Consider the following 57671-nt stretch of genomic DNA (forward strand, 5'->3'; position numbering starts at 1 on the left):
TTCGTCAGGGAGAGCCCTTGCAAGCTAGAAACGCACGTTCAGTTTCTTTCAAAACCTAGTGCAAACGGACTACGCAAATTCTCTCCTGAACCTTCGTTTGCTCCCGGGCCTCGTGCTCCGGCGTGAGCTTGTCAAGCGTCTTCCTTGACAAGCGGTGGGGTACAATTCAACACTTTTCCAAATCCTCATCGAAGATGAGGAACGCCACACGGCGAGTGTGGGGGTGCAGGGGGCAACGTCCCCTGCGTCCTTCATCGTCCAAAGGCGTTAGGAGGCTGCTGGCTGCTCCACGGTTCGAGCAACCGCCCATATGAACCCAATCAATTCCCGGGCCACCGCACCGACGGCCACATTCTTGTGCTTGTTCTTTCCAAACACAAGATGACGGTATTTGTAATGCAATCTTTCTTGCGCCTTCCAGGATAACAGCTGTACGTCGGCGGGCATACCATCTAATCGCTTAGCGAGATCCCCTTTTACGGCAGGACGGTGACGGTAACTCCAAGCGGACTCCACCAAAGTCCGTCGTAAGCGGCCATTTCCGGCTTTGGTCATGCTGCCGCGTCGAGTACTTAGGCCCGTGGAATACTCACGAGGGACCAGTCCCAAGTACGCCATCAGTTGCGCAGGGGAGCGAAAACGCGCAAAGGTTCCGATTTCAGCCGCAAGGGTAATGGCTGTAAGCAATCCAATCCCCCGTAGGGACTGAAGAGCTTGGATCAGAGAAGCCTTAGAACCGGTCGCAGCTTGCTGGACCAGTGCTTTTTCTAGGCGCCCCATGCGTTGCTCGATCTCATCCAAAGTATGAAGCATTTCGCTGAATGCCACGTGCATGGACTCATACGGGAACGTAAGCTGCCCTAACCAGACGCGATACTTCTTGGTCCAGCGACGCTTTATGGTGGCGGGTGGTTCAATCTGGTGACGAAGCAGGAATTTCAAGATCCGCTGACGAGCCCGGTGGGCATCTTCCTTGGCAGCTTCACGGGCGCGAACCAATTCCCGTAGAGCCTCATCTTCCCGTTCGGGGACGTAAACGGGAGTGAGCTCTCCTGCACGATACAAACGCGCGAGTTGCTCGGCATCCCGTCGATCTGTTTTCACTTGGTCGCCGGGGCGTTTGGGAATGAGCGATGGAGCAATGACGACACAGTGGGCCCCCATGGAGGTGATCCAGCGATAGGTTTCGTAACCTGTGGGTCCTGCCTCGTAGCAAAACGATAGCGTTTCGGCCGCTCCCAGCTCTTTGATAAGCTTGCGTAACGCTGCCGGTGTGTGGGGAATGGTTCCGTAATAGCGTGGAGCTTCCCCGCTCACATCTGCAATCGCAACCGAAATTTTTTCTTTGGATACATCTAAACCGACGAATTTTGTGGTAGACTGCATAGTATCAGCTCTCCTTTGCTATGTAGCTCTGAAATGGTTTGGGTTAATCACTATCCATTTTAACCTACGAGATGTAGCAATTTGGAGGGCTGTCTTTGTTTTACGTTCATCTTAGCTAGATTTCACGAGGGGGAACTGTGAACGAAATAAGGGCTCTACGGTCCGTTACCGTTACAGACAACATAACACCTGAGCTTTTTATGAAGCACTCAACCATTGCATGCATACGTCAAACGAGATAAACTAAGCTCAAATCGGACGTGAAGCACACGCCGTCTTGATACCTCGCCCCTTAGTGGTGAAAAGGTATCGGGACGGCGTTTTTGTTTTCACAATTGGAGAAAGGTGGAGATGGGATGAAATTTGAACAAGCATTTGATGCGTGGATGGCACAACAAATGGAGGAGGAGAAGAATCCTAGACGATTGGAGCTCCTCAAAAAGGGGTTGGGGCACGGCACCATGGAGTTTTTGAGGTTCGTATGGTTCCCTGCCGTTGGACAATTTGATCACTTATACCCGGAGTGGGAGGTACGCGACTTTAATAACGGTTACCGATACTTGGACCTCGCTTATCTCCCAGGGGCAGGCTCGGCTAAGGGGGCGATTGAGATTCAAGGATACGGCCCCCATGCAAGAGATCTAGATGTCCGACGTTTTAAAGATTTATGTTGGCGTCACAGTTTATTGGCTTTGGATGGTTGGACGTTACTCCCTATCGCTTACTTGTCTATTGTAGAGGAGCCGAAGCAATGCCAACAGCTGGTCCTGTCTTTTGTCGGCAAATTCATGACCCTTGCAGTACAACCAGATTTAGATTGGCTTGAGGCGGAAACAGTACGTTTTGCGAGACGTCTGCTACGGCCCTTTAGTCCATTGGAACTTTCGGAGCATTTGCGGATTACGGATCGACACGCCAGACGCATATTGCACGGGTTAGCTCAAAAACAGCAATTATCTGTTGCAAGCGGGAAGCACCGATATCGGACATATTGTCTTGTGCGTTGAGAAGCGGGGGTCGGGCAACTTCCAGCAGTGGATTTGCCGTATGGTGGGTCTACCCATATGTGATGTGAGACGTAGCTCTCTGCTCCGGATTTCTAGCTAAGATGAACGTAAACAAAAGACAGCCCTCCAAATTGCTACATCTCGTAGGTTAAAATGGAAAGTGTAAACCAAACCATTTCAGAGCTACATAGCAAAGGAGAGCTGATACTATGTAGTCTACCACAAAATTCGTCGGTTTAGATGTATCCAAAGAAAAAATTTCGGTTGCGATTGCAGATGTGGGTGGGGAGTCACCCCGCTATTATGGGACTATCCCTCATACGGCGGCGGCATTACGCAAACTTATCAAGGAACTGGGTCCGGCCGAAAACCTCTCGTTTTGTTATGAGGCCGGTCCCACAGGCTATGAAACTTACCGGTGGATTACTTCCATGGGAGCCGAGTGCGTTGTCATTGCGCCTTCACTTATTCCCAAACGCCCCGGCGACCAAGTGAAAACAGATCGACGGGATGCGGAGCAACTCGCACGTTTGTATCGTGCAGGAGAACTCACTCCCATTTACGTCCCCGAGCGGGAAGATAAGGCTCTGCGAGAATTGGTTCGCGCCCGGGAAACGGCCAAGGAAGATGCCCATCGGGCTCGTCAGCGGATCTTGAAGTTCCTGCTTCGTCACCAGATTGAACCGCCAGCCACCATAAAGCGTCGCTGGACCAAGAAGTATCGCGTCTGGTTAGGGCAGCTTACGTTCCCGTATGAGTCCATACACGTGGCATTCAGTGAAATGCTTCATGCCTTAGATGAAATCGAGCAGCGCAAGGGGCGCCTAGAAAAAGCACTGGTCCAGCAAGCTGCGACCGGTTCTAAGGCTTCTCTGATCCAAGCTCTTCAGTCCCTACGGGGGATTGGATTGCTTACAGCCATTACCCTTGAGACACTTGACAAGCTCACGCCGGAGCACGAGGCCCGGGAGCAAACGAAGGTTTGGGAGAGAATTTGCGTGGTCCGTTTGCACTAGGTTTTGAAAGAAACTGACCGTGCGTCTCTAGCTTTGCAAAAGCTCTCCTTGACGAAAGTAACCAACCCACGGATAGCAGCGTGCCGACCGTCGCTCGCATTTTTGCTCTCGCGCCACGTGCTCAGGCAGAGTTAAAACCGAGGGCTTGACAAAAACGTTCATAGCAACGGACCCAAATGACCTTATTTTCGATTTCCCGCATCATTTCCCGTTCTAACGGACTGAGGTGGCCTTATTTCAGGTAAAGTAGGACAGTTCATCCCTAATTTCAATCAAATAAGAGCATCTGGGTCCGTTACATTCTCATGGCTGCTTATCTCATGCAAATAGCGTCACCTGGGTCCGTTAGCGAACGCAAAAAACGCCTGGGAGGCCTTGCCTCTCCCAGGCGGGTTTGTCGTCGCACCGCGCGGCAGCCCGCCACCGCGGTGCAGCCATTGGCCGCCGCAGACGCGTGCATCCGCGCTGCGCACGGGCATGGCGCCACGGCGCCGCGGGGTGCACAGCCCCCCGCGGCGCGGGCGCACCCTTACGCCTTGGCGGCCGGCCCATCGGCCGCCGCCGGCGCGCCGCCGCCCGCCCGCGCATCGCGCTGCGGCTCGGGCGTGGCGCCCCGAGCGCCGCGCGCCGCACGGGCGCTCGCGCGCGGGCGCAGCAGCTGCAGCAGCGAGAGCGGCTGCAGCCTTACTGCCGCCGGCGCCAGCTCGTCCGGCGCGAGAATCGCGCCGAGCTGGTGGTGATCGCCGGCGTAGATGGCGCGCTGGAGGAATTTGCTCTCGCCCGCGAGATTCTGCACCTCCAGCTTGCAAAAAGCCGGGTTGATCCGCAGCGCCGCATGCAGATCTTCCTTCGTGGGCACCGGCATGCCGTTGACCTTCACGATCGACTCGCCGGCCCGGATGCCCAGCTCTTCCGCCGGACTGCCCGGCAGCACCGCGAGCACCTTGAGTCCCCCTTGCGGATGGACAAACATCGGGCTGCGCTGCTGCTCCTCATAGCGGCTCAGCCAAATCAACGCTTCGTGCAGCCCAAACGCCGCGATTGCGGCCACCAGCATCAGCGGGCTCCACCACGCCGCAAGCAGCGCCAGCACGGTAATGACTGCACCATACCCCAGCAGTCGACCAGACGAAAGGCGCGCCTTATCCTTAGGCAGCATCCCCAACGTCATCTCCGAAAATCCGAGCACGATCGGCAGCCCCATCAGGCTAAAGCCGTCTTGCCATGCTTCCCCGCCAAACAATGGCGTCCACGGCAGGACCCCGCCCAACGTCTGCGCCGGGACGAGCAGGAACAGCGGCACCGGCCACAAGCTTTGCATTTGATACCCGCCGATCAGCTTGCCCCGTTTGCCTTCAAAAAACAACGGCCCCGCAAACGAAGCGCCCTGCCACCGGACCAACAGTCCCTCGGCCAAATGCAGCAGGCCGACCAGACAAAGCAATGCCGGAATATCCAGCTCCCGGACGACGCGAACGACGTCGCTCAGAACCGCAACCCCTGCCGTATCCGGGATCAGATTGAATACAAACTGGAGTACCCCCAGCAAGCCCACGGCGTAAGCGAGACACAAATAGCGGATGCGGAACAGCATCAGCACCAGCGTAACCACCCAAAGGCAGAGAATTCCCTCCATCGTCAGATTCATTCCGAGGAAGACGAAGACGACGGAAACCGCCAGCCCCGCCAGCAGCCCGCCAAGGGCGGTTCGCCAAGTCTGCAAGCCCCATCTGTGCAGGCGAACATGAAACAGACGGCGTTCCAGCACAACCTGTCTGCGATAGAGCAGCAGGATGACGATGATCGAGATATAGTAGAACGGCTGCAGCAATAGCTGCGCCCCTGCTTCCGCCAGACTCCACAATCCTTCCAGAATGAGATCCAAGAGGTATTCACGCTCCTTTTTTGGTGTATAAGTTCAAGCTTGTCATCTTGCCCTAGGAGTAATGATCGGTTTACCTATGTACTCCAACGAAATTCAGCAAAAAAGAGGGCCGCACATCAGCCCTCTAAGGGATTCGACATTCACTTCGCAATTTCCTTCCGCATGATCTCCAGCGCACGATTTAACTGCATGTCGTTTTTCGGATCGCGGATTTGTTGGATGATGCTGGCTTCCAAAGCCTCGGCGGTTTTCGCGTCCAGCACACCGTTTGCCGTAAGCTTCTGGTCTGTTTGGAACTTTTTCAGCGCCTTCTCGGTGTTTTTATCGAAATAACCGTCCTTCCGGCCCGGATTGTATCCGAGTCCGTCCAGCATCGTTTGGGCGCTTTTGATATCCTCACCGAGCATATCGTATTTGTACGTTTTTTCCTTATTGATCGGAGCTACCGTAAAATAGTCCGGCTGGGACACCTCAACATCCGGCTTGATCCCCTTCTTATGAATCCATTCGCCGTTTGGCGTCAGCCACTTGGCGATGGTGATCTTCAGCATGCTGCCGTCGCCCATTTCCTGACTATAGCTGGATTGCACCGTTCCTTTGCCGTAAGTCGTTTCACCGACCAGCTTCGCTCCTGCGGATTCCTGCAGGGCTCCGGCCAAAATCTCCGAGGCGCTTGCACTGCCCTTGTTGGTCAACACAGCGATCGGGTAGGATTTGCCGCTTCCCTTGGAAACCGACTGCTGCCGACGCTTATATTTATCCTCGATTTGGACGATGGCTTTCCCCTTCGGCACAAACTGCTCCGACATCGCCTCAACGACGTCCAGCACCCCGCCCGGGTTGTTACGCACATCGATGATCAAGCCCTTCATGCCCTGTTTCTCAAGGTTTTCCAGCTCTTTCTTGAAATGATCCGCCGTATTCAACGAAAACTCGGTCACCGTAATGACCCCGATTTTGCCATCCTTCATCTCGGCATAGACCGTTTCCAGCGCAATGTCATCACGGACGATCTCGAATTCCAGCGTATCCGCAACTCCCGCCCGTTTAACCTTCACCTTAGCCGTTGTGCCTTTCGGGCCGCGAATTTTGGCCACCGCCTCATTCAAGCTTAAGCCCTCAAACGACTCCCCGTTCACCGACAACAGGATATCCTTCGGTTGAATGCCAGCTTTTTCTGCAGGAGAGCCCTTGATCGGGGAAACAACGACGACATTGCCGTTCTCCATGGACACCTCTGCCCCAATTCCGGTAAAAGACCCCTCAATCTGCTCCGAGAATTGCTGCGCCGTATCCGGGGCCATGTATGAGGAGAATGGATCCTCCAGCGCATTCATCATCCCGTCAATCGCACCATCAATTAACTTGTTCGTATCCACGTCCTCGACGTAGTTTTTTTGGACAAGCTGCAACGCCGTCTCGATTTTTTTGATGTCTTGCTTCGAGCCGGTGCTGGCCGTGTCGGCAAAACTTCCGCTGCGCAGCGGTCCCGTTCCAGCAAAGCTCCATTCCCCCGTCAGCGTTAACGTCAACAAGCTGCTGACCAGCATGGCTGCGACAACGAGCAGGGCTACCGTACGACCTTTAAACATCCTTGATCACCGCCTCCGAAAAATGAACATGTCCGGGCGGCGTGCCCGGCACGTCCGAATTTGAACGTCACATAGTATATGTTCCACCCATGAGAAATATTTACAATTTAAGGTGGATTTAAAATTGGCTTCTTATCACGATGCACTTTCTAAGGAGCATAATCGACGTCGAATCTTGAATTCAGCCGAGTCTTCCGTTGCTCACGTAGGATTTGCCTACGCTCCGCTACTCAGCCTCTAGCTTCATCCAACCTTCTCGGTGCTAATAACCCAATTTTAAATCTTCCATGCTAACCAGGTGGTTTTAAAATTGGCTTCTTATCACTAAACCCCAAAATTGCAATTTAACGGTGAAAACGGACCCTGCCCCAGAGAGGCGGTATCCGTTTTCGCTCGAACACTATAGTTATTTTATTACAAATAAGGCATCGGGTCTACTGGGTTGCCGTTGATCCGGACTTCGAAATGGCAGTGAGGGCCGGTGGAGTTGCCCGTGCTTCCAACTTCGGCAATTTTCTCGCCTTTCTTGACGTGTTGGCCTTTCTCTACCTTAATCCCGCCATTGCGGATATGGCCGTAAAGCGTCCATACGTTGTCACCGTGGTCGATGATTACTGTGTTGCCGTAACCGCTCCACCATTCTGCAACGATGACGACGCCATCCTCCGCCGCATGGATATCCGTCCCTTGGGCAACGGCGAAATCCACACCGGTATGCATTTTCTTCACGCCGGTAATCGGATGGATTCGTGAACCGTATCCAGAGGAGATTCGGGCGCCATCCACCGGCAATCCAAACGAACCGCCGTTGCCCTTAAATCCGCCGGATCCGGAAGAACTCTTCTTATATTTGTATACCTGAGCAGCCTTCAGCTTGTTCTTCTCTTGCTCAAGCGCCGACCGTTTCTTCGCCAACTCAACCAGGAGCGCTTCTTGCTCCTCGCTGATATCTTCGGATTCCTCGATGTCAGCGTTGTATTTCGCGATCAGCTGCTGCTTCTCGATCTCCTTAGCTTCCAGATCGCTCTTACGCGACTCGGCATCCGCATAAAGCTGCTTCACTTTTGCATAATCCTGCTCCAGCTGCTTCTGCTGCTGCACGATCAGTTCCTTGTCCCGTTTATGCTCATCCAGCAGGATATGGTCCTGATTGGCAATCGCCTGCAGGGAGTCCGCCCGCTCAAGAAAATCGGTAAAGCTGGTGGAGGACAGCAGCACGTCCAAATAGGAAACGACGCCATCCGTATACATCAACCGAACGCGGGTGTCGAGCAAGTGGGACCGCTCTTCAATTCTCGCTTGGGTCTCGTCCAATTTTTCCGCAGTTTCGCGCAAATCCTCTTCCGTTTTCTCAATTTCGAGTGAAATTTGCGTTAACTCGTTGCTCACGACCTCAATCTGACTCATTAATTGTTTCAGATAATTGGTATTTTTATTGACGTAATGCTGTGCTTCCTGCTTCTGATTCTCGGCTTTCTCCTGCTGCGCTTTGGCCTGCTTAGCCTGCTCCTGAAGCTGCTTCAGCTCTTTGTCGATCTGGCTGATGGTTTTGGTCTTGGCGAAGCCTTCAGTAGGTTGGAAAATCAAAGCGGCTAATGCGACAACGGTGAGTGTGGTTATCCATTTCTTCAACTTCGTTTCCCCATCCTTCTTAAAAGGTAATTAAAAATTCCGACTTTTGTAGATATAACAATGTATCGGCTCGTTTCCTTCGCTTCCTTAATTCCGTTACACCTTCAAAAACTTCCGAATCGACATCGTACTTCCCCAAATGCCAATCAAAAGTCCTAAGCCGACAAGCAATCCGCCTAGTTCCAGACCGATTTCTTGGAGCGGTACCAGCTGAATGGCCAGCGTCACGTCGGATTTGACCGATGTCACCAGCTCGTTGTAACTAAAGAACAGCACGCCTACGGTGATCAGGGAACCGATCAGACCTATTAAGGCGCCTTCTACGAAGAAAGGCCAACGAATAAAGGTATTCGTCGCGCCAACCAGCTTCATGATGCCAATCTCGCGGCGGCGGGCTAAGATCGTCACCCGGATCGTATTGGAGATGAGGAACATCGCCATCAGGGCAAGGCCAGCCACAAAAGCAAATCCGATATTGCGGATCGCCCGGGTGATTTTGAACAATTTTTCCACCGTACCTTGTCCGTAATTGACTTTATAGATCGGCTTCTCCTCGTATTTATCGTTCAGGGCATTGATTTTGCTGGCTACGTAAGGCACCGTAGTGGGTTCAATCACCTGAACCTCAAACGTGTCAGGAATCGGGTTCGTCGTCTCATCGTACCCTTCCAGCAGGTCCTTGCCTTCCTCGCCGAGCTTCTCCCGGAAATCCTTTAGGCCTTCGGCTTTGGGGATCAGCTTTACTTTGCTGACTTCTTCCATCGAGCCGATCTCGTTATAGATCTGGTCGCGCAGGGCTTCAGACACATCTGAGTTTAGGTAAGCCTTGATCTGTACCTGGCTGTCCGCCTCATCGGCAAACGCATTGACGTTCAGCACAAGCAAGGTGAACACGCCTAAGATCAGCAACGATACGATGATCGAGGTGATGGACGCCACCGACATCCAACCGTTGCGGAACACGCTCTTTGCGCCTTCCCGCAAATGCCGCAAGAAGGTGCTAATAGTCATAACCATATTCCCCTCTCAGCTGGTCTCGCACGATATTGCCGTGTTCAATCGCGATGACGCGTTTGCGCATCGTATTTACAATCTCTTTGTTGTGGGTAGCCATAACGATGGTGGTACCGCGGAAGTTGATTTCGTCCAGCAGCTGCATAATCCCCCAGGAGGTCTCAGGATCGAGGTTCCCCGTGGGCTCGTCCGCAATAATGACGGACGGATTATTGACGATCGCCCGGGCAATCGCCACCCGCTGTTGCTCTCCGCCGGATAGTTGGGAAGGATCGCGACCCGCTTTATTTTTCAGCCCGACCAGGTCGAGCACTTCCATCACGCGTTTCTTGATGATCTTCTTCGGGGCTTCGATCACCTCCAAAGCAAAAGCCACGTTCTCGTAAGCCGTCAGCTTCGGAAGCAGCCGAAAGTCTTGGAAAATCACCCCGATATTTCGGCGCACATAGGGAATTTTGCGAGGTTTTAGCTTGCCAATGTTAAAGCCGTTAACGGAAATCTGCCCCTTAGTGGGCACTTCTTCCCGGTAAATCAGTTTCATGAAAGTCGATTTCCCTGCGCCGGAGGGACCAACCAGATACACGAATTCATTACGGTCGATCTTGACCGAAACGCCTTTAAGGGCGTGGGTACCATTCGGATACGTCTTCCAGACATCCTGCATTTCTATCACTTGATCACGTCCTAAATCTATGATTCCGTTTCTATAGGTGGCCCTATCTTACATTCGACATGTTCCAGCCAAATCCTTTAAAAGTTGAGGAAATTCCTTGAAGTCCGATATTTATTGTAACAAAGATGTTACCACTTGAGTACCCGAAAGTTTCCAGCCGTTTGATCATACATATGGTTGTACAAGGTTCTTTTCTATGAATCTCAAGGGCTTCGCCTAAAGGAGACGGCTATGAAAAAGAAACATTTGGCAGCTATATTACTCTGCGTTGGGCTTCTCGGCGCCGCAAGTTGGGGAGCGCTCGCACTCTATGTCTCGCAGGACACCTTGCCTTCGGGCACGGTCGTGGCCGGATTGGATCTGGGCCGGCGCCAGCGCGATGAAGCTCTGCGGCTCCTTGACCAGGAGATCGCCGCATTAAACCGTAAGCAAGCTGTGTTTACGGTCGACGGCAGCACGAAAACCCTCACCTGGGCGGAAGCCGGGGTTACGTTTGATGCAGAAGCTTTTCGCGAAGAGGTGCAACGGCTGGAAGAGGGCTCCTTATGGGAACGAGGAGTGGCGAGAAGAAGTTTTCATCGGCAGTGGACGCTCACCATCACCTTCGATCCGCAGAAGCTGCAGACGGTGTTTTCCCCTGAATGGGAAAAGAATCGATTCGGCTCCCCGGTGAACGCTGTGCGGACGATTACTCCTCAAGACCAAATTCGCTATTTGCCGGGAACGGCCGTGCAGCGCATCGACTGGGATCGTTTGTTGGAGATGGTGCCGAAGCAGCTTGGAGAAGAAGTACGCCGTTTGGAGAAAAATTCATGGCATGAACCAACCCCAAATCCGTTGTCGAAGCAGCTTCCCACCTTTCAATTTACCGTGCCGCTCAAGACAGTAGAGCCTGAAATCACGGTGGAACGGCTGAAAAAAGAAGGCATCCGCCGCAAAATCGTCCAGTTCTCCACGAGCCTGATGACTAGCGGGGCCGGACGGGTGCATAACGTGGACGCGGCGGCTCGCAGCATCGACGGGATGGTACTGGCTCCGGACGAAATTTTCGACTATGGTGAAGTCATTGAATATGCGGAGAAGACGTACGGCTTCCGGGAGGCGCCGGTCATTTTTGGAGGGCGGCTGACCCCTGGGGTAGGAGGCGGCATTTGCCAGGTCTCGAGTACGCTCTACAATGCGGCGGTTCGTGCCGGGCTAACGATCGTGGAGCGGCGCAATCACTCCCTGCCGGTCAGATACTTGCCCAAAGGCCAGGACGCCACGTTCGCCAAAGGCTACATCAATTTCCGTTTCAAAAACACCTCCGGCCACCATCTCCTCATCCGCGCCGAGGTGAAAAACGGCCAACTGACCGTTAAGCTTTTTGGCGATATGCCGGAGAACGTGAGTTACTCGCTTGAATCCCGTACAACTGAGGTCATTTCCCCGCCAAACAAATATGTGATAAACCGATCCTTGCCTGCCGGAAGTCAACAAGTGCTCGTGCGTGGGAAGCAGGGATATGTCGTCGAGACGTACCGTATCAAGAAAGTGGACGGCCAGACGGTCGAGCGCACGTTGCTCTCCAAAGACACGTATCCGGCGCAACCAAACGTAATCGCGGTGCGTGAGGTCAAGGCTGGTTCGACCGGGAGCAGCAAAGGCGGGGGTTCGGGTAGTGGCGGCAGCAACCGCGGGAGCAATGGGAGTCGTAACAGCGGTAGTAACAGCGGTGGTGCAGGGGCTGGGGGCCAAGGTGGCACGGGTGGATCGGGCAATTCCAGCGGCAACACCTCTTCGGAACGCCTACCCAAACAGATCTTGGAGGACGGCGTAACTGGGCCGAATTTTCGATGAGAATCGCGGGGAGGAGCCAATCCCCCTCTCCCTTCCTCCTCGATCCCAGCGATAGCGGTAAAAATAGGCGCTATTTCGTCAATTTCATGCCACTTCACAGAAATAAGGGAAAATTGTGGCGTTATTTTACGATAGGAAGCCCAAACTCACGCTTATTGCGACGTTTCCTCAATTATAAGGACATTTTTTACCGTTATTTCCCCGGAAATTGTCTGGGAGAGTCAAATAAGACCATAAAAGGGCGCTATTCTCCTCGCAAATTACAAAAGAAGCCGCTCGGCGTCGAGCGAAAGTCGATAGGAACGAACGCGTACGCTGCCGCTGGCAGGTTGGATCCACTGTTTCTCAGACAGTTGTCTTAGCCATTTGCGAGCTGTTTTGCTTTCCACTCCCATCATGTGACAGATGTCCCCCGGTGTTAAAGGTCTCCCCGCGCGAAGGAACTGACGAATCAGCTCCCTCTCATGGTAGTTGGCCTGCAACAAAGAATCCGCCTCCCCCAGCCACCTTCCCATAAACTGCTGCAATGTTTGCTGACAGTAACGCGGGTTCTCGCTGACGTCATCGTATGTAAATCGCAGCACCTTCCAACCATCCAGAATCAAGTCGTTTTGCCGCCGACATTGGTCGGAGAAGCGATCCCGGCTGATCCCGCGCAGATGCGGGCCATATCCGTCGATTTCAATGGCAAGCTTAATTCCGGAACGTAGGTAAGCAAAGTCAAGATAGCGGTATCCGTCTTTAAAATCGGTCACCTCATATTCAGGATGAAGCTGCCGAAAATGCCCGAAAGCGGGCCACCACACTTTTTCGACAAATGCCTTTTCCGCATACCCATGCCCCTCCCTCAATCTTCGTTCTCTCTCCCCTTGCCGGCGTCCCAAATGATCGCTGATCCACTGCGCATAGGTCTCCTGAAATCCCATCCAACCAACCTCCTCCAATGGAAAAATAAAACGCCTTCCGTCGACGGACGAGACAACTACATCGTCCAACAACAAAAGGCGTGTGCTTCACGGCTCTATATTTGTTTTGTGATTTACTCATTATTATACCACATGCTCGCCATATTCTTCCATATACTTCTCCAACTGGAACAGGTGACCAATCACCCAAAATTTGCCGCATGATGTAAACTTGAAGTATACTGGACTGCATCTGAGACCTGCCGCAACGTTCACAATAAATTTACTGCATAAAATATTTCGCGGCGTCTCCAAACTAGGGTATCAAGCTTCGAACTAATCTATCCTTGTTGCCGAAATCGCGATGTAAGAAGGAGGCTTCCTTAATATATGAATAAAACGATCGCATCTGCCTCTACCCCAGCCTTAAATCAGACGCGCAGCGCTTCTGTTTGGCTGCTGGTAACCGCCGTGCTCCTGACCGCCGCCGCCTTGCGGTCGCCCATCACCGGTGTAGGCGCCCTCATTGGCGAAATCGAGGCGGCCACGGGCTTGTCGCACGCGATGTCGGGCATGCTGACGACACTGCCGCTGATCGCCTTCGCGGTGTTTGCGCTGGCTGCACCCGGCTTGTCCGCAAAGCTTGGGATCGAGCGGACGCTGTTCTACAGCATGGTCCTGATGACCGGCGGCATCCTCGTCCGCTCTCTGCCGTCCGTTGCTGCGCTGTTTGCCGGCACCGCGTTGATCGGCATCGCGATCGCGGTCTGTAACGTGCTGCTGCCTGGGTTGATCAAACGCGACTTCCCGCAGCAAGTCGGTTTGATGACCAGCCTGTTCACCACGTGCTTGACTTTCTGGGCGGCGATTTCCTCCGGGATCAGTGTACCGCTGTCCCAAGGTCCACTGGGGTGGCGTGGCGCATTAACCATTTGGGTGGTGTTGACGGCGATCGCCAGCTTGGTCTGGCTGCCGCTGTTGCCAAAACGCACCGAAGCTGGCCAGAACCTGAACAAAGCAACCGTTGCGGGCCGCTCCGCCACCCCGGAGGGTGAAGTAACCAACACTACGGCACGCCCGCAGTCCGATCTGAGCCAAGCTTCCGGCCCGCGCCTTCGTATTTGGCGTTCACGGGTTGCCTGGCTGGTGACGATGTTTATGGGCTTCCAGTCGATCCTGTTTTACGTCAGCATTTCGTGGCTGCCGGACATTCTGCAGGAGCGCGGGATGAGCGCCGAACAAGCCGGCTGGATGTTATCAATGATGCAGTTGATCAGTATGGCCGGCTCGTTCCTGATGCCGCTGTACGCCGCGCGGTCGGACAGCCAGAAGTGGATGACTGCCGCCACTGCCGCGTTATGCGTAATTGGCTTCGGCGGCATCTGGGCCGGATCGGTCGCGCTGGCCCCACTCTTCATCCTCTTACTTGGGATTGGTGCCGGCTCCACCTTTGGCCTAGCCATCGTTTTCTTCTCGCTGCGCTCACGCACGACGGAGCAAGCCAACGCCCTGTCGGGCATGGCGCAATCCATCGGTTACATATTGGCCGCGTTTGGGCCAACGCTGTTTGGCTATCTCCACGATCTCAGCGGCAACTGGGACACCCCGCTTGCCGTGATCACGGGCGTGTCGATTATAACCGCCCTCTTTGGCTACGCCGCCGGGCGCAAGGGATATGTCGACGCACGATAAAAACAGCCCCAAGCCCCGCAACGCAAAAAAGCTGTCCCCGAGGACCTCTCATAGGCCCCATGGGGACAGCTTTTTGCTTTACTGCCAACCTCAGCTCGTTGGCTGTCCTTCCAGCTGCGGCTGCGGCTGCGCCGCCGGCTTGTGCTTGAAGATCGGCACCAGGATCATCGCGCCTAGCAGCATGATGATGCCGGATACGGCGTAAATGCTGACGAGCGGAAAGAACTTTTTCAACACGCCGGACACCGACATCATGATGACCATCATGCCCATGAACATCGGGCTGAGTACACCATTGACGCGACCGACATAGGATTGCTCCGTCCATTGCAGGATCATCGTGTTGATCCCGATCTGGATGCAAGGGAACGTCAAGCCGTTCAGGAACTGCAACGCCAACGTCAACGGAACGCTGGTCGACAGCCCCATCCCCACGATACAGACGGCGCTGACCGCCATCCCGAAGGCTAGGAGCATTTGGGGCGGGATCTTTTTAGCTAAGCCCATAATCACACCGCCGCCAATCAGCATCGCAACCCCGTTCACCGCCAGCAAAAATTGCAGGAATTCCTTAGGCTGACCCAAACGTTCAGTGACGACAAACAATCCCAGAGTTTGGATAATCCCGACCGAGAAGCCGGCGATGGCAAACGTGGCGCCCAGCACCTTCAGCACAGGACTCCGCCATACATAGCGGAAGCCATCCGCCAGTTCCTTGCGGATATTCGAGGTTTTCTCTTGTTTTTCCTCTAGCTCTACGTCCGCCGGAAGCCGGAATAGCACCAAAGCAGAGATCAGGAAAGCCACGCCCATCACGCCAATCGAGATGTAAATCCCAAATTGGTGATAGGAGTAAATCCCCAGCGAAGGCCCAATCACCATGAAAATAGCGACCAACGACTGGAACAACGCCATCCCTTGTTGCACTTTATCCGGATGGACATGCTGCTTGAACAGCTTCATGACCGACGGTTGCGAGAACTGCGACAGAATCGCCGAGATAAAGGTCGCAAAATAGACCGTTTCCCACGAACCGTACAGCAACGTCAGCAGCACGGCGAAGACCGAGACGGCGGACAGGAAGTCGCACCAGATCATCGTCCGCTTCGGCTTCCATCGATCCGCAAACGCCCCACCGATGAAGGAGAACACGAAGATCGGGGCAAACTCCACGACGGAAATGAGCGAGATCGCAAGCGGATCGTTATTGGTCTGGTCTGTGACGAACATCAGAATCGCAAAATTGCGGACCCAGATTCCAATCTGCAAGAACAGGTTAGAGATCAGGATTGTCTGGTAGAACCGATTCCGGAACAAGCTCCCGGAAGCAGGCAAAGCCTGTGACTCGTTACTTTTCACGTAAACACCTCATTATTGCTCAGGATAAACTATAGATTATCCATATTTCCTGGAGGGATGTCAAATGTTTCTTTGATTACCTTCTTTTTCGAAAAAATTACTCCGAGGCCGCCGGCTTCGCTTCGTTACGACCGGCCGCTTCGGCCCCATACGCTCTCATTTTGGCGTTGCCCATAAAACATACCGTGATCAAAGCCAGCACAGCCGGCACCAGCGTCCACCAAAACATCGTCGTGATCGACTTCGATAGATCCGCGACGATCTGCTCCAGAACCGGTGCCGGAATGGCTTTACGCGCTTCGGTAGCCAGCAGGGTCCGCGGATCGTCCATGGATGGCAGCCCGTCGGCTCCGCCGCCCATAGCGGATAACGATTCGCTTAACCGGTTCGCAAACAGATTGCGCTGCACGATCCCAAATATGGTAATCCCCACCGTCATCCCCAGCGAGCGAATGAACGACATCGTCGAGCTGGCGGCTCCCCGCTGCGAAGGTCCAAAGTCCTGAATGGCCGACATCCCCAGTACAGAGAAGGAGAACCCGACGCCAAAACCTGCGATGGCCATATAAATCGACAGCAACGTCTTGGTCGTGTCCGGCGTAATTGTCGCCAGCAATGCAATCCCCACAATAAAAATAACAGCCGATAAGATCATCACGTTACGGAAACTGGTGCGCTGCACGAGAAAGCCCCCGACTTGAGAAGCAACTACGGAGCTCAGCGTCATCGGCAGCAGGATCAAGCCGGAATGGGTGGCTGTACCGCCCGTGACCCCTTGTACGAACAAGGGAATGTACACCGAAGCTGCGATAAAGGCCGCACCGTAGAACAACCCGGCGAGATTGCTGCTGGCAAACAGCCGCTTCCGGAACATTGCGAAGGAAACGATCGGCTCCTCTGCTTTACGTTCCACCAGCAGGAAAATCGTGAACAAGACGGCAAATGCCGCGAACAGTCCAAGAATCTGCCCAGAGTCCCAGGCGTACAGCTGCCCGCCCAGTTCCAACGCAAACATCAGGGCAACCACCGCACCAATCAAGGTCAATGCACCCCACCAATCGATGCGTTGCTTGGAGTGAACGGCCGATTCTCGGTAAAAAGCCAGAATCAAGAACAAGGCGAGAATGCCAATCGGGATATTGATGTAAAAATTCCAGCGCCAGTTCAGATGGTCGGTAATAAATGCCCCAAGCAGCGGACCTGCCAGGCTGGAGATCCCAAATACTGCGCCAAACAAACCGCCCATGGCGCCGCGTTTCTCCACCGGGAACACATCAAACACGATGGCAAAAGCGATTGGCATCAGCGCTCCGCCCCCGATCCCCTGGATCGCGCGGTAGATGCTAAGCTGCACGATGGTGTCAGCCGTACCGCAGAGCACAGACCCTAGCAGGAACATGGCGATGCCAAAAACAAAAAACCGTTTACGTCCATACATATCGGACAGCTTGCCGAAAATCGGCATCGCTGCCATTTCCGCGACCATGTACGCGGAGGTCACCCATACGTATTTATCCAGGCCGCCCAGCTCAGACACGATGGTGGCCATCGCCGTGGACACGATCGTATTGTCCATGGCGGACATTAAGATGCCGAGCAGCAAACCGGCAACAACGAAGCCGAGACGGCCGCTTTTTTGCTCGTTCATCCTTATTCATTCCTCCAAACATTCAAGTGCTCCCCCACCTCTGCGTGCGGGTCTTGATGATAATGTGTTGTATATTCCACGAGCCGGATCCGGCAGCCGGGACCAATGAAGACATCCCCGCCGCGCACGACATCGGCTACGGTATTTTCCAAGCGAATGACATCCCCTTCAATCATCTTCGCCTGCAGCGCTGGTGTCCCCCAGGGCTTAAACAACGACACCCACTTCCACGTGGGGTGCGGGGCGATGCGGATTTGCCCGCCGACGATTTCACCGGCCTCACTACGTCCGAACATCGCAAGCTCCACTCGCTCGGCGTTGATCGTACCTTGGGTTTGCACGGACCCTCTCAGGCGTAACCGCTCGGCTTGGCAGTCGCCGTTCAACTCGCAGCTTCCGAACAGTCCGATCTCCTCTCCTGCGATGCAGCCATCGATGCGGATTTCTCCATTCAGCTTGGCTTTGCCGGCTTGAAGGCTGCCCCGGACGTTAAGGGTGCCGGTGAGGTTCAGCTCTTCTCCGCGCATCGGTCCGGTGACTGCAATCGTACCTGTCGCCTTGACGGTCTCGGCACGCAAGCCTCCATCAACCTCCAGCGTCCCCGTGCAACTTAAGCTGCGACAATCTACATCTCCGTTGATTTCGCCTTCGCCGACAATTTTGACTTTATTAAAAAACCCGCCGTTTGACGTCCCGTTGCCGACGATTTTCAAATCGGCGCTGCGGTCTTGCATGACTTGTTCAGCCATCCCCAATCCCTCCTTCGTGATCCTTCGTTTTATTTCTGTTCCGCGTGCCCGACCGAAGCCTGCGGCGAAACCTCATAGTGTTCCTTATACTCCACGCGGCCAATCTCGCAGTCCGGTCCAATCACTACCGAGTTGCCGCGTACCACTTCGGCTTTCGTCCCCGCTAACCGTATGTCATCGCCCTCGATCACATCGGCCGTTAACCGGGAAGCCCACAGCGGGGAGATATAGTCCAGCAGTCGTTTGCCTTTGCGTTGGCGGACTACGATCTGTTCCCCGCCGATTTCCTTGGCATGGCAAGGGCCTTCCAAATCAATCTTCAGCTTTCCCGCATTCAGCATCCCGCCAACCTGAATTTGGCCGTATACCTCCGCGGTTTCAAATTCGGCATTGCCTTCCAGCTTTAATGCGCCGTCCACCTTGGCCGTTTCTCCGATCACAGAGCCCCTGGCTTGGAGCATCCCCCGGACATGCAGCGAGTTGCATCGTACATCGTTGCCGACTTTAAACATCCCATCCAACTCGAATTTGCCGCCCTGCAGCAACCCATCCGAGGAACCGGTGCCGTTGAGGCTGAATTCGTCCGCATGGATCGTTCCTTTGATTTTCAGCGTTCCATTGGCAGTAAGCGCCTCGCACGTAATGTCTCCGTTCAGCCTAGCAATGCCCTCGGCTTGGATTTCACGGTACGCGCCGCCGGATGCCTGACCTACGCCGTTAATTTTCAAATCCTTAACGCTTCGTTCCGCCATTATCCTTCACTCCCGCTCACTAAAAGTTTTAATTCCTCTGTGCAGCGCGCCAGCGATAACCGAACGATCGTCCGGACACTGCGGTCTACATAGATGTCTCCATCCCCCGGCACCAGGATAAAAGCGGCTACCCCCATTTTACGGATGAGATGCACGCCGCATTCCTGCCCGGCCAAGCCCGGTAAATGATCCTCGAGCGCCTGAACTAATAAACGCCCTTCCTCCAGGGAAATATCCCCGCTTTGCAGCAGCTTGTCGAGCACGTAGACGATCAACATCTGATCGAAGCCAAAGTTCGGCTGCGCCTCTTTCTTCTCTGTGGTCTCCATATATAAGTTCAATGATGTTGATGTAACAATGTTTCGTTCCAAAAGTTCGCCTGCGCTTAAACGGATATCCTTCGGACTCCCCGAGAAGACGTCCGCCAGAGCATCCAGCGATAAATCATCCTTCATGCCCAGAATGCGGTCAATGCGCTGCAGGATTTTTTCCCTTGGAAAATACGTTTCCTGCCCGGTAAAAGACGATTTGCGGATAAACCACTGCTCCGGGATCAGGTTCTTGCGCTTCCAGCGGTACAACTGTCCATACGAAATGCCCGTCAGATCCAGCAATTCCTTCTTGGAAATCAAATCCTCATTCATTGTCATGCTCCTTTCATTGCACACACAGCGTAACATAACATTGTTACGTTGTAAAGCAGGCGTGAATGGAGATCGATCCAAGTCGTTGCTGCTATTCATCTTAATCGACCCTTTGGTCTTCTCCATCCGTCTCGGGGCGGATTTATGCGCCCGGCCCGGGGTGGAAATCCGGCAAAAAATGCCCCTTCGCCACGAACTGTGACTAGGGGCATGAACTGCATTGATTCGATGTTTATCCCTTTAGAGCTTAAACCGGTCGATCTGAGCATGCATATCCGCTGCCATTCGCGCCAAGCCTTCCGATGCGGAAGAGATCTCCTCCATCGACGCCAGCTGTTCCTGGGTTGCGGCCGTCACCTCTTGCAGGCCCTCCATGCTGCTGGCCGAGGTCGCCGCGATTTGTTCGACCGCGTGAGCGATTTGATCGGCACTCGCTGACATTTGTTGCGTAATGGCCGACACTTCGTGAATTTGCTCCGAAATCCGCTGCGTCGACCGCTCGATCGCTTGGAAAGCCGTTTGCGCTTCCTCTGTCACGGCTCTTCCTCGCTCGACATTCGTATTCACCTTATGATTCATCACTTCATAGGCTTTGCTCGTAAGTTCGGTCATCTGCCCGATGGTCCGCTGAATCAATTCCGCCGTCGCTCCGGACTGCTCCGCCAATTTACGCACTTCGCCCGCTACCACGGCGAAGCCGCGTCCTTCCTCGCCGGCACGCGCCGCTTCGATCGCTGCATTTAGCGCCAGCAGATTGGTTTGGTTGGCAATCTCCGTAATCGCGCTGCTCATTCCGGCAACCTGTCCGCTGAGCTCATTCATCTGATGCAGGATCTCCGCCGATTCCAGCGTCGACCGGCGAATCTCTTCCATTTGCAATCCGACGAGGTTCACCTTCCCGCTGCCCTCCCGGACATCCTCTACCGTTTGCAACGACGACTCAACGATGAGACCGGACGCGTCCGCGATTTTCCGGATGCCTTGGGACATTTCATCCATCGTCTTGGCGCTGTCTAATGAAGCGGTCGCTTGTTTCTCCGCATGATCCGAAGCGACCGAGGCTAGCTGGGCGACATGCTCCACTGCCTTGGCATTCTGCTCCGTTCCTGCAGTAAATTCTTCGCTTGAAGCTGCTAGTTGGCTGGCCGTTTCAGACATCTCCCGTACCATTTCCCGCAGAGAGGCCAACATGCCGTTGTAGTTCGCGGTCAGCTCACCGATCTCGTCCTTACGCTTCGTGGCTACATCCTCGTTCAAGTAACCTTCACTCACCCGTTTGGCCGAGCGGTTGAGCTGCTCGATCGGGCGCGTGATGCTCAAAATCACGATGATGAGCAAGGTGCCCGCAACGACCATGGAGACGCCCAGAACAATCAAGGAAGTCCACATGATCGGCTTCGAGGCGTCCCGGAATTCCTGCACATCCAGAACGCCAACAATTTTGAACCCGGTGAGTTGGTTGGTCGTAAAATACGCACTTTCTTCCTTCCCGGTTTCTGGATCGGTGTAATTCAGATAGTCCGATTCCACCTCATGGATTTTCGCCAGATGTTCACCTGAAGCCTCTTCACCAACCGTTTTGGTTGGATGCGAGACAAACTTGTTCGAACGGTCCAAGATATAAATGTACCCGCGTTCTCCCAAGTGAATGCTGCTGACGTCCGCATTCAGTTTTGCCAGGTCCAGGGCGACCGTGATCGCTCCTTGATGGTCTTTTAACGCGCGGCTGATATAAAGATTAAAATTACCGGTCGTCGCCGATACGAACGGATCAATGATTACCGTTTCCTCCGGGCTTTGCATCGAGGCGATGTACCAATCCCGTTTGCGCGGGTCATAGTCCTGTTTGCCAGGATCGGGGGCTTTCATCCACGCTCCGTTCTGATTGCCAACTACCAGATTCTCTAGCTCTGGATGTTTTTCTACGAAGAGGTCAATGAGTTTCCGCAGCTCCGGAGATTTGGCATCCACCTGGGCGGAATCGATTTGCTGCACCAGCTGCTCCACGTTGCGAACCTCTGCCTCCACGATATGGTTAATCGTATCATTCAACAGATTTACGCTCGATCGGGTGTTGTCATCCATTTGTTCATGTAACTGTTCGCTGGCGCGGGTATAGCTGGAGTAAGAGGTCGCCAGATTAGGGACCGCCAGCAGTACGGCAAAAATGATGAGCATCCGGTTGCGTAAGGTACGGACCTCCAGTAGTTGTCGAATCTGCATCCATCTTTTTTTCATCGTCGTTCTTCTCCTTTTATTTTGTAATGGGCATCCTGTGCTTCTTGTTGTCTGCCAAGGGTTGATCAACTACAAAACCGCGCCAATGTTGCTTCAGTCTGAGTCAATGCACCAAAATAAAAGGCTTGGCAAGATAAGTTATTACTATATTTCGACAAAAACCGACGAATCCTTTAGTATTTTCTGAAATTTTCATGAAATTTCCATAAAATTCAAAATGTACAGAAGACGCCCTCTCGAGGGCGTCGAAGCAAGGTAAATAAGAAAAACGCCTGGCGGCGTCCTTTTAAGTTCGTTCAACTGAGTTCATACGTGTAAAATGGCCGGGTGTGGGAGAAAAACTTATACCCGGCTATTTTCTTACATCGCTAATCCTGTACTCGTAACCATGAATTCCCTCGTAATATTCCGGGTACATGCCTCCTCCACATTCTTCGCAGCTGAATTGCGGAGGTACGGTTGGATCTCCATCATCCATCGCATCGAAATTCCGAACGACATTCAGCGGAATCTCTTCTGTTGTATGACATTGAAGACAAATGTAGGTTACTTTCGCTTTGCTATGCAGCCCGCTTTGCGGCTTTTTCTTTTCTTCGCTACCTTTCGTTTCTTTGACACCGGCGACATCCCGAATCATCCTCTCCAGACATGCCTTTGAGGTGGAGCACACCGCGTACTTCACCTTCAACTTCCCATCCTCAAGGCAGGCTTCTCCCTTGTATTCGTAATAACTTTCGCATTTTGGGCAACATGGCGGCTTCCCCGTCTGCTCCTTGATCCGTTCACTCCACGTTCTGCGTTTTAATATCCGCTTTGCCTTGACAATCCATCTTCTCGCGGCTTTTTGCCACTCACTGACTAACTTCTTGCACAGGCTCTTGATCCGCCGCGAATAAACCCCGTAGTAACGGATCGTTTTGAAGTTTTCATCCGGAATATGCCGCACAAGTCTACCCATAAATTCTTCTACCGAAATCGTCTCGGTCTTCTCTTCCCCGTCATTCTTATCCCGGTAACGAAATGTCACCTTTTCTCCGTCATACGCTTCGATCCGGCTAACCGCTATCGCTGGTCTTCTCATGTATCGCCCGATATACCCGAGTTGCTGCTTGACGTTCCCTTTCTGTTTCGGAGCATGCACATAAAAGCCTTCTCCGTTCTCGCAGTAAGCTTTTTGCAAACGGGACTGCACTTGCTTTTTCTCTTGTTCACTTAACTTTCGACGAATCAGCTTCAAAACAACCGTCTGCCATTGCTTACGCAGCATCTCGAACGGAATAAAATCGTATGTTTTCCACTCGCCGGTCTTCTTCATTCCTCCCATCGTTACAAGCATATGTACATGAGGATTGAAGTTAAGCCGTGCCCCAAACGTATGCAACCCGGCTACGATTCCGGGAGTTACCTTATGTTTCTTCTCAAAATGTTCTTTGACTAAGCGTACCGCTTCATCCATAAATTCTTTGAGTAATTTTGCCCGATGGAGCAGAAAGATTTCCCGTAATCCTTCGTCGATCGTGAAGACGACATGGCGGTGGTTGACTTGGAATACATCTTGTTCCAGGAGACGTGCCCATTCCTCTGTTTCTCCGCATGAACAGGTCGTACAGAATCTTCCTTTACAACGATACGGAACGAGCCGTAGGTCATGACATCCTTCACATACCATCAGCTTAAAACCGTTTCTGGGATCCCCGCATCGACGGAACTTCTCTACTTCTTTCCGCACATTGGCACGCAGCTTGCCACCATGTTTTGCCACAAACCGATCCCAGTGCCCTCGCTCATCAAAGAAGATTCGTTTCAAAATGTTCGTCTCCATATCCTAACCTTACCAAAAACAGAAATCAGGCGGAAGACCTGCTCCCACCCCAAAATTTATAAATTCTATAATGTTAAGAAAAACGCCTGACGGCGTCCTTTAGTTCGTACGATTTAGTTCATACGTGCAAAATAGCCGGGTGTGGGGAACAATCTACATCCGGCTTATTTTCTTACGTCACTAATCCTGTACTCGTAACCATGAATTCCTTTGTAATATTCCGGGTACATGCCTCCTCCACATTCCTCGCAGCGGAATTGCGGAGGTACTGTTGGATCTCCATCATCCATCGCATCGAAATTTCGAACGACATTCAGCGGAATCTCTTCTGTTGTATGACATTGAAGACAGATGTAGGTTACTTTCGCTTTGCTATGCAGCCCGCTTTGCGGCTTTTTCTTTTCTTCGCTACCTTTCGTTTCTTTGACACCGGCGACATCCCGAATCATCCTCTCCAGACATGCCTTTGAGGTGGAGCACACCGCGTACTTCACCTTCAACTTCCCATCCTCAAGGCAGGCTTCTCCCTTGTATTCGTAATAACTTTCGCATTTTGGGCAACATGGCGGCTTCCCCGTCTGCTCCTTGATCCGTTCACTCCACGTTCTGCGTTTTAATATCCGCTTTGCCTTGACAATCCATCTTCTCGCGGCTTTTTGCCACTCACTGACTAACTTCTTGCACAGGCTCTTGATCCGCCGCGAATAAACCCCGTAGTAACGGATCGTTTTGAAGTTTTCATCCGGAATATGCCGCACAAGTCTACCCATAAATTCTTCTACCGAAATCGTCTCGGTCTTCTCTTCCCCGTCATTCTTATCCCGGTAACGAAATGTCACCTTTTCTCCGTCATACGCTTCGATCCGGCTAACCGCTATCGCTGGTCTTCTCATGTATCGCCCGATATACCCGAGTTGCTGCTTGACGTTCCCTTTCTGTTTCGGAGCATGCACATAAAAGCCTTCTCCGTTCTCGCAGTAAGCTTTTTGCAAACGGGACTGCACTTGCTTTTTCTCTTGTTCACTTAACTTTCGACGAATCAGCTTCAAAACAACCGTCTGCCATTGCTTACGCAGCATCTCGAACGGAATAAAATCGTATGTTTTCCACTCGCCGGTCTTCTTCATTCCTCCCATCGTTACAAGCATATGTACATGAGGATTGAAGTTAAGCCGTGCCCCAAACGTATGCAACCCGGCTACGATTCCGGGAGTTACCTTATGTTTCTTCTCAAAATGTTCTTTGACTAAGCGTACCGCTTCATCCATAAATTCTTTGAGTAATTTTGCCCGATGGAGCAGAAAGATTTCCCGTAATCCTTCGTCGATCGTGAAGACGACATGGCGGTGGTTGACTTGGAATACATCTTGTTCCAGGAGACGTGCCCATTCCTCTGTTTCTCCGCATGAACAGGTCGTACAGAATCTTCCTTTACAACGATACGGAACGAGCCGTAGGTCATGACATCCTTCACATACCATCAGCTTAAAACCGTTTCTGGGATCCCCGCATCGACGGAACTTCTCTACTTCTTTCCGCACATTGGCACGCAGCTTGCCACCATGTTTTGCCACAAACCGATCCCAGTGCCCTCGCTCATCAAAGAAGATTCGTTTCAAGATGTTCGTCTCCATATCCTAACCTTACCAAAAACAGAAATCAGGCGGAAGACCTGCTTCCACCTCGAAATTTTATAAATTCTATAATGTTAAAAAAAACAGCCGTTCGTCTATCGACGAAGGCTGTTTCCGAGCTTTGCCTGCGAATTGGCTAATCGCTTATTTACTTTTTTCCAGATACTCTTGCGTCCATTGGCGGCCCGCTGCCAGCTTGCTCTCTGCACGTTCAATGGCGGCCGTCACTTGAGCGGTGGCTGTCCCGCCATACACGTTGCGGGCATTCACGACAGTCTCCGGCTGCAGCACGTCATAAATGGTTTCGTCAAACAATTGCGAAAACTGCTTGAACTCGTCTAACGTCAGATCCAGCAGGTATTTGCCATTTTGGATGCAGTATAGGACGGTTTTGCCGATAACTTCGTGCGCCTGACGGAACGGCAGACCCTTGCTTGCCAGGAAGTCGGCAATGTCGGTGGCGTTGGAGAAGTCCTGGTTGACCGCTTCGCGCATCCGCTCCTTGTTCACCTTCATCGTGGCGATCATCGGCGCGAACAGCTGCAGCGCTCCTTGCAGCGTGGCGACGGTGTCGAACATGCCTTCCTTGTCCTCCTGCATGTCCTTGTTGTACGCCAGCGGCAGTGACTTCAGCACGGTTAACAGGCCCATCAGGTTGCCGTAGACCCGGCCGGTTTTGCCGCGGACCAGCTCCGGGACGTCCGGGTTTTTCTTCTGCGGCATAATGCTGCTGCCGGTGCAAAACGCATCGTCCAGTTCGATGAAGCGAAATTCGGTGCTGCTCCACAGGACCAGCTCCTCGCTGAGACGTGAGAGGTGCATCATCAGAATGGAGGCGTTGGCGAGAAACTCGACGATAAAGTCACGGTCGCTCACGGCATCCAGACTGTTTTCATACACCCCGTCAAAATGCAGCTGCTCGGCTACAAAATGGCGGTCGATCGGGAACGTCGTGCCGGCCAGTGCCCCCGCGCCCAGCGGCAGCACATTGATCCGCTTGTAGCTGTCCTGCAGGCGCTCGATATCGCGTTGGAACATCGACACGTACGCCAGCAAATGATGGGCGAACAGGATCGGCTGCGCCCGCTGCAGATGGGTGTAGCCCGGCACAATCGTGTCGAGGTTCGCTTTGGCTTGTCCCAGCAGCGCCTCCTGCAGTTCCTGCAACAGGCCCACGAATTCGACCACCCGCTTGCGCAGGTAAAGGTGCATGTCCGTCGCTACCTGGTCGTTGCGGCTGCGCCCGGTGTGCAGCTTCCCGCCAACCGGCCCCACCTCGTCGATCAGTTGCTTCTCAATGTTCATATGGATGTCTTCGTCCGACACGGAATATTCCATCTCGCCGCGGCGGATCTTCAGCAGAACCTGATGCAAGCCTTCCTTGATCTTCTCGACATCCTCTTCCGGCAAGATCCCGCATTTGCCCAGCATGGTAACATGCGCGAGACTTCCTTGCACATCCTCCTCCGCCAACGCTTTATCAAACCCGATGGAGGCGGTATACTCCTCAACTAAACGGTTGGTCTGCTTCGTAAAGCGGCCACCCCACAGCTTGCTCACCTGACCCACTCCTTAACTCGAAACTTGATTGCTATTTCCAATCAATTCAGAACAGAAACAGAAGGAAATGTATTCGAAATTTCGACTACATTTCCTCGCGAACAATCGAAATTGTAGATTCTATTCGAAAAATCATACACATTCCCGCCTCATCCCCGCAAAAAGCTCAATTATATACGAAATTTCATACACATTGGGGTCTAATCGCTAAAAATCGGCGAATTGTATTCAATTTTTCGAATAGATTTTGGGTACACCCTTTACTTGCCGCTGTTTTGCGCCACACCCGCGCCAACTTTCAGACGCAGCGCGTTCAGATGGATGAAGCCGGTGGCGTCGCCTTGGTCGTACGCTTGCGTAGGATCGGCCTCCATCGTAGCGATATCCGGGTTGTACAAGCTGACTGGACTCTTCACGCCGGCGGCGATGATGTTGCCTTTGTACAGCTTCACGCGCACCGTACCTGTTACATTCTTCTGGCTCTCCGTCACCAGCGCTTGCAGCGCCAAGCGTTCCGGCGCAAACCAGAAGCCGTTGTAGACGAGCGTGCTGTAACGGGTGATCAGGCTGTCGCGCAGGTTCATGACCTCGCGGTCCATCGTCAGCGATTCCATTTTGCGATGAGCCGTGAACAGAATCGTTCCGCCCGGCGTCTCATATACCCCGCGGCTCTTCATGCCGACAAACCGGTTCTCCACCATGTCGACGCGGCCGATGCCATGTTTGCCGCCCAGCTCATTCAGCTTCTCCATGACCCCAAGCGGGCTCAACCGTTCGCCATTGAGGGCTACGCAGTTCCCTTGCTCGAACTCCAGCTCCAGATACTCCGGTTGATCCGGGGCATCCTCCGGCGACACGCTGAGCAGGTACATGTCTTTGTTTTCCGGGGCGGATGCGTCAAACCACGGATCTTCCAACACGCCGCTTTCATAGCTGATATGCAGCAGGTTGCGGTCCATCGAGTAAGGCTTCGCTGCAGAGGCTGTTACTGGAATGCCATTCGCTTCTGCATAGGCGATCATTTCAGCGCGTCCCGGGAAGCGATCGCGGAACTCGCTCAACCGCCAAGGGGCAATCACGCGAATTTCCGGCGCCAACGCCGCTGCTGCCAGCTCAAAGCGCACTTGGTCGTTGCCTTTGCCGGTGGCGCCGTGAGCGATCGCCGTTGCGCCTTCCGCGCGGGCGATTTCCACCATGCGCTTCGCGATCAGCGGACGGGCGATGCTGGTGCCCAGCAGATATTGCCCCTCATACAAAGCGCCCGCCTGGAACATCGGATAGATGAAGTCCTTAGCGAATTCGTCGCGCAGATCATCGATGTATACTTTGGAAGCTCCCGTTGCCAAAGCCTTCGCTTCAAGCCCGTCCAGCTCTTCCTTCTGGCCGATGTCGGCCGTAAACGCGATAATTTCCGCATCGTATGTTTCTTTTAACCACTTTAGAATGACCGACGTATCCAGGCCCCCGGAGTATGCCAGTACGATTTTTTCCTTTGCCATGATTCCTAGTCCTCCCGAATAAAATTATCCCATCAATGCGGCCATCAGCGCCTTTTGCGCATGCAACCGATTCTCGGCCTGATCAAAAATAATCGAATGCGGCCCGTCGATCACGCCTTCGCTTACTTCCTCGCCCCGATGGGCCGGCAGGCAATGCATAAAGACGTAATCCGGCTTCGCATACCGCGCCAGCTGCTCGTCGACCTGGTAATTGCGGAAGGCCGCTTCGCGGATCTTCTGCTCTTCCTCGAAGCCCATGCTCGCCCACACGTCGGTGTAAATGGCGTCCGCCTCTTGCACCGCCGCCTTCGGATCGCGCACCACCTCGATGACTGCGCCCGTCGCTTTGGCGATTTCCTGCGCCTCCGCAACGATCTGCGGATCCGGTTCATACCCTTCCGGGCTGGCCACGGACACGTGGACACCTAGCTTCGCCCCGCCGATCATCAGCGAGTGCGCCATGTTGTTGCCGTCGCCAACGTACGCCAGCTTAAGGCCCTGCAGCTTGCCCTTATGCTCATACAGCGTCTGATAGTCAGCCAGCACCTGGCACGGATGGGCCAAGTCGCTAAGTCCATTAATGACCGGTACGGTAGCATAGCGGGCCAGATCAGCCACCTTATCATGACCGAAGGTCCGAATCATGATCCCGTCCAGGTAGCGCGACATGACCCCCGCCGTATCGGCGATCGTTTCGCCGCGTCCAAGTTGGATGTCGTTTTTGCTGAGAAACAGCGCATGACCTCCCAACTGATACGTCCCCACTTCAAAAGACACCCGTGTCCGCGTTGACGATTTTTCAAAAATCAGCCCGACGGTTTTTCCCAGCAGCGGTTGGTACACCTCGCCGTTCTTCTGCTTGCGCTTGAGCTCAATCGCCAAATCGATCAAATAGTGGATCTCGTCGGTTGAATAATCCGTCAGCTCGATAAAATCGCGGCCGCTTAAATTCATGCTGCTGCGTTTCGATGGTTCCAGCAAAGTCATTGATTAGTTCCCCTCCTTGGAAGTATAAGCGGCGATGACGTCTGCCAAAATCGCTACGGCCTGGTCGATCTCTTCCTTCGACACCTTGAGGTTCGGCAACAGCCGAATGACCTCAGGGCCGGCGGTGACGAACAGCAGTCCATGTTGTTGTCCGAGCAGTACGATGTCGCCCACCGGTCCGGCGCACCCAATGCCGATCAGCAAGCCTTTGCCGCGCACTTCTTGGACGAACGGCTCGTCCTTAAATGTCTCCTTCAGGAGGCCCGTCAAATATTCGCCCATCTCCGCGGCATGTTCCGGAATCCGCTCCTCCTGCATCGTCTCCAGCGTGGCAATGATTGCCGACGTGACGATCGGATTGCCGCCAAATGTAGACGCATGGCTGCCCGGAGGAAACGCTTCGCGTAAATACTCTTTAGCCAGCATTGCTCCGGCTGGCAAGCCGCTGGCAATCCCTTTCGCCAATGTAAAAATATCCGGCTCGATGCCGTAATGCTGATGCGCAAACCATTTGCCCGTACGGCCCATGCCGGTTTGGACCTCGTCGATGATGAGCAGCAGCCCCTCTGCCTTGCACAGCTCAGACAGCTCTTGCACGAACGCCGGCTCCACCGGGTACACACCGCCTTCGGCTTGCACCATTTCCAGCATCACTGCCGCCGTTTGCGGGCCGATCGCTGCTTTCAGTGCTGGCAGGTCATGCAGAGGTACGGACTTGAAGCCTTCAGGAAGCGGTAGAAAACCGTCCTTGACCTTCTGCTGGCCGGTCGCGGTCAGCGTAGCCAACGTCCGCCCATGGAAGGATTGGTTGAACGTAATCATCTCGAAGCGGTTCGTTCCTTTCACCTTTTGATGGTAGCGCCGCGCCAGCTTGATCGCCGCTTCGTTTGCTTCGGCGCCGCTGTTGCAGAAGAAAACGACGTCCGCGCAGCTAATCTCCGTCAGCTTCCGCGCTGCAGCTTCCTGCTGCGGAATATGGAACAGGTTGCTCACATGCCAGAGCTCATCCAGCTGAGCCTTCACCTTGGCCGCCACCTTCTCCGGGGCATGCCCCAGGTTGGCGACCGCAAGACCGCTCATGAAATCAAGGTAGCGGTTGCCTTTGTCGTCCCACAGCCAGCTGCCTTTCCCTTTAACCAAATGAATCGGGTACCGGGCATAACTTGGGAACAACGCGCTGGGGCTGCTCCCTTCCGCCGCAGCTGCTACGGCGTTTGCTCCGGTGCCCGGAGCCGTTGTTGCTTCTTTCAGATCACTTTGCGCCATCGTTTTTTCCACTCCCATCTACTTAATTACTAATATAACCTTCCGACATCCGCTTCGCTACGCCATCCGCACGATTCGGGTACCGATGCGTTCCCCGGACAGCACTTTTCCGAGTACGCCCGGCTCGTTGCCGCCTACAATCACTGCTTCCTTGACACTGCCGCTGATGCAAGCCACGGCGGCGCGCACCTTCGGGATCATTCCGCCGTAAATTTCCCCGGTGGAGATCATATCCTCGATTTGCTGTACGGTAATGGAATCGAGTACTTTTCTTTCGGTTCCGGTCATTTTCAAAATTCCGGGCACATCGGTGACGACGATCATACGTGAAACCCCCAGTGCCGAAGCAACCGCTCCTGCGGCCGTGTCCGCGTTGATGTTATAACGTTGTGCTCCGCTGGCATCAATACCAACGGGAGCAATTACCGGAATGTAGCCGAGATCCAGTACGCCGCGGATCAAATCCGCGTTAACACCCGTCACATCCCCAACGAATCCGACTTCCTTGCTGTTCGCAACCGGCTTCGCCTGCAGCAAGCCGCCGTCCACGCCGGACAAGCCCAGCGCTTTCCCGCCGTTCTGGGCGATGCGGCGCACGATCATCTTGTTAATACTGCCGGCCAGCACCATTTCCACGACGTCCAGGACTTCATCCGTCGTATAACGCAGTCCGTCGACGAACGTGCTCTCAATCCCCAGCTTACCGAGGTTCTCCGAAATGGCTGGGCCGCCGCCATGGACGATCACCGGGTTTGCCCCTTCTTTTTGCAGCTTCACCAAGTCGGCAAAAAAAGAATTCGGCAGCTCCGCGAGCGTGCTGCCGCCACATTTCATCACAAACATTAGTCTGCCTGCTCCTTTCCGGAGTTCATCTCATCTGATAAATGATTTAGGATATGAATTCAAATTAAGTGCGATAAGCCGCGTTAATCCGGACGTAGTCATAGGTCAAATCGCAGCCCCAGGCGGTGGCTTCGCCTTGGCCGTTATGCAGGTCAACAGAGATGTTGATCGTGTCGCCTTTCAGGTAAGCAAGCGCCACATCCTCATCGAAAGGAACCGGACGCGAGCCCTCCAACACGACGATGTCCCCCAGCTTGATGTCCACCGTCTCTGGGTTGACCGGCTCTCCCGCACGGCCGACCGCAGCGATGATGCGGCCCCAGTTGGCGTCGGCGCCAAACACCGCCGACTTCACGAGGCTCGAGCCAACGATCGTCTTCGCGATCGCGCGAGCCGAATTATCGCTTACGGCGCCGCGCACCGTCACCTCGACGAGACGTGTTGCGCCTTCCCCATCGCGGGCGATCGCCTTGGCTAACGTCTCGCACACGTGGCGGAACGCCGCAGCGAACACGTCCCAGTCGGCATGCCCGGGTGACAGCTCCCGGTTGCCAGCCAGCCCGCTCGCCATCGCCAGCAGCATATCGTTCGTGCTCGTATCGCCATCAACGGTGATCATGTTAAACGTCACGTCGGTCGTTTGCCCGAGCAGGCTTTGCAGCGCCTGTGGCTCAATCGCGGCGTCGGTCGTGACGAACGCCAGCATCGTGGCCATGTTCGGATGGATCATGCCCGAGCCCTTGGCAGCCCCCGCGATCGTCACCTCGCGGCCGTCCACGTCAAGCTTCACGCACACCTCTTTCTTCACGAGGTCCGTGGTCAAAATCGCCTGGCAGAACTGCTCGGCCCCCTCGCCGTTCGCTGCCACCGCCGCCGGCAATCCAGCGATGCCGGCGCGGACGCGGTCCATCGGCAATAGCTCGCCGATGACGCCGGTGGAGGCTACGGCGACTTCGTGTTCGCCGAGCCCAAACGCCTCCGCCGCCGCAGCGCGCATCGCGTACGCGTCGGCTTCGCCTTGCACGCCGGTGCACGCGTTGGCGTTGCCGCTGTTGACGACGACGGCCCGCAGCCGCTGCCCGCTGGACGCGACGCTCTCACGCGTCACTTTCAGCGGCGCCGCCTGGAAGACGTTCGTCGTATAAACAGCGGCGGCTACCGCCGGCACCTCGCAGAGGATTGCGCCGAGATCGTTGCGGGTCGTCTTCTTCAGACCGCAATGCAGCCCGCCGGCCTGAAAGCCTTTTGGCGTGGTGATGCTCCCCTCCGGCGCTGCACGAAATAAACTAACCACTCCCATGACGTACTCCTTTCACAAGCCTAAATAAGTTGATATCTCCCTATGGGTAAACCGGTGTGAACTTCAAGCCGGTCGTTTCCTCCCAGCCCATCATCAGGTTCAAATTCTGAATCGCTTGCCCCGCCGCGCCTTTGACCAAATTATCAATGACGGACACGATCGTCAGCCGACCTGTACGTGCATCCGCCGCAAAGCCGATGTCGCAAAAGTTCGAGCCGAACACTTCCTTGGTCGCCGGCCACTTGCCTTTGTCCCGGATGCGGACGAACGGACGTCCTTCGTAATATTGACGGTACAGCTGGATCAAATCTTCCTCTGTATAGGCGCCCTTCAACGTGGCGTACATCGTGCACATAATCCCCCGCGTCATCGGCGTCAGGTGCGTCGTGAACGTCACCGTGACCGGTTCACCGGTGATTTTCCCTAAGGTTTGCTCGATCTCTGGGATGTGCTGGTGCTTGTTGACCTTATATACTTTCATATTTTCATTGATTTCCGCGTAATGGTTTGTCAGGTTCATGCCCCGGCCCGCGCCGGATACACCCGACTTGGCATCGATGATGATGCTGCCCGGATCAATCCAGCCTGCACTCAGCGCCGGGATCAGACCAAGCAGCGTAGCGGTTGGATAGCAGCCCGGGTTGGAGACGAACTCCTTGCCTTTCACCTCATCGCCGTAAATCTCCGCCAAGCCATACACCGCCTGCTCAAGCAACGCTGCTGCCGGAGCCTCATGTTTATACCAAGCCTCGTATTCACGGCCGTCTTTGAGCCGAAAATCACCGGACAAATCAATAACCTTCAGTCCAACCTCCAGCAGCTGCGGCACCAGCTTCGTGCTGACCCCGGATGGCGTTGCGGTAAATACCACATCGACCTTCGTCGCAAGCTCCTCCGGATTCAAGCCGTCCAGCGGCTGAACGATGATCTCGGATAAATGCGGGAACCCGTCCGTTAAGGGCTCTCCCGCGCTAGAAACGGAAATCACCGAAGCGATCTCCACATGCGGATGTCCCCATAAAAAACGAATCAGCTCCACGCCCCCATACCCCGTGGAACCGACGATGGCTACTTTTATTTTCTCCCCGTTCACAATGCTAACCTCGCTTCCTCTCCCGTTGGATCAAGCCTATGAAATCAACAATATGCATCATTCCGTTGTAAATATGTATTATTATACGGCTGAACTTATATAAATACAACAACTCTCACAAAAAATTTACCCTCGCATGTCAGGCCTCTCTCGCCGTCCACAACTTTTGTGCAAGGTCTGAATCAGGTATATTTAGAAGGTGCTCATGTACCGCATAGAAGGAGGAGAAGCAGAAGCACCATGTCGAACGAAAAAACGATCGCATTCGTATACGCTCATCCCGATGATGAAACATTTGGGTGTTCTTATTTAATCCGGCAAATCGCCGATGAAGGAGGCAAGGCGGTGCTGCTGACCGCCACCCGGGGAGACGCGGGTAAAACCGGTCGCTTAGGGGAAATGACACGCGAACAGTTAGCTGCCCGCAGGGATCAGGAGTTGGCCAAAGCCGCCGAGATCCTCGGCATCTCCGTTGTCGAGCAGCTGGGGCTGCCGGACGGCAAGCTGAAGGAGGCGGACCCGGCGATGCTGCGGGAGAAGATTGCCGACTTCTTGTGGCGCCATCAGGCGGAGGTCGTCGTGACGTTCCCGGAAGACGGCCTATCCGGACACCCGGATCATATCGTCATCCATCACGCCGTAAACGATGTCGTTTTTGGCGGCCAAGCGCCTACCGTGCAGAAATTGTATTATAACCAACTGGGATCGTATACTTCGGATCATTCCAGCGTGCTGCGCATGGCGGCCGGCAACCGTTGGGAAGCCAAACGCCAAGCCCTGGCCGCCCATGAGTCGCAAATTTGGAGCGTGGAGCGGGTATTTGGCGTTTTAGGACCGCAGGTACCGCCGCATCACCAATTCGAGTCATTTGAGCTGATCTGGGAGCGGGGCGAACGGTATCCACAAAAAAACGAGCAGTCTATCTATGATGGCTTGGTTTGAAAGCGACCCCCAAACAATAACCGTCCGAATCAATTCGGACGGTTTATTTCTATTTTGCGGGTATGTTCTTTTTCGGGGCATGCGTCTCCCCGGACGTATTAGATTCTCCGGACCCCTTTTACACCATTATCCCGTTCGATCAGAGCAAGAAACACTTCTTGATGAATGATCTGCACAGGTCAGTTCACCCCTGCCCTAACGATCATCTCCTGAAGGAAAGGGATAATGGTGCAAAAAAGCCCAGCAGAGTTCCCCCATGCCGAGCTTATCCCCTTTGGTCAGCCAGCACCGGAGAGATCAACCAACTACCAGAAGTCACTGCTCTCCCTGCACCCTTTTAAACCCTTCCCCCAATACCTCATGTGCATTCGTGATGATGACAAAGGCATTGGGATCCAGCGTCTGTACCAACGTCTTGAGCCGCGTGACTTCGCTCTGCCCTACAACGACCATCAGCACGGTCCGCGCATCGCCGGTGTACCCGCCGTGACCGTCCAGCTTAGTCAGCCCCCGGTCCAGGTGAGTGAGCACAGCCTGCGAGATCTCCTCCGTCCGGTCGGCAATAATGTAAGCGACCTTCGTGTAATTGAAGCCCAGCTCGATGGCATCGATGATTTTACCGGTGATGTACAGTCCGATCAGGGCATAGAGCGCTTTTTCCGGGGTCAGCAAAAATAACGCCAACACAATCACAATCCCGTCCATCATCACAACGCAAACGGAGAGGCTGAGGCCGCTGTACTTTTGAATAATTTGCGCCAAGGTGGACAGCCCGCCGGTGGATCCCCGGCCTCGGAACACAATACCGAGTCCTATCCCCACCCCGATGCCTCCATATAACGAAGCCAGCAACGGATCTGTCGTTGGTACGGGAATGTCCCGTGTCAAAAAGACGAAGAACGGCAGCACCACCGTGCCCAGCAGAGAACGGATGGAGTAGTCCCGCCCGAGCAGCACGTAGCCTGCGATGAACAGCGGGATGTTCAGGGCCCATTGGGTGTAGGCTGGTTCGATTCCAAATTGCGACTGAACGATGATAGATAACCCCGAGACACCGCCCGAGGCGATATGACTGGGGACCAAAAACAAATTAAACGCCAAGGCAGTGATCAGCGAGCCTACGATAATCATCAACGTATCCAGCGTATGGCGTATGGGACCGGTGACCGGAATATAGTCTTGAAATCGGCGTTTGCGAACTATCGGCGGCATTGCTCCCCCTCCTTACTTGCATTTCATGAAATATGTAAAAATAGAAAAACCCACCCGTACCAAACGTGGCCAAGGTGGGTCGTATTTAGTAGCGGCTCGGGCGGGAAGGCACATCAAGGCGCTCCCGTCCCGCCGATTAGCTCTCCGTCTTAATCTGGCTGCGCAGATAACCGTCGATAAAAGCGTCCAGATCCCCGTCCATCACCGCGCCGACATTCCCCGTCTCCACGTTCGTCCGGTGATCCTTCACCATGCTGTACGGGTGGAACACGTACGAGCGGATTTGGCTGCCCCAGGCGATATCCGATTGCTCGCCGCGGATCTCATCCAACTCGCGTTGTTGCTCCTCGATCTTGCGTTCGTACAGCTTGGAGCGGAGCATCGTCATCGCCCGTTCTCGGTTCTTGATCTGTGAGCGTTCGTTCTGGCAGGTCACCACGATCCCGGTCGGGATGTGGGTAATCCGCACGGCCGAGTCGGTCGTGTTGATGTGCTGACCGCCGGCACCGCTGGCGCGGTACGTATCGATTTTTAAATCCTCATTACGGATTTCGATCTCCACGTCATCGCTGATCTCCGGCACGACGTCACAGGAGACGAACGACGTATGCCGGCGTCCGGAAGCGTCAAACGGCGAGATCCGCACCAGCCGGTGAACGCCCTTCTCCGCCTTCAGGTAGCCGTAGGCGTTGTAGCCTTTGATCAACAGCGTAACGCTCTTGATCCCGGCTTCGTCGCCCGGCAGGTAGTCCAGCGTCTCGACCTTAAAGCCACGTTTCTCCGCCCAGCGAGTATACATCCGCAGCAGCATTTGGCCCCAGTCCTGGGACTCGGTGCCGCCTGCGCCAGGATGCAACTCGAGAATCGCGTTCATTTTGTCGTACGGCTGGTTCAGCAGCAGCTGGAGCTCGAACTCCTCCAACTTCTTCACGAGCTTCTCTACGGAGTCTGCTACCTCCGCAGCCAGCGATTCATCGCCTTCTTCCTCGGCGAGCTCCGCCATCATTTCCAGCTCATCGTATTCGTTCTGCAGCGCCGTATATTGGTCCACCGAGGATTTTACCGCATTCATCTCCGCGATAATCCCTTGAGCTTTCTCGTTGTCGTCCCAGAAATCCGGTGCCGCCATTTTCTCCTCATAGTTGGCGATCATCTCTTGCTTCAGATCTAAGTCAAAGAGACCCCCTAAGGTTGGTTAATTTCTTTGCGATTTCGCGCATGTCTTGTTTCACGTTCGCATCGATCATACGGTAGATCACCTTTCTTTGTAAAAGTTTATTTGTAGCTGCCACTTTGGTTTAAAGGTAACGCCCTTTTTTACCCTTATTCAACTCCCGGGCACCGAATTTCAAAAAATAAGGACAAAATCTACCTTTATTTCATTCCTAAACCTGGAAAAACCCTGTTTTGAGCCATAGTCTGCAAAAATAAGGCCAAAAAACTCCCTTATTTACCAGACATCTGCCCAAAAAAGCAAAATAAGGCCCTTTTTTACCCCTATTTCGCCTGTGGCTGAACCAACGTCGAGGTGGCTACCTCGGATGAGCCAACATCGGCGCGGCCGCTGCGGCCGAGAACAGGTTTTCCCTCCAAACGGGGCAAAAGCGGGCAGCCTAAGGAAATCCTCAGGCTCCCCGCCGCACCCAGCTTATGCCGACATTATGCGTTTTGGCCGTGGCAGTGTTTGTACTTCTTGCCGCTGCCGCATGGGCACAAGTCGTTGCGGCCGATCGTTTCGCCGCGTTTGACTGGGCGTTTCTCTGCCGGCTCGCCGCTCGTGGTGATTTTGTTCTCATCCACGACCGCTTGGCGTTCCTGGTTCGTTTCGATCTGCGCCTTCATGATGTACGTCGCGACTTCTTCCTGAATGCTGGCGATCATCGCGTTGAACATCTCATAGCCTTCAAATTGATATTCGCGCAGCGGATCGGTACCGCCGTATGCACGAAGATGAATGCCTTGACGCAGCTGATCCATCGCGTCGATATGGTCCATCCATTTGCTGTCGACAGCACGGAGGGCGATAACCTTCTCGAACTCCCGTACCATTTCCGGACCAATCGCTTCTTCGCGAGCGTTGTATTTCGTCAGGACGCGTTCAAAAATATACTCGACCATCTCATTCGGCTCTTTGCCCCACAGATCGTCTTTCGTAATGGCGCCTTCGTCCAGCAGCTTGCTGTTGACGTAATCGGCAACCTCTTGCAGTTCCCAGTTCTCCGGCAGCTCGTCAGCGGTATGGGCTTCAACCACCCGTTCGATGACCGGCTTGATCATATCGAGAACGATTTGCTTAATGTTCTCCGATTCCAGTAGCTCACGGCGTTGTTTATAGATAATTTCGCGCTGTTGGTTCATGACGTCGTCATATTGCAGGACGACTTTGCGCACGTCGAAGTTGTTGCCTTCTACGCGTTTTTGCGCAGATTCGATCGCACGAGTGATCATCTTGCTCTCGATTGGTTGGTCTTCCTCGAAGCCAAGACGCTCCATCATGTTCAGCACGTTGTCCGCGCCAAACCGCTTCATCAGTTCATCGCCTAGCGACAGGTAGAATTGCGTGGAGCCTGGATCGCCCTGACGGCCGGCACGACCGCGCAGCTGGTTATCGATCCGGCGCGATTCGTGGCGTTCGGTACCTATGATATGCAGGCCACCTAATTCGGCCACGCCTTCGCCAAGCAAAATGTCGGTACCGCGGCCCGCCATGTTGGTAGCGATCGTCACGGAACCCGGTTCCCCTGCGTGAGAGATAATTTCGGCTTCCTCCGCATGGTATTTCGCGTTCAGCACCTTGTGCGGGATGCCTTTGCGCTTCAGCATCTCGGATACGCGTTCGGAGTTCTCGATCGAGATCGTACCGACGAGCACCGGTTGTTTTTTCTTATGGCGCTGAACAATTTCTTCGACAACCGCCTTGAACTTGCCGTCAACACTCTTGTAAACGACGTCCGGCAAGTCGATACGACGGTTCGGCCGGTTGGTCGGCACTTGCAGCACTTCGAGGCCGTAGATTTTCTTGAACTCTTCTTCCTCGGTCTTCGCTGTACCGGTCATCCCGGCCAGCTTGCGGTACATCCGGAAGTAGTTCTGGAACGTAATCGTCGCCAGCGTCATGCTTTCGTTCTGTACCTCGATGCCTTCTTTGGCTTCGATCGCCTGGTGCAGCCCGTCGCTGTAACGGCGACCTTGCATGATCCGGCCGGTAAATTCGTCGACGATCAGCACCTCATCATCGGTCACAACGTAATCGACGTCGCGGCGCATGATAACGTTCGCTTTAAGTGCCTGCACCACGTGGTGGTTCAGGGTAACGTGTTTATGATCGTACAAGTTATCAATGCCAAAAGCGCGTTCCGCTTTAGCGACCCCTTTTTCGGTCAGCGAAACGGCCTTTACTTTAATATCAACGGTATAATCTTCCTCCGGCGTCAGCGTCTTCACGAAACGATCGGCTGCATAATACAGCTCGGTGGATTTCTGAGCTTGGCCGGATATAATGAGCGGTGTCCGCGCTTCATCGATCAAAATGGAGTCCACTTCATCAATAATGCAATAATACAGCGGCCGCTGTACCATCTGTTCTTTGTAGAGCACCATGTTGTCGCGCAGATAGTCAAACCCAAATTCGTTGTTCGTGCCATACGTGATGTCGCAAGCGTAAGCTTCTTGTTTCTGCTCATGCTCCATGCCGTTGAGGTTCACCCCAACCGTCATGCCGAGGAAGTTGTAAATCTGCCCCATCTGCTGGCTATCGCGCTGTGCCAAATAGTCGTTGACGGTAACGACATGCACACCTTTCCCCAGGAGCGCATTCAAATAAACCGGCAGGGTTCCGACCAGCGTCTTCCCTTCACCGGTTTTCATCTCCGCAATCTTACCTTCATGAAGCGCCATGCCGCCGATCAGCTGCACATCAAAATGACGCATCCCCAGCGTGCGTTTCGAAGCTTCCCGTACTGTGGCAAAAGCTTCTGGCAACAGCTCATCCAGCGTCTCGCCTTTCTCGATCCGTTCCCGGAACTCGGCGGTTTTCCCTTTTAACTGCTCGTCCGAAAGCGCCTCAAATTGCGGTTCTAATGAATTAATATAATCGACCGTCTTCATCAGACGTTTGACATCACGTTCATTCGTGTCGCCAAATATCTTCTTTACTAATCCCAGCATGATTTACCCCTTTCACGCATAAACAGATGATTTGCCTAAATTGTAACAGTTTGTAAGGCACGCCGCAACACGCCCCGTCACGTCTGCATTGCGGTAAAGCGCCCTTGTATACGAATAAAGAGCCCTATCCGCGGGCGGATAAGGCTCGTTTCCTTTGCGTTAGTATCACAGGAATTACCACCTCGTTTGAAACAACTTGCCATGATTGCACGGAGTGCAGGGGGTTAATCCTGTTCAATCAAACCGTATTTGCCGTCATTGCGCTTGTAGACGACGTTAACTTCCTTAGTGTCGATGTTCGAGAAAACGAAGAAGTTGTGTCCTACCATATTCATTTGCAAAATCGCTTCCTCTACGTCCATCGGCTTCAAGGTAAAGCGTTTCGTGCGAACCACTTCCAGCTCTTCCTCGCCTTCATCCAGCGCAACGGAGCCTGTGGTCGCGTCCTCTACAAAGAGGCTGTTCTTCACGCCCTTCTGGCGCAGTTTACGGTTGATTTTCGTTTTGTGCTTGCGGATTTGACGTTCAAGCTTGTCCACAACCGCATCAATGGATGCGTACATGTCGTCGCTGCGGTCTTCCGCACGGAGCACAACGCCGGTCAAAGGAATCGTTACCTCGACCGCGTGCAAGCCTCGTACCACACTTAACGTGACAGTACCGTCTGAGGTAGGGGGTGCATCAAAGTACTTGTCTAGTCGGCTGAGTTTCTTGTCTACGTAGTCACGCAAGGCCTCAGTCACTTCAATCTGCTGTCCTCGAATACTAAAATTCATAGGGCACTCCTCCTTTGCTTTGCACTTTTATTATACCATGACGTAAAGGCAAAGTAAAAAGTGTTAAAGGGCTGTAAACCACCGCGACATCCGTAAAAAGACATGCAGACGGCCGGCAAATTCCCCGCGTTTTCAAGCCCGGCGACGCTTCCCGGTTCTCCACCGGGATTTCAACAAAATCGTGAACGCCGCGCCGCATGCCGCCCCGATCGTATCCAGCAGCACGTCCTGCACCATCGCCGTCCGCCCCGGCGTAAAGCTCTGGTGCAGCTCATCCGTGCAGGCATAGAGGAACGCGATCAGGATCGCGAAGAGCAGTCGCCGATTGGAGCGCCCACAACCGCCTAAGGCGTAAACCAGGAATGCCGCCAACAGGGCATAACTGCCGAAATGCGCTGCTTTGCGGATAAAGAACTCGATGAAGCTCGCCCCGCCCACACGATCTACGCTGATCTCATGCCCGCCGTAGCTGAACCGGATCCCGCCGAATCGGTTCTCAATCCACTGATCCGAGGTCTTTTTCTCGATTTCCTGCACCAGCGACTGCTCCTGATAAGACTGCGAAGAGAACCCGAACAGAATCACCATCATCGCGATCGCCGGCAGCCAGCGCAGCCAAGGCCGAAGGTTGTGCAAGGGAGGTCACCTCATTCGTTTGCGAACTCATTCATTTTACGAAATTATAACATAAGAAAAACGTCTATCGACGCACATTCAAGTAGACAGAATATCATAAGAAAACCCCGGGTTTCCCCGGGGAATTGCTAGCGAATCTTTAATTGTTAACCATCGTACCGTTCATATGTAGGTCGGCTGTGCCGGGATGATTACAGTTTGATTACGTTAGCGGCTTGTGGACCACGTGCGCCTTCAACGATTTCGAACTCGACGGATTGGCCTTCTTCCAGCGTTTTGAAGCCTTCAGCTTGGATCGCGGAGAAGTGTACGAATACGTCGCCGCCTTCTTCAGTTTCGATGAAACCGTAGCCTTTTTCTGCGTTGAACCATTTTACTTTACCTTGCATGCACTAACATTCCCTTCATTATCAAATAAGAGTGTGATCCTTGTAACCAAGCCCCACATTTTTGACTATACCATCCGAGCTTATCCGGTGTCAATTACCAAGGAAAAGGTTTTACTGTAAGGAATTTGTAGATTTTTGTCAGGGTTGTGTCGAAGTGGTGAGCAAGGCATCCAACTCATCGGATGCATCATCAAGGCAAAAGTCACTTGTGGTAGTGAGATCATCATTTACGTAAAAACCGATGATACACCTTCTTCACGGCCTCAATAACATCTGTCACATCTTGATTTGTCATTTTCGGAAATAGCGGCAAGGTAATGGCTGTATTGTAATAGCTTTCTGCATTAGGGCACAAGCCGGGACGGTAACCCAATGATTGATAGTACGGCTGCAAATACACCGGAATATAGTGAACGTTGACACCGATATTCTCCGCGCGAAGTGCTTCAAAGATCTCTTTCCGGCTTGCAGTAAAATATTCAGGCAACCAACGAATGACGTAAAGATGCCAGGATGATTCGGCCATCGGATGCTGCTTCGGAATGACCAAACCAGGCAACGTGGAGAAACACTCATTGTACATTGAAGCGATCTCCCGTCTTCTCGCGACAAAATCGTGAAGCTTGTCCATTTGGCTTGCTCCCAGTGCCGCTTGCATATCGGTCATTCTGTAATTGTAGCCAAGCTCCTGCATTTCGTAATACCATGGCCCGTCATTCTGGATGAGCTTGTTTGGATTTCGAGTCATCCCATGATTGCGGAACAACAACAACCGCTCATAGTAACGCTCATCGTTCGTCGTAATGATCCCGCCCTCACCGGTTGTAACATGCTTGACCGGGTGAAAGCTGAACATGGTCATGTCGGCCCAAGAGCCTATTTTCCGCCCGGCATAGGAAGCTCCCAGCGAATGCGCAGCATCCTGGATCACCACAAGGTTGCGATCCCGCGCCAGCATCGAGATTCGGTCCATTTCCGCCGGCTGCCCTGTAAAGTCAACCGCGATGATCGCTTTGGTTCTTTCGGTGATCTTCGACTCAATCTCTGAAGGAGCGACATTGTAGGTATCCATGTCGATATCCGCAAAAACCGGCGTGCCCCCTTGGTAAAGGACACAGTTGCTGCTAGCCAAAAAAGTGATCGGTGTCGTTATCACTTCATCGCCTTGACCGATCTCCGCCGCGAAACAAGCTCCATGAAGTGCAGCTGTACCATTCGCAAAGGCTACGGCATATTTGGCACCTACAGCATCGGCGACTTTTCGCTCAAACTGTTCGATCGCCGGCCCTTGGGTGATGAACGCCCCCCGCAACACCTTCACCACAGCTTCAATATCCTGCTCATCCAGCCATTGCTGACCGTAAGGCAGCAGCGTTTCGCGAACCGGGCGGCCGGATTCATGTTCCTTTGTCATTTTGCGTTCCCTTCTTCCTTCATGGTCGCTTTACCTATTCCAAGCCTCCGGCCTGTATCCATTCGCGCGTCCGGGCGATGCCTTCCTCCAACGTTACACGCGGCTCCCAACCAAGCAACCGTTTCGCTTTCTCCGAATTGCACAACAGCTTCTGAATTTCACTCTGCGGATGAATATGCTCTACATGACGGATCCGTGAAGGGTCCCCCGCGATCATCAACGCCAAATCGTTAATTGTGATATCTCGCCCCAACCCTGCATTCACAATCTCGCCGTTAACGGCATCGGAATAACCCGCAGACACGACAAAATTGGCGCAATCCTCAACATAAAGCAGGTCGCGAGTCTGGGTGCCTTCTCCGTAAATGCGGAGCTCTTTTCCATCCAAATCATTTTTAAGGAAAATCGCAACCACTCCGCCCTCACCGCCAGTCTTCTGAAATGGACCGTAGGTATTAAACGGGCGAATGACCACGGTCGGCAGTCCGTAGGCGTAGTAGTAAGAGAGGACCATATTTTCCGCAGCCACTTTTGCTCCGGCGTAAGGCGAAGCCGGTTTTGTTGGATGCAGCTCCGTGATCCCGGTCTCATCCGTACACCGGTCATAGACCATGCAGGTGCTCATAAACACAACTTTCGTATTGTATCTGCGGCACTGCTCCAAGATATAAAAAGTCCCGACCGTATCGTTATTAAACGTGGTTCGCGGATCATCGATGGAGTCTTGGACGTTAATCGACGCGCCAAGATGATAACAAATGTCGAATTGATGGGCAGCGAACAGTTCCTCTAAAAGAGGCTCGTCCAAAATCGTCCCCCTGATGAACTGTTTCAACCCCGGATGGCCCTGAAACTCCTGAAGATTGGCTTCCCGTCCGTTCGACAGATCATCCAAAATCCACAGTTGGTGACCATCCTCTAACAACTTTTTGGCAACCCATCGGCCGATAAATCCAGCCCCGCCGGTAAGTAAAATGTTCAAAGGAATGCAGCTCCTTCTATAAATATACTTCTACATATTATTAAAACAAATCCCAGGTTACAGGAGTTCCCTTAGATGCATCTTTGCTGATCTTTCGGCCAAGCAGTTGATCCAGATATTTGGTCGGAAGACCTAACCCGGGACGGATAGCCTTGATGTTCTCGCGGGTAAATACATCGCCTTTCTTCATATCCTGTGAAATATATAAAGAGCGCCGATGTTTCATAGACTCTTTTTCCCGATCGGTTGGACCATACGACACTTTGCCTAGAGACTGCCAAGCCCGTTCCGTCTCCACCACGAGCGCGGACAGTTCTTCGGGTTCCAACGAAAACGCGGAATCCACGCCGCCATCTGCACGCCGCAGGGTAAAATGCTTCTCGATCACGGTCGCTCCTAAAGCGACGCTCGCTACCGAAACGCCAACTCCCATCGTATGGTCGGAAATCCCGACTTGGCATTGGAACAACTGCTCCATATGAGGAATTGTTACGATATTGGTGTTCTCCGGAGAAGCAGGATAAGTGCTGGTACATTTCAGCAATACGATATTTTCGGCCCCTGCTTCCCGGGCCGCCCGTACGGTTTCATCCAGCTCGGCAATCGAGGCCATCCCCGTCGAAATAATTAGCGGTTTCCCCGTTGCTGCCGCTTTACGAATCAATTGGATGTCGGTGTTCTCAAATGAAGCGATTTTGTAAGCCGGGACATCGAGGGATTCGAGGAAATCAACAGCGGTTTCGTCGAAAGGGGTGCTGAAAGCAATCAGACCAAGCTCTTTACAACGCTTAAAGATCGGCTCATGCCACTCCCAAGGCGTATACGCCTCCTGATACAAATTGTATAAAGAGCTGCCTTGCCACAAGCTGTTAGGATCCTCGATAAAAAATTCACCGTCGTGAATGTCCAGTGTCATCGTATCTGCGGTATATGTCTGCAGCTTTAAGGCATCCGCCCCCGCTTGGGCCGCAGCTTCAACGATAGCAAGCGCACGATCAAGGGACTGATTGTGGTTTCCCGACATTTCCGCGATAACAAACGGCTTATGATTTTTGCCAATCCAGCGGTGAGCAATTTGAAAATCCATTGATACGTCCTCATTTCTGCTGAAGTCATGAAAACTACTCTTTCTGAGCAAATAAAACAATTGAACGACCGAACCCAAGTTCAGCCAAGGACTCATAGAACCGGTTGAGCAGTTCTTTACGCCCCGTCTTGATGAAGGAGTTCTGGAAGTTTGTCGATATATTGAATCGCCTGTTCCAGCGTAACCTCAATTTTCTGATTTTCCAAGTGGTAAAACAGCTTGTACATTTTCACGTAATCTTCCATCGTATCGATCGTGAGACGTACGTCTTCACGCTGCAAATGCTTAAGTTCGGGCTGGATCTTGATCATGTTAAATTTCTCAGGATGATTCAGGATATACGGTGTAACATGCTCCCGCTCGTAATCCGATGTTGCCTCCTGGGCTGCCCGTATCAAGGCTTGGCGGGTAAACACTTCGATTCCCGTCCCGTAGGGGACGTGTTCCATGCCGACGTAATCCAGCCGATTCGCTTGCAGTGCGGCTAGCCCTTGATCTATAAATCGTGGTTCGACCAGAGGATTGTCTGCGGTAATTCTTACGATGAGGTCTGCGCCAGAATGCTCGGCTGTTTCGTAAAACCTTTGAAGAACGTTGTCCAACGGGCCCCGGTAAACAGAAACTCCTAGTCTACGACCGGCGATCTCAAGCAAATCGTCCTCCGGTTCCGCAGACGTTGCCAACCATATTTCATCCACGCTCGATGATTTTTGGGCTTGTCCGATGACCCGTTCAAGCAAGGTTTTCCCATGAAGATCTTTTAGCACTTTCCCCGGCAATCGTTGCGAAGACAACCGGGCTTGAATGATTGCTGCGACTTTTACCATGCCGTCCACCCGCCGTCTACAGCGAGATTTTGCCCTGTAATATAAGATCCGGCAGAAGATATTAGAAGAAGGACAGCCCCTTTGAGCTCATCGGGAAGGCCGATTCTCCCCAGCGCGGTTTTGTTGCTTAATTGAGCGATGAACTCCTTGTTCTGCTGCGTTTGTTCATTTGGAAAGGGTCCTGGAGAAATCGCATTCGCCCGGATCCCTTTACGGCCATAGTGACAGGCAAGGTATCGGGTAAATTGGATGATCGCCGCTTTACCTGCGCCATAATTGGCCGGGTTGTTCTGGCCGGAAGTCCCGTAGATTTCCGGATTAGGCGAGACGACACCGTACATGGAAGCGATATTGAGAATGGTCCCCTTCCCCTCCTCCAGCATATAGGGAAGAACCGCTCTTGTACAACGGAACACGGCGTTGATGGTTCCATCAATCCCCTTTTCCCACTGTTCCTCCGTGAAGCTCTCAACGAATCCCGGCGAGCTTACATTTGCATTATTGATTAAGGCGTCAATGCGGCCATACTGCTGAATCGTCCGTTCAACCCCCGCTGTTACCGATTGGCCATCTAATACGTCTAGTTGTAAGCCAATATGCTTGCCGGAGTACGTTTGCGTTAGCGTTTCGGCCAAGAGAGTGCATTTATCAAGATTTCGGCTGGCGATCACAACGTTAGCGCCATATTCGGCCAGTGCATGACACATCGCCGTCCCCAGATAACTGGTGCCGCCTGTCACCAGTATGGTTTGGCCGCTCAAATCGAATAAACCGTTCACTTTGGTTTCCCCCAACAGCTCGGATTTAAGATATCGTCAGAAATTTGGCCGAACATGCGCTGAATGTCATCTCTTACTCCCTGCGGAAGCACGGGAAGCCGCATCGCTTCGATATGTTCACGAAGCTGATTTTCGGTTTCACAACCAACGACGATTCGCCCGATTTCCTTCAGATCCCGAACATAGATCAGACATAATTCGGCACATGTAAGATGAAGCTCGGATGCCAAAGCATGCAGTTGTTTGATATAAGGAACTGCCTTCTGCAAATAAGCTGGAATCTCGTCGAGCGGCATCAGCAGCAATCCCTGCAAAAAAACACTTCTGGCATGAATCTCTATATGCCGGGAACCTAGTTCAGCTAACAGACCGCTTCGAAGCAGGCGGGTATCGATGATATTTATCGGGACCTGAATCACGTCTAACCCGTCTAGTTCCAAATAACGCTCCACATCCTCAGGCGTATAAACCGAAATCCCTACTTTGCCGATCAGGCCATCCTGTTTGAGCTCCTTTAACCACTCCACCGCAAGCCCATCATGCGAAAACATGCTTTTGGGGGAATGGAGCAAACAGTAATCTAAACGAGAAAGATTTAATCGTTCCATAGATAGGAGGACTTGATCCTTCATGCCCGTTCTCGCTTCCGCGGCGGACTGGACCTCCCCCTCGAAAGGGTCCGGTATTTTTGTCACGATCTGAAACGGCTGATTTTGTCCTGCTTCCCTAAATGTTCTTATATACTGGCCGATAATCGTTTCGCTTTCCCCATAGCCGGAGGCCGTATCGAGCAATTCTACGCTGCTTTGGTTCGCCAGTTCAAGAATGCCCCTTGCTGAACTGGGGGAAGGTTGGCCTGTCTTGTTGGCAATACCGTAGTTCATCCCTAGTTGTGCTGTTCCAAGCGCCAATTTCATATTCTGACTTCCCTTCTGTATTACCTGTGCAGCATGGTCCATAGTTCATCGAAGTGATGGATTCGATATTCCGCTTCATAAGCGTCAGGACGGTTTATAGCAGCAAAATTCCCGCGCATGATTCTGACTGTTCGGAAGCCTAAAGGCTTAATGCCTACAAAGTCTTTGTTGGGATTGTCGCCTACGTAAACAACCTCTTCCGGCTGCAAATTCTCCCGCCGACAAATGTGCATAAAGCAAAGCGGGGATGGCTTCTCGTTAGCGATGCCATACCGCCTTGTAATGTAGCACTTCCGTATATTCGGGTGATCATAAAGCCCCAAGGCTTGCAGCTTGCGAAGCTGAACAAACTTATTGCCGTCAGTCACGATATAAATCTGAAAGCTGCTCCCTGCATTGTTTAATAGTCTGCGGGCATCGTCATACAGCTCAATTCGCGGCGCATGGCTCCGATATACTCCCAGACATGCTTTGACGGCCTTTCCTGTTCGTTTCCCGAGCTGTTCAAGCAAGACATCGAAAACCTGCCCTCGTCCGTTCTGTTCAAGTTCACGAAACATGATGGTCATCGCCTTGTCGGCAGGACATTGAAACTGTTGCTCCACGTAATCCGCCACGGCGCGAAATCCGCTGTTCACATAGGTGAGTTCTTCGTAAAGCGTATCATCTAAGTCAAATACCAGCGCTTTTACTTTCACTGAATCATATCCTCCGCATAACGCACCAACCGTTTTTCATGTTCGCTGCGAATAAACGGATATTCATCCAAATCGGCTCCTTCCGCCTCGAGCAAGAACCAGTAAAAAGTATCTAAACCGGCAACCACGCTGAGTCTGGAAGCTCCTCCAAAACGGCTGTTACATTCAATAAAATGAATTCCGCCTTGCTCATCGATGATCGCTTGGAATACCGCGTGCCCGTACAACCCCAGCTTTTCGGCAAACGCGGCACACATTTGTTCTAACTCCGCATGGCGGAAAGTTGTGGTGATCTGCGATTCCCCGCCAATGACAAGCTCTCGCTTGCGTGCTACAACTCCCTTACACTTCCCGTTTTGTTGCACATAAACATCGACACTAACCTCAAAGCCGGAAATATAAGGTTGAAAGATTGGCTGTTCCAGGCCTTGGGCATGCTTAATAGCGTCTTCCAGAGAAAGCTGAATTCCGATCGATTGCGAACCCGCACCAAAGCGCTCTTTGACGACATACGTCGAATTTGCCGGCTGAACTTCCTCAATTCGCTCGCCGGTAACGATGACCGGAAACCCCCATTCGGACCCCTTTTGATAGAACAACTGCTTGTCCAAACAGATCCGAACGGCTTCCACATCGGATACCATCACATGCACACCTTGACGCGCCAGTTCTTGCTTCGCTTCGGCAAAATACGCAAGTTCGCCGTCCCGAGTAGGAATGATATGACGAATGCCTTGTTGTTTGCACTCTTCAAGCAACTGCTCCAGGGATAAATTTTTCAGAAAAGGCATCGTCCAAAAGCGGTCTACAAAAAAACGGCCGATAGCCTGCTCATTTACATCCCCGCCAATGAGTTGCAGAGGTTTACCTAATTTGGTAATGCCGCCCGCAACACATTTGAGCAACGGAACCTTCCGGGCCACGCTTGTAACCAGTACGCCGTTACCACGATGAGCTTGTTCCGGATCTACGGAGCTGGAAGACATAAGCGCTTTATAATGGCTGATGAGCTCAGGAATCGTGTCCTCCAACTGCCGGTTCGGATGCCAGCCTGTCCAAGCCTTAAAGGTGGACATATCCGCTTCCGAAGCCTCAAAGGGAATATCACTGTCCATCTCGACATGCTGCATATCCGGAAAGTGACGATGTAATATATTTAGCACATCTTCTACCCGTCGCGACCGCCCATTACCTAGGTTCACAATCCCCGTAGCCTCGCTTAAGGCGAGCCGCAGTAGCCCTTCCGCCACGTCCTCGGCATAGATGTAATCAAACATTCCTTCCTTGCGGTATACCTGAATCGTCTCCTGATTCAGAAGAGCCCGGATCCAACGGGATACAATATCGCGGGAGTTTTTCCCATAGACGCGGTAAATACGGGCGGAGACTGTCTTTAGACGCTCCCCGGCAAAATGCTGCAGAAACCGCAGCTCGATTTCGTGCATCAGCTTGGCCGCTCCGCACAAATTGCGCGGATGAATCGGTGAGCTTTCCGTAAGAGGGGTGGCTTCCTTCGCCGGCTGTTCAAATTGATACTGGTCCGGGTTATAAATTAAGTAACTGGAGGCAAAAACAACCCTTTTCAAAGAGCCGATGTCCTTCAGCAAGTCCATCAGGTGATGGCTTAGCTTTAAGTTATGGCGATAATTTTCTTCCCAAAACTCATACGTTTCCTCCGAGCGCTCAAAGGTAGCCGCTAAATGAAAAAAATATTCCGGGGAGAATTCCGCCAACTCCTCTTTCGAGATCTCATTCAAATCTCCTTGGCGATAACGAACCGAAGCCGGCAAATGGGGGGGTCTTGGTTTCAAATCACCAATCAATACATCGGCTCCTGCATTGACAAGCTTATGAACCAATTCCGTTCCGATTACGCCGGCTCCACCGCTGACAAACACTTTTTTTCCTTTTAGCATCGTAAAGCTCCTTTTATGCACCGTAGTTAACTTCCTGTCACTAAAATCCTCATTACCTTCAATATCGGTCATTTCCGTGACTCATTTCACGGGTGTCAAGCAGCCGTGCAGTAAAGAATCTACGTAGTGACCGTCTATTCTGACATGTTCCTTCATTCGCCCTTCGAACTGGAACCCGCTCGACTCCAATATTTTAATGTGGAGGGGACGAATGTCAAAGGTTTCCGTAAACAAACGATGGAGTTGCAGCTCCTCGAACGCGATATGCTTCATCAGGCTAAGGAAGGTTGAAAAATCGCTGGTGTACTGCGCCACTTCTTCCTCGCTGCTCCGCTCCGTCTGCACCAAATACGAAATTTCCGCCCGGCGATTCACCCAATCCAGATTGGTTAAACCGCCGTAGCCAATGTGCCTGCCATCATAATAATAACTGAAGAGCATCAAATTCGGATGCTCCACGTTATAGGACGGGAGCACGATCTCGTGGTAATAACGGCGCTGATCCTCATCCGTCAATATCCGGGATTGCCGCAGCACCGCCATCTGTTCATTCCGCCACTGCTTGATGGCTTGCATCTCGTGTTCGCGGAGGGGACGAAGTTCGTAGAGGTTGTTCGTATAGATGTCTGAACCTAACAGTAAATATTTCATGGATTCCATTAAAAATTCTCCCAATAAGAATAAAAATGTTATGAAACACAATCCTCTGGGTTAGTTCCTATTTCTTGCCTTAATTTTGAAACCCGCAATGTTTTCAAACATTCATATACACGGTATAACCAGTCCAAGTTTTTCAGTATAACAATTAATAGAATAGCTTGGGGCAACCACCCAGATAAAGCTGAGATAGAAATTATAAAAAACACAGTAAACATGTCAAAGCCCGGTATAATTCCTCGATCAAGAAACCATTGTTTCCACTTAGAACGGATAAGTTGGTTTTTTCTAGCAAAAGGCAATACAAATTTATGAACCACCACCAAATCAATCAAAATAGTGAGTGGTAAAGCTAATCTCAACCATAATGGTAGATCAACCCCAAGTGCTAGTCCAATAAACAGAACCCATCTCACTACTTGATCACTAATCCGATCTAATTTAGCCCCAAATGGAGTACAGCGATTAGTTAGCCGAGCCAGGTTGCCGTCCGCACCATCAAAAAAATGATGGAGTTGAAGGAGGACAGCGCCTAATATCCATTGCTGAAACAAAAAAGAAAGCCCTGCACCTACACCAATCAACCCCGTAAATACGGTGACCATATTGGGAGTTGCTTTAAGATCAAAGACTAATTTTGTAAAAAACGGATCGATTAAGTGTGCGTAGTACCTATTTATTGCATATTCAAATTCTCGACGTTGACTAACCACATATTTCGCTTTAAATTTTCGGTATTTTTCTACTAGCATATTGAATTCTCCAACTGTTTGTTGACTAATTCTAAATCCTCGGGAAAGTCAATTTCCGTACAAAGTACATCGGATATATCTATCGGATGAACCTTTAAACCTCTGGATATAGCATCTTCAATTCCTTTTTCAAAATAATCATGATCATTACATTGCTCAAGCGTCTCGATCAATAACGAGATATCCTCACGAATAACTTTATTAATTCCCACTGCTTCACCTTGAGGGTTATCAACAGTCTTTGAAACATTGACGATAAGCCCATTGGAATCAGTAATATACTTTACTTCTTCATCTCCAACTCTTGCTGTACTAACAGCCATACACGAGGCAGAATATTCGACCATACGTCCTATGATTACCGGATCAAACACGACATCTCCATTTACCCAAATAACATCTTCGTTTGCTACCTTCTTTAATGCTTTTAATAAGCTTTTAGATGTATTTGTAGTATCAAAATAATCATTGTAAATAAAAGAGGCATCCGGCACCGCCTCCATGATCAACTCTTTCTTAAACCCCACAACAATAAAAATATCATCGATACTTACGTAATGTAAAAATGCATTCAATTGATTTTGCATAATTGTTTTTCCGTTAGATAGTTTGGTTAGTGACTTCGGATGGGGTTTTCCCAATCTTGAACCAATACCAGCTGCTAAGATAATAATCTTCATCGTTTTCACCTCAAATGATGGCTATGTAATCCTCTTTTTCAATAAAACCCATTGTTTCTAGTTGCTGTGCAATATCCAATCTCCAGCCAGAAGCAATAAAAATAAAGTTATCTTTCGTCAATTTTTTGGGGTTAATTACTGGGACACCTTGCTTCTCTGAATCCCACAAAGAGCGATTATTATCCACAAAACAAGCAACCGGAATATTATAACGTTTCAAGCTGCGAAACACTTTTTCTCCGACTACCCCGGTACCGAAAATACAGATATTTCTTGTCTCAGACTTTTTATATATGTCTAATATTCGTTCCTCATCATACCAAAAAACTTTATTACTCATATATTTTTGAACTGCAAATTTATTTCTTTCCCACACTTTGTGGCGAATGTTATTAAACAGCTTTTGATTTTCGAAGTCAGCTTTCCATTCGTCCAACTCTACTAATGCACCTGGTTTATTATAAAACTCTTCCCATTTCTCATCATAGGTCTTCCAATCATGGTATTTCATGGACAACTTATGATCCGACTCAGCCATAAGGATCGTCTTCTGGGCAAGACGTTCTTCATCCATTTCATTATCATGATAAATTAGGCTCATCGGTGAATACATTTGTTTGAAGCTCTGGGGGTAAAGCTTAAAAATTCTCATTGAAAGCTCTTTACCCTCACCCCCATAGGTAATTTCCTCATTCCAGCCCCCAACCTCGAAGAAAACATCTTTTTTGATTGAAACGTTCCCCTCTAGATAAGGGATAGCCGGAAAAAATTCATTCCCTATATAGTATTTACTTGGGCGCTCGTTAGAAGGATGCTCTGTTAAAGGGATGGAATTACCACGAACAATTAGAACATCAAACCTTCTGTGACATAATAAGTGAGAAATCACGAAATCCTCATCCGGTATCCCATCATCATCAAGAAAGAGGAGGATCGGAGCCTTCGCATATTGAGCACCTATGTTCCTGCCTACACAAATCCCAACATTATAGTTAAGTGAAATGTACTTATCAACAAAAGGGACTAGCATTTGCAGTTCTTCATCATTGGCACCGTTATTGACAAATATCAATTCGAACGGAACATCATGCCTTTGTTTCTTTAATTTCTCAAAACTCTTGATAGTATTGGGATGAAACTTCCAAGCTATAACAATAACAGAAATGACAGGATCGGAAACATCATTGCGAGACTCGACATTTTTGATGGCCTCGATGTATCGCTCAAATTCCACATCCAGACCTCCTCGTATAGTATCTTTAAAAAGCTCTTTTAGGTTCATTTCCATCCCCCGGTGGATGGAAAACAGACTCCAAATTTCCAGCTTATTCTTTTGAAAATCCCATCAGGGATCCGGGGCAGCTCATGGCCCGAAGTGTGTCCTCATACGCGAGGGTGATGGATCTGCGCGTGCGCCGGAGGCATCCCGGAGTCCATTCCCTGAATCCCTAGCGAAAGGAGGAATTTCATCTGAAGCTTTTTGTCGGTATTGATGTGAGCTCGCAAGAGCTCGAAGCGTGTTTCATGAACGTAGGCATGGGAAGTTTCCAATTCGATTAAATCAACAGCTTGACATCATACCGCTGGACTTATTTATTTTGTTGAGAAATATAGTAATCTATTTCCTTCCATACTCTTTGAGAAGCCTTATTGTCTTTGTATTTGAAAATTAGATCTCTAACCGTTTCTCGTTCTGCTCTGTAATAATCCTTATTTTTGCTGTACTCATGAAGATGGAAACCTATCATGGAAATGTCTGATACTTGCGGACCCGGAAGCATCTGACTGTATGGTTCGATCAAAAACCCCCTGCGGTTCGAATATTCAATTTCATCCGGAATGTAGTAGATTAAAGGAATATCCTTCAGAAGCAGATCGTAAGCAACCGATGAGTAATCCGTAATCAGTGCGTCAGCACAATTCAGCAATTCGTATAGATGTACTTGAGCACGACTCAGCATATCATCTGTAATATAAAATATTCTTTCATTGCTTGTTCCACCCAGCTTCTCATAGACACGATATTCATGAGGGTGTAATTTGACAAACAAAATTGAATTTGTATCAGATAATATTGAAGTGAATGATTCCTCCTGTACAACAGTGCCAAAGATATGATCCCAATTCATTGACGAATCTAACTCTCGTTTCTTCCCTTCCCTCCATGTAGGCAGATAGAAGATCACATTAGACCCACGCAAGGATATTCCAAATAATGATTCCAGTTTTTCTTTCCCGTCCTCTTCAAAAAGAAAATCATTTCTCGGCATCCCTGTAATTCGATATTTGTTTTGCCTATAGGGAAAACATGCATTAAAAAAAGTATTGTAAAGATGCGAATATGACATAACTAAAGCTGTATTTTTAGAACGTTGGTCCTGTGATTTTATTTGATTGTCATTGATACTTGGAGAAAGTAATCCCATTGTTTTCAACGGAAAACCATGCCATAATTCAATATTAATAAAACCTTCCTGATAGATGCCATCAAAGTGCGAAGAACAAATGACATCATATTCCGATAGCTTTGCATAGTTAGAAGCATCTATTAAATCAACATCATATTTTTCTTTTATATACAAGGGCATATATCTAAAAAGCGCTAACCCCTGGTAATTAGAGTAGTTCAAATTCACTAAAGCAATTTTTTTTCTATTACTAACTCTCCTAGAACTCGCAGCCGAATTCAGTACCTTTTGATAATTTTCCCTTAAAGCTCTCGTATGTTCTTCATGATTTACGGGGATTATTTTGTCGTATGCTATTCCCATTTCCAGTAATTGAGCCATCATACTTAAGGATTGAAAGCTTGCGAGGAAGACGACATCAAAATCGTTTGCTTTAGCCCGGTCCACTGGGTAAATCGTTAACTCTTGAATTTTCGTATGATGTTTTTCCGGATTATTATCAATAATATACTTTATTTTTACTATCTCTCGGTCCAAAGAATTAATGAAGGTCAGGGCTGTCACCCCGGATCCAAAAACAATTGCTTCCATAACTATCCTTCTTTCAAAAAGCTAATTTGAAAATCTTTCAAAAAATGCATTTGGGTTGGTAAAGTAATGAGCATTTCTTTTTATTTCCTCTTCCGGCCAATCCCACCAACGAATTGAATTCAAAATATCAATTTCTTTCTCGTTAAATCGATACTTAATTACTTTTGCTGGGACTCCACCAACTACGGCATAATCTGGTACATCTTTTGACACCACTGCACCGGCAGCTACTATTGCACCATTACCGATTTTAACTCCAGGTAAAATAATGACTCCCATCCCAATCCATACATCATTCCCGATCTCAATCGAATTATTTTGAGACACCTCGTCTCTGATTACTAAATCCTCGTCATCCAGGAAACCAGGAACTTTTTCCACACCATTAAAAACAGTTTTCCGATCGTAAATAAAAGGGTGTGTTGTTATTTGCGCAGTTGGATGATTAGGGTAAGCAATCTTAACGTTATAATTTATAGAAGTAAAACTACCTATCCTTTTTATTAAGGTTCCTCTATGACATAGATTCAAATACCCATATGTATACTTTCCAACAGATACACCGTTAATTATTTTATCCTTTTGGGGAGAGTCGTCTGGAGCAAGTAAAGCATGAAAATGGATTTCCTTTTCTAACCCCATTGATTTCAGTTGATGTGCGATTTCTTCATAAAATGAACTGGCTATCATAATTAGAAGATCTGATTTATTTTCAAGCTCCAAATTTGCAGGTGAGTAAACAGGCCGCCCCCAAAACAACTCCCCAAGTTTTGCATTATTACTAAGGTAATATTCGATATCTATGTTCTTTTTTCTAAATGCTATAGTAGTCAACTCAGCCATACTGCCTGTACCAAAAACAACAATTCTTTTATTTAGCAGACGTTTGATGTTATGTTCCACGTATCGGTCCAAAAACTCAAGTAACCTAGCATCCGTTCCATCCCAACTCATTTTCAAATACCTCCACAAATTAGTACAAGAGTTTTCAGAACTTCGATCTCAGGGTATCTTTTTATATGATGACTAGATTAACGCTTCTTGAATCAACCAAGCTTTTATCAGGTCTTTACTAATACATTGACCTTGATCAGGAAAAATTAAATGAGTCGATTTTTCTTTGTCTTTGTTATGAAATCTAGAATGATGACCAGGGATGATATACATCTTTTCAGACTCAATGGATACTTCCATCTCTTCCTTCGTCATTAGCTCTTCCACCATCTTCTCACCATCCCTAGCCCCAACAATTTCTACCTTTACTTGTTCAGTTAGATTAAAATTCTGTGTTGCTATATCAACTACGACATCTGCTAGATCACCGAGCTTTATAATGGGCATCTTCAGTACAAAGACCTCCCCGCCTTTAGCTAGGCTATTAGCTTCTAGGATTAATTCAATCGCTTGACTCGGAGTCATCATATATCTCAGCATATCAGGGTCCGTAAGTGTAATTTTACGTTGTTCGAGAATTTGCTTCTTAAATAGAGGAATCACTGATCCTCTGGAACCCATCACATTCCCAAAACGAACTGAGGAAAAAACCGTTGATTTGGCTCCTTTATGATACTCCGCAGCCGAAATGAGGCGTTCTGCAGTCAGTTTGGTAGCTCCATATGCATTGGTCGGCGAGATGGCTTTGTCCGTACTTGTAAAAAGCACTTTCTTCACTTTATTATCTAAAGCCGCTTGGATCACATTTTGTGTGCCGATCACATTGGTTTGAACGGCTTCGAACGGGTTATATTCACAAGCAGGGACATGCTTCATCGCCGCACAGTGAAATACATAGTCGATTCCTTCCAT

General features: G+C 51.4%; 45 protein-coding genes and 3 pseudogenes (1 of these 48 running past the window's edge). 5 read left to right on the forward strand and 43 right to left on the reverse strand.

Features of this window, described 5'->3' with window-relative positions:
* Positions 1-267: 267 nt before the first annotated feature.
* On the reverse strand, positions 268-1386 hold the full coding sequence (locus U9M73_RS15240) for an IS110 family RNA-guided transposase (RefSeq protein ID WP_323076132.1): 1119 nt from the start codon (positions 1384-1386) through the stop codon (positions 268-270).
* Positions 1387-1742: 356 nt separating this feature from the next.
* Between U9M73_RS15240 and U9M73_RS15245 the strand changes: the two genes are divergently transcribed.
* Complete coding sequence (locus tag U9M73_RS15245; protein ID WP_036645353.1) at positions 1743-2393, forward strand: hypothetical protein; 651 nt, start codon at positions 1743-1745, stop codon at positions 2391-2393.
* 239 nt (positions 2394-2632) lie between these two features.
* A pseudogene (locus U9M73_RS15250) lies at positions 2633-3409 on the forward strand (IS110 family RNA-guided transposase); the annotation flags it as partial.
* A 529-nt stretch (positions 3410-3938) separates the two neighbouring features.
* On the opposite strand, the gene U9M73_RS15255 reads toward U9M73_RS15250, so the two are convergent.
* The 5 genes from U9M73_RS15255 to ftsE all read right to left on the reverse strand — a co-directional run bounded on the left by U9M73_RS15255 (position 3939) and on the right by ftsE (position 10205).
* Entirely contained in the window at positions 3939-5294 is a 1356-nt protein-coding gene (locus U9M73_RS15255; protein WP_323077911.1) for a PDZ domain-containing protein, read from the reverse strand.
* 140 nt (positions 5295-5434) lie between these two features.
* Entirely contained in the window at positions 5435-6886 is a 1452-nt protein-coding gene (locus U9M73_RS15260; RefSeq protein WP_009225390.1) for a S41 family peptidase, read from the reverse strand.
* A gap of 414 nt (positions 6887-7300) precedes the next feature.
* Entirely contained in the window at positions 7301-8518 is a 1218-nt protein-coding gene (locus tag U9M73_RS15265; RefSeq protein WP_260071106.1) for a murein hydrolase activator EnvC family protein, read from the reverse strand.
* A gap of 96 nt (positions 8519-8614) precedes the next feature.
* Positions 8615-9529, reverse strand: coding sequence for a permease-like cell division protein FtsX (ftsX, locus tag U9M73_RS15270; protein WP_260071105.1), 915 nt, complete (start codon positions 9527-9529; stop codon positions 8615-8617).
* Positions 9519-10205, reverse strand: coding sequence for a cell division ATP-binding protein FtsE (ftsE, locus tag U9M73_RS15275; RefSeq protein ID WP_260071104.1), 687 nt, complete (start codon positions 10203-10205; stop codon positions 9519-9521). The genes ftsX and ftsE overlap by 11 nt, the downstream gene beginning before the upstream one ends.
* Positions 10206-10436: 231 nt before the next feature.
* On the opposite strand from ftsE, the gene U9M73_RS15280 reads away from it, so the two are divergent.
* Positions 10437-12044 (forward strand): VanW family protein, encoded by a 1608-nt coding sequence (locus tag U9M73_RS15280; RefSeq protein WP_323077912.1) that lies wholly within the window; start codon positions 10437-10439, stop codon positions 12042-12044.
* 260 nt (positions 12045-12304) lie between these two features.
* On the opposite strand, the gene U9M73_RS15285 is transcribed toward U9M73_RS15280, so the two are convergent.
* The gene (locus U9M73_RS15285) at positions 12305-12970 is read right to left on the reverse strand and encodes an endonuclease domain-containing protein (protein WP_260071101.1); all 666 of its coding nucleotides are present in this window, start codon (positions 12968-12970) and stop codon (positions 12305-12307) included.
* A 369-nt stretch (positions 12971-13339) separates the two neighbouring features.
* Here U9M73_RS15285 and U9M73_RS15290 point away from each other — a divergent pair, with 369 nt between their 5' ends.
* Entirely contained in the window at positions 13340-14641 is a 1302-nt protein-coding gene (locus tag U9M73_RS15290) for a CynX/NimT family MFS transporter (protein WP_323077913.1), read from the forward strand.
* 90 nt (positions 14642-14731) lie between these two features.
* On the opposite strand, the gene U9M73_RS15295 is transcribed toward U9M73_RS15290, so the two are convergent.
* The 15 genes and pseudogenes from U9M73_RS15295 to argC form a co-directional block, all read right to left on the reverse strand.
* The gene (locus U9M73_RS15295; protein WP_323077914.1) at positions 14732-16000 is read right to left on the reverse strand and encodes an MFS transporter; all 1269 of its coding nucleotides are present in this window, start codon (positions 15998-16000) and stop codon (positions 14732-14734) included.
* 97 nt (positions 16001-16097) lie between these two features.
* Entirely contained in the window at positions 16098-17648 is a 1551-nt protein-coding gene (locus tag U9M73_RS15300) for an MDR family MFS transporter (RefSeq protein ID WP_323077916.1), read from the reverse strand.
* Between the two features lie 2 nt (positions 17649-17650).
* The gene (locus U9M73_RS15305; RefSeq protein WP_323077917.1) at positions 17651-18397 is read right to left on the reverse strand and encodes a hypothetical protein; all 747 of its coding nucleotides are present in this window, start codon (positions 18395-18397) and stop codon (positions 17651-17653) included.
* A gap of 29 nt (positions 18398-18426) precedes the next feature.
* Positions 18427-19149, reverse strand: coding sequence for a hypothetical protein (locus tag U9M73_RS15310; protein ID WP_323077918.1), 723 nt, complete (start codon positions 19147-19149; stop codon positions 18427-18429).
* Positions 19149-19793, reverse strand: coding sequence for a YhbD family protein (locus U9M73_RS15315; RefSeq protein WP_260071096.1), 645 nt, complete (start codon positions 19791-19793; stop codon positions 19149-19151). Before U9M73_RS15315 ends, U9M73_RS15310 begins: the two co-directional genes overlap by 1 nt.
* A gap of 240 nt (positions 19794-20033) precedes the next feature.
* Positions 20034-22031: a methyl-accepting chemotaxis protein gene (locus U9M73_RS15320; RefSeq protein WP_323077919.1), complete on the reverse strand. Its 1998-nt coding sequence runs from the start codon at positions 22029-22031 to the stop codon at positions 20034-20036.
* Between the two features lie 580 nt (positions 22032-22611).
* A pseudogene (locus U9M73_RS15325) lies at positions 22612-23853 on the reverse strand (IS91 family transposase); the annotation flags it as partial.
* 392 nt (positions 23854-24245) lie between these two features.
* Positions 24246-25487: pseudogene (locus U9M73_RS15330) on the reverse strand (IS91 family transposase); the annotation flags it as partial.
* Positions 25488-25631: 144 nt separating this feature from the next.
* Entirely contained in the window at positions 25632-27047 is a 1416-nt protein-coding gene (gene argH, locus U9M73_RS15335; RefSeq protein ID WP_323077922.1) for an argininosuccinate lyase, read from the reverse strand.
* 260 nt (positions 27048-27307) lie between these two features.
* Complete coding sequence (locus U9M73_RS15340) at positions 27308-28546, reverse strand: argininosuccinate synthase (RefSeq protein ID WP_009225376.1); 1239 nt, start codon at positions 28544-28546, stop codon at positions 27308-27310.
* Between the two features lie 24 nt (positions 28547-28570).
* Positions 28571-29533: an ornithine carbamoyltransferase gene (argF, locus tag U9M73_RS15345; RefSeq protein ID WP_323077923.1), complete on the reverse strand. Its 963-nt coding sequence runs from the start codon at positions 29531-29533 to the stop codon at positions 28571-28573.
* Between the two features lie 3 nt (positions 29534-29536).
* Entirely contained in the window at positions 29537-30799 is a 1263-nt protein-coding gene (locus U9M73_RS15350) for an aspartate aminotransferase family protein (RefSeq protein ID WP_323077924.1), read from the reverse strand.
* A 57-nt stretch (positions 30800-30856) separates the two neighbouring features.
* Positions 30857-31642, reverse strand: a complete 786-nt coding sequence (gene argB / locus U9M73_RS15355) for an acetylglutamate kinase (protein WP_323077925.1) — start codon at positions 31640-31642, stop codon at positions 30857-30859.
* Between the two features lie 64 nt (positions 31643-31706).
* Positions 31707-32942 (reverse strand): bifunctional glutamate N-acetyltransferase/amino-acid acetyltransferase ArgJ, encoded by a 1236-nt coding sequence (gene argJ / locus U9M73_RS15360; protein ID WP_323077926.1) that lies wholly within the window; start codon positions 32940-32942, stop codon positions 31707-31709.
* 40 nt (positions 32943-32982) lie between these two features.
* A complete protein-coding gene (argC, locus tag U9M73_RS15365) occupies positions 32983-34035 on the reverse strand; it encodes an N-acetyl-gamma-glutamyl-phosphate reductase (protein WP_407673934.1) in 1053 nt (350 codons plus the stop codon).
* A gap of 240 nt (positions 34036-34275) precedes the next feature.
* On the opposite strand from argC, the gene U9M73_RS15370 reads away from it, so the two are divergent.
* Positions 34276-34977, forward strand: a complete 702-nt coding sequence (locus tag U9M73_RS15370) for a PIG-L deacetylase family protein (RefSeq protein WP_323077927.1) — start codon at positions 34276-34278, stop codon at positions 34975-34977.
* Between the two features lie 315 nt (positions 34978-35292).
* On the opposite strand, the gene U9M73_RS15375 is transcribed toward U9M73_RS15370, so the two are convergent.
* The 21 genes from U9M73_RS15375 to U9M73_RS15475 all read right to left on the reverse strand — a co-directional run.
* Positions 35293-36189: a YitT family protein gene (locus tag U9M73_RS15375; protein WP_323077928.1), complete on the reverse strand. Its 897-nt coding sequence runs from the start codon at positions 36187-36189 to the stop codon at positions 35293-35295.
* 136 nt (positions 36190-36325) lie between these two features.
* Positions 36326-37436, reverse strand: a protein-coding gene (prfB, locus tag U9M73_RS15380; RefSeq protein ID WP_157273444.1) for a peptide chain release factor 2 whose coding sequence is annotated in 2 segments (ribosomal slippage) — positions 36326-37363 and positions 37365-37436 — 1110 coding nt in all. Because the reading frame shifts where the segments join, the coding sequence is not laid out codon by codon here.
* Between the two features lie 412 nt (positions 37437-37848).
* Positions 37849-40356 (reverse strand): preprotein translocase subunit SecA, encoded by a 2508-nt coding sequence (gene secA, locus U9M73_RS15385; protein WP_323077929.1) that lies wholly within the window; start codon positions 40354-40356, stop codon positions 37849-37851.
* Positions 40357-40580: 224 nt separating this feature from the next.
* Complete coding sequence (gene hpf / locus U9M73_RS15390; RefSeq protein ID WP_009225366.1) at positions 40581-41132, reverse strand: ribosome hibernation-promoting factor, HPF/YfiA family; 552 nt, start codon at positions 41130-41132, stop codon at positions 40581-40583.
* Between the two features lie 132 nt (positions 41133-41264).
* Entirely contained in the window at positions 41265-41768 is a 504-nt protein-coding gene (locus U9M73_RS15395) for a VanZ family protein (RefSeq protein ID WP_009225365.1), read from the reverse strand.
* A 191-nt stretch (positions 41769-41959) separates the two neighbouring features.
* The gene (locus tag U9M73_RS15400; protein ID WP_009225364.1) at positions 41960-42157 is read right to left on the reverse strand and encodes a cold-shock protein; all 198 of its coding nucleotides are present in this window, start codon (positions 42155-42157) and stop codon (positions 41960-41962) included.
* Between the two features lie 223 nt (positions 42158-42380).
* Complete coding sequence (gene pseC / locus U9M73_RS15405; protein WP_323077930.1) at positions 42381-43571, reverse strand: UDP-4-amino-4,6-dideoxy-N-acetyl-beta-L-altrosamine transaminase; 1191 nt, start codon at positions 43569-43571, stop codon at positions 42381-42383.
* A 34-nt stretch (positions 43572-43605) separates the two neighbouring features.
* Complete coding sequence (locus U9M73_RS15410) at positions 43606-44553, reverse strand: dTDP-glucose 4,6-dehydratase (RefSeq protein WP_009225361.1); 948 nt, start codon at positions 44551-44553, stop codon at positions 43606-43608.
* 40 nt (positions 44554-44593) lie between these two features.
* Entirely contained in the window at positions 44594-45640 is a 1047-nt protein-coding gene (gene pseI / locus U9M73_RS15415) for a pseudaminic acid synthase (RefSeq protein ID WP_323077931.1), read from the reverse strand.
* A 116-nt stretch (positions 45641-45756) separates the two neighbouring features.
* Positions 45757-46467, reverse strand: a complete 711-nt coding sequence (locus U9M73_RS15420; RefSeq protein ID WP_036645346.1) for a cytidylyltransferase domain-containing protein — start codon at positions 46465-46467, stop codon at positions 45757-45759.
* On the reverse strand, positions 46461-47246 hold the full coding sequence (locus tag U9M73_RS15425; protein WP_232282295.1) for an SDR family oxidoreductase: 786 nt from the start codon (positions 47244-47246) through the stop codon (positions 46461-46463). Before U9M73_RS15425 ends, U9M73_RS15420 begins: the two co-directional genes overlap by 7 nt.
* Positions 47243-48205 (reverse strand): aldo/keto reductase, encoded by a 963-nt coding sequence (locus U9M73_RS15430; protein WP_083791503.1) that lies wholly within the window; start codon positions 48203-48205, stop codon positions 47243-47245. Before U9M73_RS15430 ends, U9M73_RS15425 begins: the two co-directional genes overlap by 4 nt.
* Positions 48184-48861: an HAD family hydrolase gene (locus U9M73_RS15435; protein WP_009225356.1), complete on the reverse strand. Its 678-nt coding sequence runs from the start codon at positions 48859-48861 to the stop codon at positions 48184-48186. The genes U9M73_RS15430 and U9M73_RS15435 overlap by 22 nt, the downstream gene beginning before the upstream one ends.
* Positions 48858-50777 carry an NAD-dependent epimerase/dehydratase family protein gene (locus U9M73_RS15440; protein ID WP_323077932.1) on the reverse strand — a complete coding sequence of 640 codons (1920 nt, stop codon included), beginning with the start codon at positions 50775-50777 and terminating at the stop codon, positions 48858-48860. Before U9M73_RS15440 ends, U9M73_RS15435 begins: the two co-directional genes overlap by 4 nt.
* A gap of 81 nt (positions 50778-50858) precedes the next feature.
* Complete coding sequence (locus U9M73_RS15445; RefSeq protein ID WP_009225354.1) at positions 50859-51437, reverse strand: GNAT family N-acetyltransferase; 579 nt, start codon at positions 51435-51437, stop codon at positions 50859-50861.
* A 29-nt stretch (positions 51438-51466) separates the two neighbouring features.
* Positions 51467-52186 (reverse strand): CDP-alcohol phosphatidyltransferase family protein, encoded by a 720-nt coding sequence (locus U9M73_RS15450; protein WP_270406268.1) that lies wholly within the window; start codon positions 52184-52186, stop codon positions 51467-51469.
* Positions 52180-52866: a phosphocholine cytidylyltransferase family protein gene (locus U9M73_RS15455; RefSeq protein ID WP_009225353.1), complete on the reverse strand. Its 687-nt coding sequence runs from the start codon at positions 52864-52866 to the stop codon at positions 52180-52182. The genes U9M73_RS15450 and U9M73_RS15455 overlap by 7 nt, the downstream gene beginning before the upstream one ends.
* A 10-nt stretch (positions 52867-52876) precedes the next feature.
* On the reverse strand, positions 52877-54148 hold the full coding sequence (locus U9M73_RS15460) for a glycosyltransferase family 2 protein (protein ID WP_157273443.1): 1272 nt from the start codon (positions 54146-54148) through the stop codon (positions 52877-52879).
* Between the two features lie 307 nt (positions 54149-54455).
* Positions 54456-55865 carry a CDP-glycerol glycerophosphotransferase family protein gene (locus tag U9M73_RS15465; RefSeq protein ID WP_323077935.1) on the reverse strand — a complete coding sequence of 470 codons (1410 nt, stop codon included), beginning with the start codon at positions 55863-55865 and terminating at the stop codon, positions 54456-54458.
* A gap of 21 nt (positions 55866-55886) precedes the next feature.
* On the reverse strand, positions 55887-56555 hold the full coding sequence (locus tag U9M73_RS15470; RefSeq protein ID WP_009225350.1) for a CatB-related O-acetyltransferase: 669 nt from the start codon (positions 56553-56555) through the stop codon (positions 55887-55889).
* A 336-nt stretch (positions 56556-56891) separates the two neighbouring features.
* On the reverse strand, positions 56892-57671 hold the 3' portion of the coding sequence (locus U9M73_RS15475; RefSeq protein ID WP_009225349.1) for a UDP-N-acetylglucosamine 4,6-dehydratase family protein. Its footprint extends 225 nt past the window's final position; the window shows 780 of its 1005 coding nt (coding positions 226-1005); its start codon lies beyond the right edge, outside the window — the gene reads right to left on this strand; it ends in the stop codon at positions 56892-56894.

The organism is Paenibacillus phoenicis (assembly GCF_034718895.1).
GTDB lineage: Bacteria > Bacillota > Bacilli > Paenibacillales > Paenibacillaceae > Fontibacillus > Fontibacillus phoenicis.

What these genes read in the sequence shown, in the direction of transcription:
- U9M73_RS15310 (WP_323077918.1), bottom strand. Translation starts at nt 19,149, where the DNA reads ATGGCGGAACGAAGCGTTAAGGATTTGAAAATTAACGGCGTAGGTCAG.
- pseI (WP_323077931.1), bottom strand. Translation starts at nt 45,640, where the DNA reads ATGGATTTTCAAATTGCTCACCGCTGGATTGGCAAAAATCATAAGCCG.
- argJ (WP_323077926.1), bottom strand. Translation starts at nt 32,942, where the DNA reads ATGGGAGTGGTTAGTTTATTTCGTGCAGCGCCGGAGGGGAGCATCACC.
- hpf (WP_009225366.1), bottom strand. Translation starts at nt 41,132, where the DNA reads ATGAATTTTAGTATTCGAGGACAGCAGATTGAAGTGACTGAGGCCTTG.
- U9M73_RS15400 (WP_009225364.1), bottom strand. Translation starts at nt 42,157, where the DNA reads ATGCAAGGTAAAGTAAAATGGTTCAACGCAGAAAAAGGCTACGGTTTC.
- ftsX (WP_260071105.1), bottom strand. Translation starts at nt 9,529, where the DNA reads ATGACTATTAGCACCTTCTTGCGGCATTTGCGGGAAGGCGCAAAGAGC.
- U9M73_RS15375 (WP_323077928.1), bottom strand. Translation starts at nt 36,189, where the DNA reads ATGCCGCCGATAGTTCGCAAACGCCGATTTCAAGACTATATTCCGGTC.
- U9M73_RS15340 (WP_009225376.1), bottom strand. Translation starts at nt 28,546, where the DNA reads ATGGCAAAGGAAAAAATCGTACTGGCATACTCCGGGGGCCTGGATACG.
- U9M73_RS15290 (WP_323077913.1), top strand. Translation starts at nt 13,340, where the DNA reads ATGAATAAAACGATCGCATCTGCCTCTACCCCAGCCTTAAATCAGACG.
- pseC (WP_323077930.1), bottom strand. Translation starts at nt 43,571, where the DNA reads ATGACAAAGGAACATGAATCCGGCCGCCCGGTTCGCGAAACGCTGCTG.
- U9M73_RS15450 (WP_270406268.1), bottom strand. Translation starts at nt 52,186, where the DNA reads ATGCTAGTAGAAAAATACCGAAAATTTAAAGCGAAATATGTGGTTAGT.
- U9M73_RS15370 (WP_323077927.1), top strand. Translation starts at nt 34,276, where the DNA reads ATGTCGAACGAAAAAACGATCGCATTCGTATACGCTCATCCCGATGAT.
- U9M73_RS15455 (WP_009225353.1), bottom strand. Translation starts at nt 52,866, where the DNA reads ATGAAGATTATTATCTTAGCAGCTGGTATTGGTTCAAGATTGGGAAAA.
- U9M73_RS15420 (WP_036645346.1), bottom strand. Translation starts at nt 46,467, where the DNA reads ATGGTAAAAGTCGCAGCAATCATTCAAGCCCGGTTGTCTTCGCAACGA.
- U9M73_RS15260 (WP_009225390.1), bottom strand. Translation starts at nt 6,886, where the DNA reads ATGTTTAAAGGTCGTACGGTAGCCCTGCTCGTTGTCGCAGCCATGCTG.
- U9M73_RS15245 (WP_036645353.1), top strand. Translation starts at nt 1,743, where the DNA reads ATGAAATTTGAACAAGCATTTGATGCGTGGATGGCACAACAAATGGAG.
- U9M73_RS15445 (WP_009225354.1), bottom strand. Translation starts at nt 51,437, where the DNA reads ATGGAATCCATGAAATATTTACTGTTAGGTTCAGACATCTATACGAAC.
- secA (WP_323077929.1), bottom strand. Translation starts at nt 40,356, where the DNA reads ATGCTGGGATTAGTAAAGAAGATATTTGGCGACACGAATGAACGTGAT.
- argF (WP_323077923.1), bottom strand. Translation starts at nt 29,533, where the DNA reads ATGACTTTGCTGGAACCATCGAAACGCAGCAGCATGAATTTAAGCGGC.
- U9M73_RS15285 (WP_260071101.1), bottom strand. Translation starts at nt 12,970, where the DNA reads ATGGGATTTCAGGAGACCTATGCGCAGTGGATCAGCGATCATTTGGGA.
- U9M73_RS15460 (WP_157273443.1), bottom strand. Translation starts at nt 54,148, where the DNA reads ATGAACCTAAAAGAGCTTTTTAAAGATACTATACGAGGAGGTCTGGAT.
- argB (WP_323077925.1), bottom strand. Translation starts at nt 31,642, where the DNA reads ATGTTTGTGATGAAATGTGGCGGCAGCACGCTCGCGGAGCTGCCGAAT.
- U9M73_RS15440 (WP_323077932.1), bottom strand. Translation starts at nt 50,777, where the DNA reads ATGCTAAAAGGAAAAAAAGTGTTTGTCAGCGGTGGAGCCGGCGTAATC.
- U9M73_RS15465 (WP_323077935.1), bottom strand. Translation starts at nt 55,865, where the DNA reads ATGGAAGCAATTGTTTTTGGATCCGGGGTGACAGCCCTGACCTTCATT.
- U9M73_RS15430 (WP_083791503.1), bottom strand. Translation starts at nt 48,205, where the DNA reads ATGGACCATGCTGCACAGGTAATACAGAAGGGAAGTCAGAATATGAAA.
- U9M73_RS15280 (WP_323077912.1), top strand. Translation starts at nt 10,437, where the DNA reads ATGAAAAAGAAACATTTGGCAGCTATATTACTCTGCGTTGGGCTTCTC.
- U9M73_RS15300 (WP_323077916.1), bottom strand. Translation starts at nt 17,648, where the DNA reads ATGAACGAGCAAAAAAGCGGCCGTCTCGGCTTCGTTGTTGCCGGTTTG.
- U9M73_RS15305 (WP_323077917.1), bottom strand. Translation starts at nt 18,397, where the DNA reads ATGGCTGAACAAGTCATGCAAGACCGCAGCGCCGATTTGAAAATCGTC.
- U9M73_RS15320 (WP_323077919.1), bottom strand. Translation starts at nt 22,031, where the DNA reads ATGAAAAAAAGATGGATGCAGATTCGACAACTACTGGAGGTCCGTACC.
- U9M73_RS15350 (WP_323077924.1), bottom strand. Translation starts at nt 30,799, where the DNA reads ATGGCGCAAAGTGATCTGAAAGAAGCAACAACGGCTCCGGGCACCGGA.
- U9M73_RS15240 (WP_323076132.1), bottom strand. Translation starts at nt 1,386, where the DNA reads ATGCAGTCTACCACAAAATTCGTCGGTTTAGATGTATCCAAAGAAAAA.
- U9M73_RS15315 (WP_260071096.1), bottom strand. Translation starts at nt 19,793, where the DNA reads ATGAATGAGGATTTGATTTCCAAGAAGGAATTGCTGGATCTGACGGGC.
- U9M73_RS15470 (WP_009225350.1), bottom strand. Translation starts at nt 56,555, where the DNA reads ATGATAGCCAGTTCATTTTATGAAGAAATCGCACATCAACTGAAATCA.